This window comes from Streptomyces sp. TLI_146 (assembly GCF_002846415.1).
In the GTDB taxonomy this organism is placed as follows: domain Bacteria; phylum Actinomycetota; class Actinomycetes; order Streptomycetales; family Streptomycetaceae; genus Streptomyces.
Genome location: NZ_PJMX01000001.1, coordinates 7,826,223 through 7,883,893 on the forward strand (window position 1 = coordinate 7,826,223; position 57,671 = coordinate 7,883,893).

At 73.2% G+C, this 57,671-nt stretch carries 48 protein-coding genes (2 of these 48 cut by a window edge); 27 read left to right on the forward strand and 21 right to left on the reverse strand.

Annotation, left to right across the window (positions count from 1 at the left end; translation table 11 throughout):
- On the reverse strand, positions 1-349 hold the 5' portion of the coding sequence (locus BX283_RS34790) for a DUF5997 family protein (RefSeq protein WP_101391372.1). Its footprint begins 56 nt before the window's first position; 349 of the gene's 405 nt are visible here — the first part of the coding sequence; its start codon is at positions 347-349; its stop codon lies beyond the left edge, outside the window.
- Positions 350-407: 58 nt separating this feature from the next.
- On the opposite strand from BX283_RS34790, the gene BX283_RS34795 reads away from it, so the two are divergent.
- Positions 408-1,193, forward strand: coding sequence for a LysR family substrate-binding domain-containing protein (locus BX283_RS34795; RefSeq protein WP_101391373.1), 786 nt, complete (start codon positions 408-410; stop codon positions 1,191-1,193).
- A 20-nt stretch (positions 1,194-1,213) separates the two neighbouring features.
- Here BX283_RS34795 and BX283_RS34800 read toward each other — a convergent pair whose 3' ends face one another.
- The 3 genes from BX283_RS34800 to BX283_RS34810 form a co-directional block, all read right to left on the reverse strand.
- Entirely contained in the window at positions 1,214-1,876 is a 663-nt protein-coding gene (locus tag BX283_RS34800) for a histone deacetylase (protein ID WP_180357344.1), read from the reverse strand.
- Positions 1,873-2,379: a GNAT family N-acetyltransferase gene (locus BX283_RS34805; protein ID WP_101392767.1), complete on the reverse strand. Its 507-nt coding sequence runs from the start codon at positions 2,377-2,379 to the stop codon at positions 1,873-1,875. Before BX283_RS34805 ends, BX283_RS34800 begins: the two co-directional genes overlap by 4 nt.
- Positions 2,380-2,495: 116 nt before the next feature.
- Positions 2,496-3,320 (reverse strand): alpha/beta fold hydrolase, encoded by an 825-nt coding sequence (locus tag BX283_RS34810; protein WP_101391374.1) that lies wholly within the window; start codon positions 3,318-3,320, stop codon positions 2,496-2,498.
- A 138-nt stretch (positions 3,321-3,458) separates the two neighbouring features.
- Here BX283_RS34810 and BX283_RS34815 point away from each other — a divergent pair, with 138 nt between their 5' ends.
- A complete protein-coding gene (locus tag BX283_RS34815) occupies positions 3,459-4,310 on the forward strand; it encodes a helix-turn-helix transcriptional regulator (RefSeq protein ID WP_218976542.1) in 852 nt (283 codons plus the stop codon).
- A 79-nt stretch (positions 4,311-4,389) separates the two neighbouring features.
- Positions 4,390-5,601 (forward strand): aromatic acid exporter family protein, encoded by a 1,212-nt coding sequence (locus tag BX283_RS34820; protein ID WP_101392768.1) that lies wholly within the window; start codon positions 4,390-4,392, stop codon positions 5,599-5,601.
- A 12-nt stretch (positions 5,602-5,613) separates the two neighbouring features.
- On the opposite strand, the gene BX283_RS34825 is transcribed toward BX283_RS34820, so the two are convergent.
- The gene (locus BX283_RS34825; protein WP_257584073.1) at positions 5,614-6,423 is read right to left on the reverse strand and encodes a peptidoglycan-binding protein; all 810 of its coding nucleotides are present in this window, start codon (positions 6,421-6,423) and stop codon (positions 5,614-5,616) included.
- A 216-nt stretch (positions 6,424-6,639) separates the two neighbouring features.
- On the opposite strand from BX283_RS34825, the gene BX283_RS34830 reads away from it, so the two are divergent.
- Positions 6,640-7,422, forward strand: coding sequence for a hypothetical protein (locus BX283_RS34830; protein WP_101391377.1), 783 nt, complete (start codon positions 6,640-6,642; stop codon positions 7,420-7,422).
- On the opposite strand, the gene BX283_RS34835 is transcribed toward BX283_RS34830, so the two are convergent.
- Entirely contained in the window at positions 7,408-9,459 is a 2,052-nt protein-coding gene (locus BX283_RS34835) for a tetratricopeptide repeat protein (protein ID WP_101391378.1), read from the reverse strand. The genes BX283_RS34830 and BX283_RS34835 overlap by 15 nt on opposite strands.
- Before the next feature lie 49 nt (positions 9,460-9,508).
- The gene (locus BX283_RS34840; protein ID WP_101391379.1) at positions 9,509-10,726 is read right to left on the reverse strand and encodes a hypothetical protein; all 1,218 of its coding nucleotides are present in this window, start codon (positions 10,724-10,726) and stop codon (positions 9,509-9,511) included.
- Positions 10,727-11,490: 764 nt separating this feature from the next.
- Here BX283_RS34840 and fusA point away from each other — a divergent pair.
- On the forward strand, positions 11,491-13,578 hold the full coding sequence (gene fusA, locus BX283_RS34845) for an elongation factor G (protein WP_101391380.1): 2,088 nt from the start codon (positions 11,491-11,493) through the stop codon (positions 13,576-13,578).
- 96 nt (positions 13,579-13,674) lie between these two features.
- Here the strand turns inward: fusA and BX283_RS34850 are convergent, their stop codons facing one another.
- On the reverse strand, positions 13,675-14,337 hold the full coding sequence (locus tag BX283_RS34850) for a peptidylprolyl isomerase (protein WP_257584074.1): 663 nt from the start codon (positions 14,335-14,337) through the stop codon (positions 13,675-13,677).
- A 112-nt stretch (positions 14,338-14,449) separates the two neighbouring features.
- Positions 14,450-15,064: a TetR family transcriptional regulator gene (locus BX283_RS34855; protein ID WP_101391382.1), complete on the reverse strand. Its 615-nt coding sequence runs from the start codon at positions 15,062-15,064 to the stop codon at positions 14,450-14,452.
- An 80-nt stretch (positions 15,065-15,144) separates the two neighbouring features.
- Between BX283_RS34855 and BX283_RS34860 the strand changes: the two genes are divergently transcribed.
- Complete coding sequence (locus tag BX283_RS34860) at positions 15,145-16,101, forward strand: oxidoreductase (protein WP_101391383.1); 957 nt, start codon at positions 15,145-15,147, stop codon at positions 16,099-16,101.
- 9 nt (positions 16,102-16,110) lie between these two features.
- On the opposite strand, the gene BX283_RS34865 is transcribed toward BX283_RS34860, so the two are convergent.
- The 6 genes from BX283_RS34865 to BX283_RS34890 all read right to left on the reverse strand — a co-directional run bounded on the left by BX283_RS34865 (position 16,111) and on the right by BX283_RS34890 (position 23,531).
- Complete coding sequence (locus BX283_RS34865) at positions 16,111-17,049, reverse strand: AraC family transcriptional regulator (protein ID WP_101391384.1); 939 nt, start codon at positions 17,047-17,049, stop codon at positions 16,111-16,113.
- Between the two features lie 30 nt (positions 17,050-17,079).
- Positions 17,080-18,003, reverse strand: a complete 924-nt coding sequence (locus BX283_RS34870; RefSeq protein WP_101391385.1) for an NADP-dependent oxidoreductase — start codon at positions 18,001-18,003, stop codon at positions 17,080-17,082.
- A gap of 187 nt (positions 18,004-18,190) precedes the next feature.
- Entirely contained in the window at positions 18,191-19,297 is a 1,107-nt protein-coding gene (locus BX283_RS34875; RefSeq protein ID WP_101391386.1) for a glycoside hydrolase family 26 protein, read from the reverse strand.
- On the reverse strand, positions 19,294-21,042 hold the full coding sequence (locus BX283_RS34880; protein ID WP_101391387.1) for a glycosyltransferase family 2 protein: 1,749 nt from the start codon (positions 21,040-21,042) through the stop codon (positions 19,294-19,296). The genes BX283_RS34875 and BX283_RS34880 overlap by 4 nt, the downstream gene beginning before the upstream one ends.
- 124 nt (positions 21,043-21,166) lie before the next feature.
- Positions 21,167-23,137, reverse strand: coding sequence for a PQQ-binding-like beta-propeller repeat protein (locus BX283_RS34885; protein ID WP_218976543.1), 1,971 nt, complete (start codon positions 23,135-23,137; stop codon positions 21,167-21,169).
- 94 nt (positions 23,138-23,231) lie between these two features.
- Positions 23,232-23,531: a hypothetical protein gene (locus tag BX283_RS34890; RefSeq protein ID WP_101391389.1), complete on the reverse strand. Its 300-nt coding sequence runs from the start codon at positions 23,529-23,531 to the stop codon at positions 23,232-23,234.
- 279 nt (positions 23,532-23,810) lie between these two features.
- On the opposite strand from BX283_RS34890, the gene BX283_RS34895 reads away from it, so the two are divergent.
- The 3 genes from BX283_RS34895 to BX283_RS34905 all read left to right on the forward strand — a co-directional run bounded on the left by BX283_RS34895 (position 23,811) and on the right by BX283_RS34905 (position 26,658).
- Complete coding sequence (locus BX283_RS34895) at positions 23,811-25,724, forward strand: reprolysin-like metallopeptidase (protein WP_101391390.1); 1,914 nt, start codon at positions 23,811-23,813, stop codon at positions 25,722-25,724.
- 10 nt (positions 25,725-25,734) lie between these two features.
- A complete protein-coding gene (locus BX283_RS34900) occupies positions 25,735-26,322 on the forward strand; it encodes a superoxide dismutase family protein (RefSeq protein WP_101391391.1) in 588 nt (195 codons plus the stop codon).
- A 66-nt stretch (positions 26,323-26,388) separates the two neighbouring features.
- Positions 26,389-26,658 carry a DUF6225 family protein gene (locus BX283_RS34905; protein ID WP_101391392.1) on the forward strand — a complete coding sequence of 90 codons (270 nt, stop codon included), beginning with the start codon at positions 26,389-26,391 and terminating at the stop codon, positions 26,656-26,658.
- 7 nt (positions 26,659-26,665) lie between these two features.
- Here BX283_RS34905 and BX283_RS34910 read toward each other — a convergent pair whose 3' ends face one another.
- Entirely contained in the window at positions 26,666-27,286 is a 621-nt protein-coding gene (locus tag BX283_RS34910; RefSeq protein ID WP_101391393.1) for an L-threonylcarbamoyladenylate synthase, read from the reverse strand.
- Positions 27,287-27,363: 77 nt separating this feature from the next.
- Between BX283_RS34910 and BX283_RS34915 the strand changes: the two genes are divergently transcribed.
- Positions 27,364-28,029, forward strand: a complete 666-nt coding sequence (locus BX283_RS34915) for an HAD family phosphatase (RefSeq protein WP_257584075.1) — start codon at positions 27,364-27,366, stop codon at positions 28,027-28,029.
- A gap of 33 nt (positions 28,030-28,062) precedes the next feature.
- Here the strand turns inward: BX283_RS34915 and BX283_RS34920 are convergent, their stop codons facing one another.
- Entirely contained in the window at positions 28,063-28,962 is a 900-nt protein-coding gene (locus tag BX283_RS34920; RefSeq protein WP_101391395.1) for an arginase family protein, read from the reverse strand.
- A 168-nt stretch (positions 28,963-29,130) separates the two neighbouring features.
- Between BX283_RS34920 and BX283_RS34925 the strand changes: the two genes are divergently transcribed.
- Positions 29,131-30,102, forward strand: coding sequence for an aldo/keto reductase (locus BX283_RS34925; RefSeq protein WP_101391396.1), 972 nt, complete (start codon positions 29,131-29,133; stop codon positions 30,100-30,102).
- Between the two features lie 40 nt (positions 30,103-30,142).
- Here BX283_RS34925 and thrC read toward each other — a convergent pair whose 3' ends face one another.
- A complete protein-coding gene (gene thrC, locus BX283_RS34930; protein ID WP_257584440.1) occupies positions 30,143-31,243 on the reverse strand; it encodes a threonine synthase in 1,101 nt (366 codons plus the stop codon).
- A gap of 83 nt (positions 31,244-31,326) precedes the next feature.
- On the opposite strand from thrC, the gene BX283_RS34935 reads away from it, so the two are divergent.
- Together BX283_RS34935 and BX283_RS34940 are read left to right on the forward strand one after the other, a co-directional pair.
- A complete protein-coding gene (locus BX283_RS34935; RefSeq protein WP_101391398.1) occupies positions 31,327-32,163 on the forward strand; it encodes a MurR/RpiR family transcriptional regulator in 837 nt (278 codons plus the stop codon).
- A 385-nt stretch (positions 32,164-32,548) separates the two neighbouring features.
- Positions 32,549-34,030 carry an NAD(P)/FAD-dependent oxidoreductase gene (locus BX283_RS34940; RefSeq protein ID WP_257584076.1) on the forward strand — a complete coding sequence of 494 codons (1,482 nt, stop codon included), beginning with the start codon at positions 32,549-32,551 and terminating at the stop codon, positions 34,028-34,030.
- A gap of 28 nt (positions 34,031-34,058) precedes the next feature.
- Here BX283_RS34940 and BX283_RS34945 read toward each other — a convergent pair whose 3' ends face one another.
- The gene (locus BX283_RS34945) at positions 34,059-34,559 is read right to left on the reverse strand and encodes a histidine kinase (RefSeq protein ID WP_101391400.1); all 501 of its coding nucleotides are present in this window, start codon (positions 34,557-34,559) and stop codon (positions 34,059-34,061) included.
- A 366-nt stretch (positions 34,560-34,925) separates the two neighbouring features.
- Between BX283_RS34945 and BX283_RS34950 the strand changes: the two genes are divergently transcribed.
- The 3 genes from BX283_RS34950 to BX283_RS34960 all read left to right on the forward strand — a co-directional run bounded on the left by BX283_RS34950 (position 34,926) and on the right by BX283_RS34960 (position 40,142).
- Complete coding sequence (locus BX283_RS34950) at positions 34,926-35,519, forward strand: RICIN domain-containing protein (protein WP_101391401.1); 594 nt, start codon at positions 34,926-34,928, stop codon at positions 35,517-35,519.
- Between the two features lie 227 nt (positions 35,520-35,746).
- Positions 35,747-39,529, forward strand: coding sequence for a helix-turn-helix domain-containing protein (locus BX283_RS34955; RefSeq protein WP_257584077.1), 3,783 nt, complete (start codon positions 35,747-35,749; stop codon positions 39,527-39,529).
- A 229-nt stretch (positions 39,530-39,758) separates the two neighbouring features.
- On the forward strand, positions 39,759-40,142 hold the full coding sequence (locus BX283_RS34960; protein ID WP_101391402.1) for a hypothetical protein: 384 nt from the start codon (positions 39,759-39,761) through the stop codon (positions 40,140-40,142).
- Positions 40,143-40,219: 77 nt separating this feature from the next.
- Here BX283_RS34960 and BX283_RS34965 read toward each other — a convergent pair whose 3' ends face one another.
- Entirely contained in the window at positions 40,220-41,164 is a 945-nt protein-coding gene (locus BX283_RS34965; protein ID WP_101391403.1) for a GlxA family transcriptional regulator, read from the reverse strand.
- A 302-nt stretch (positions 41,165-41,466) separates the two neighbouring features.
- On the opposite strand from BX283_RS34965, the gene BX283_RS34970 reads away from it, so the two are divergent.
- The 7 genes from BX283_RS34970 to BX283_RS35000 all read left to right on the forward strand — a co-directional run bounded on the left by BX283_RS34970 (position 41,467) and on the right by BX283_RS35000 (position 51,390).
- Positions 41,467-42,738 carry a phenylacetate--CoA ligase family protein gene (locus BX283_RS34970; protein WP_101391404.1) on the forward strand — a complete coding sequence of 424 codons (1,272 nt, stop codon included), beginning with the start codon at positions 41,467-41,469 and terminating at the stop codon, positions 42,736-42,738.
- Entirely contained in the window at positions 42,735-44,024 is a 1,290-nt protein-coding gene (locus tag BX283_RS34975; protein WP_101391405.1) for an MFS transporter, read from the forward strand. Before BX283_RS34970 ends, BX283_RS34975 begins: the two co-directional genes overlap by 4 nt.
- Entirely contained in the window at positions 44,021-45,157 is a 1,137-nt protein-coding gene (locus BX283_RS34980) for a GNAT family N-acetyltransferase (protein ID WP_180357345.1), read from the forward strand. The genes BX283_RS34975 and BX283_RS34980 overlap by 4 nt, the downstream gene beginning before the upstream one ends.
- Positions 45,154-46,302, forward strand: coding sequence for an acyl-protein synthase (locus tag BX283_RS34985; RefSeq protein WP_101391406.1), 1,149 nt, complete (start codon positions 45,154-45,156; stop codon positions 46,300-46,302). The genes BX283_RS34980 and BX283_RS34985 overlap by 4 nt, the downstream gene beginning before the upstream one ends.
- Positions 46,299-48,821, forward strand: coding sequence for an acyl-CoA reductase (locus BX283_RS34990; RefSeq protein ID WP_257584078.1), 2,523 nt, complete (start codon positions 46,299-46,301; stop codon positions 48,819-48,821). The genes BX283_RS34985 and BX283_RS34990 overlap by 4 nt, the downstream gene beginning before the upstream one ends.
- A gap of 371 nt (positions 48,822-49,192) precedes the next feature.
- Entirely contained in the window at positions 49,193-50,662 is a 1,470-nt protein-coding gene (locus BX283_RS34995; RefSeq protein ID WP_101391407.1) for a SulP family inorganic anion transporter, read from the forward strand.
- Between the two features lie 113 nt (positions 50,663-50,775).
- Positions 50,776-51,390, forward strand: a complete 615-nt coding sequence (locus BX283_RS35000) for a DUF4232 domain-containing protein (protein WP_101391408.1) — start codon at positions 50,776-50,778, stop codon at positions 51,388-51,390.
- A 15-nt stretch (positions 51,391-51,405) separates the two neighbouring features.
- Here BX283_RS35000 and BX283_RS35005 read toward each other — a convergent pair whose 3' ends face one another.
- Entirely contained in the window at positions 51,406-52,221 is an 816-nt protein-coding gene (locus BX283_RS35005; protein ID WP_101391409.1) for a uracil-DNA glycosylase family protein, read from the reverse strand.
- Positions 52,222-52,365: 144 nt separating this feature from the next.
- On the opposite strand from BX283_RS35005, the gene BX283_RS35010 reads away from it, so the two are divergent.
- The 4 genes in view from BX283_RS35010 to BX283_RS35025 are tightly spaced (at most 47 nt apart) and all read left to right on the forward strand, a layout consistent with a single transcriptional unit that may run on beyond the window.
- Positions 52,366-53,997: an amidohydrolase family protein gene (locus BX283_RS35010; protein ID WP_101391410.1), complete on the forward strand. Its 1,632-nt coding sequence runs from the start codon at positions 52,366-52,368 to the stop codon at positions 53,995-53,997.
- Between the two features lie 47 nt (positions 53,998-54,044).
- Positions 54,045-54,926: a hypothetical protein gene (locus BX283_RS35015; protein ID WP_101391411.1), complete on the forward strand. Its 882-nt coding sequence runs from the start codon at positions 54,045-54,047 to the stop codon at positions 54,924-54,926.
- Complete coding sequence (locus tag BX283_RS35020) at positions 54,919-55,164, forward strand: hypothetical protein (RefSeq protein WP_101391412.1); 246 nt, start codon at positions 54,919-54,921, stop codon at positions 55,162-55,164. The genes BX283_RS35015 and BX283_RS35020 overlap by 8 nt, the downstream gene beginning before the upstream one ends.
- A 45-nt stretch (positions 55,165-55,209) precedes the next feature.
- Positions 55,210-57,671, forward strand: partial view of a patatin-like phospholipase family protein gene (locus BX283_RS35025; protein ID WP_101391413.1) — the 5' portion only. 448 nt of this gene lie beyond the right edge of the window; only the first 2,462 of its 2,910 coding nucleotides appear in the window; the start codon lies at positions 55,210-55,212; the stop codon falls past the right edge of the window.

Here is a 57,671-nt window from a genome sequence, read left to right on the forward strand (position 1 = left end):
GGACCGCTTCCTTGCGCACCTCGGCCTGGGTGGCGCGCTCCTTCTGCAGCCACTCCGGGTTGTCCTGCTTCAGCGCGTCGATCTGCTCGGTGGTGAGCGCCTCCGTGACACCGCCGCGGGCCAGGCCCGCGATGGAGACACCGAGCTTCGCCGCGACCACCGGCCGGGGGTGCGGGCCGTTGCGGCGCAGCTCCTGGAGCCACTGGGGCGGGTCGGCCTGGAGCGCGTTCAGCTCGGTGCGCGAGACAACACCCTCCTGGAACTCTGCGGGGGTGGCCTCGAGGTACACACCCAGCTTCTTCGCCGCGGTCGCGGGCTTCATGGTCTGGGCGGTCTGGTGCGACGTCATGGGGTCAAGAGTATCGAGCGTGTGCGCCACCTCCGACCATCACCGGTAACCTGGCGGAGTGACAGGCTCGGAAGCAACCCCCTCGTTCCGGCTCGCCTACGTCCCGGGCGTGACACCCACCAAGTGGGTGCGGATCTGGAACGAGCGGCTGCCCGACATCCCGCTGACCCTGGTCGCGGTCTCGACCGCGGAGGCGTTCGGCGTGCTACGCGGCGGTGACGCCGACGCCGGTTTCGTACGGCTGCCGGTCGACGCGGCCGACCTCAGCGCCATCCCGCTGTACACGGAGACGACCGTGGTCGTGGTCCCCAAGGACCACGCGATCACCGCGGTCGAGGAGGTGTCCGCCGAGGACCTGGCCGACGAGATCGTGCTGCACCCCCTCGACGACACCCTGGACTGGGAGCGTCCGCCCGGGCAGCCCGCGTTCGAGCGCCCCGCCACGACGGCCGACGCCGTCGAGCTGGTGGCGGCGGGCATCGGCCTGCTCGTCGTCCCGCAGTCGCTGGCCCGGCTGCACCACCGCAAGGACCTCACCTACCGGCCGGTGACGGGCACCCCGGAGTCGCGGGTCGCCCTGTCGTGGCCCGAGGACCGGACCACCGACTTGGTCGAGGACTTCATCGGGATCGTCCGCGGCCGTACCGTCAACAGCTCCCGCGGCCGCGCGCAGACCCCGGCCAAGAGCAAGGCCGAGCCGAAGGCGAAGCGGCCCGACGCGTCCGCCGCACGCCGCAAGCCCGCCGCGGGCAAGCCGGCCGCCAAGAACCAGCGGACCGGCTCCGGCACCGCGAAGGGCGGCTCGAAGGGCAGCGCCAAGCGCGGCAAGCCCCGCGGCCGCTAGTCGCCCACGGCCCTCCCCTATTACGGCGCCAGCAGCTCCCGTACCGCCTGCTCGGACCAATGGGGGTGCGCCCCGGGGCGGGAGGAGACATACGCGGCCACCGCGTCCGTGTCCCACGCCCCGGCCTCCAGCAGCCCCGAGGCCAGATGGCGCAGATACGCGGCGGACGGCGCCGTCGACAGGACGTCGTCCACCTTCCACGGCGCCGTGAACGTGAGCAGGGGAAGGCCGTCCACCTGCCCCGCGCAGACGAGGGTTTCGTAGCGGCCGTCGCCGAGCGTCACCCGCCCCCGCGTCAGGACCTCGGCCAGATCGAGGTCGGCGCCCGGCTCCCGGTACATCTCCTGCGCGGCGATGTCGGCGAACTGGGAGGCCGACACGAGGTGGGCGCGCGCCAGGACGCGGTCCTCGGCGTCCGGGTCGTAGAAGGCCCGGCCGCCGCCCCAGACCGGCGACCGGGTGGCGAAGTACACGACGCCCGGGAGCTCCACGGGGATCGACGCGGCCGGCAGACTGCGGTCCCGGCAGCCCGGGTAGGCGCGGGTCCCCCCGGCCGGGCGCCCGCCGGTGAGATAGCAGGCGAGCCGGTCCAGGAGCATGTTCGAGCCGTATGAGGTGTACCAGACCCGCTGCGGAGCCGGGTCGGCCGGCGGGCCCTGCTCGACGGCGCGCGTGGCGCTCACGGGTGCCGCCGTCCCGCCTCGCCGGCCAGGCTCCGCTCGAAGCGGAGGCCCGGGCGGCCGCTCAGTTCCGTCTCTCCGCAGGGGGTGAATCCGGTACGCGCCAGGACGGCTCGCGAGGCGGCGTTGTCGAGGGTCGTCGATGCCCGCAGTCCGGTCAGGCCGTACTCCGCCGCGGCCAGGGCGCAGACCTCGCGGACGCCCGCCGTGGCCAGTCCGCGCCCGGCGGCGTGCTCGGCGATGCGGTAGCCGAGCTCGGCCGAACCGTCCGCCACGTCGACCAGGTTGACCCGCCCCAGCACCTCGCCGCCCTCGTCCATCAGTACGTGGAAGTGGCACACCCCCGCCGCCTGCTCGGCCAGCAACGCGGCGTGGCGCGCGTCGAAGTGGGCGAAGTAGTCCTCGCCCCGGTCGGGGATCGACGCGGCGAAGTAGGCGCGGTTCCGCCGCTCGAACTCGAGGAGTGCCGGAGCGTGGTCGAGGTGGAGGCGCTGGAGCTGGGGCATGGTCCGCATGCTACGCAAACGGCTCGGTGGCGACGGCGATTTACGGCGCCCGGCCCCTTTCCGCTTCGCGGCGCTGGCAGCGCCCTCCCACGACGTCCTCGCGTCGGATGCCGCCGTCACGGCGCGAGCGTGAAGTCACGCACCAGCTCGACGAATTCGTTCTCCTTCTCGAAGAACGCCACGTGCCCCGCGTCGATTTCGGCGTACGCGCTGCCCGCGATCGCGGTGTGCAGGGCGCGGCTGTTCTCGACCGGGACGGTGATGTCCTGGGCGCAGCCGATGACCAGGGTCCTGGCCTGGATGCGCGGCAGGAGGTGGCGGATGTCGATCCGGGAGTCGAGGTCGACGTGGCGCAGGGTGCCGGGCGTGGGCGGCATGTTGGGGATGAGGAGCTCGACCTGCTCGCGCCCGATGGCGTTGAGGAAGCCCCGGCTGAAGCCCGTCATGGCGACGGCGCGCCCGAACGCGGCCGGATCGGACGTGCCGAGCTGCCCCCACAGGGTGAACAGGTTGCGCAGGTACTCGTCGCCGTCGGTGTGGGCCCAGCCCGCGACCAGGATCAGACGGCGTACGAGGTCGGGGCGCAGGGCGGCGACGGCGGCGCAGACCGGGGCGCCCAACGAGAAGCCGAGCAGGTCGACCGGGCCGACGGCGGCGTCCTCGATGACGGCGACGACCTGCGCGGCCAGGCCTTCCACGGTCAGCGGTGCGCCGCCGTCCGTGGTGCGTTCGGTGCCGGAGAGGTCGGGCGTGATGACGGTGTGGTCGGCGGTGAAACGGGGCGCTGTTTGGCCCCAGTTGATGGCCGCGCCGCCCGAGCCGGTGCCGTGGACGAGGACGAGGGCGGGGCCGGAGCCGGTGCGCTCGTAGTGGACCCGGGCGTCGGCGACGGTCACGGTCGCGGAGGTGGCGGTGGGCGTGAGGACAGAGGTGGTGGACATGGTCGCTCCTTGGTGGGGTGTGCCGGGGTCGTTCGCTCCGGCTGTGCCCACACTGCCGCCGTGAAGCCGGGGGTGGGAGAGACCGCCCGGACCCGGGGACCGGGAGTCCCTGGCTGGGGCGCGGGGGCATCCGGCAGGATGATCCACATGACGATCGACCGCCGTGAGCTCGCCGACTTCCTCCGCCGTTCGCGTGAGCGGGTGAGCCCGCGGGACGCGGGGCTCGCCGAGGGCTCCCGGCGCCGCACCCCGGGGCTGCGGCGCGAGGAGGTGGCCCAGCTCGCGGGCATGTCGACCGACTACTACACCCGCCTGGAACAGGCCCGCGGACCGCAGCCGTCGCCCCAGATCCTCGCCGCGCTCGCCCGCGCCCTGCGGCTCAGCGACGACGAGCGCGACCACCTCCACCTCCTGGCCGGACACCGCCCGCCCGCCGTGCGCAGCAGGGACGACGAGGTCGGCGCGAGCCTGCTGCACCTGCTCGACCGCCTCCCCGGTACCGCGGCCCAGGTCCTGAGCGACCTGGGTGACGTACTGGCCCAGAACGACCTGGCCCGCTCCCTGCTCGGCGGGGTGTGCACGGTCTCCGAACACGGGCGCAATGTGGTCTGGCGCTGGTTCGCCGACCCGGCGGCGCGGGACGCCTACCCGGCCGGGGAGCACGCCCACTACAGCCGGGTGCATGTCGCGGACCTGCGGGCCGCCGTGGGCCGCCGGGCGGGGGACCCGGCCGCGGCGCGGCTGGTGGAGCGGCTGCGCGGCGCCAGCGAGGAGTTCGCCGCCCTGTGGGAGCTGCACGAGGTCGCCGTCCGCCGGCACAGCCGGATGCGCGTGCTGCACCCGGTGATCGGCCCCCTCGACCTCGACTGCCAGGTGCTCCTCGCCCCGGAGGGCAACCAGCGGCTCGTCCTGCTCACCCCGCCGCCCGGCACGGACGCGGCCGATCGGCTCGCCCTGCTCCCGGCCGGGCAGGAGCGGCTGGTCGGGTGATTCGGCGCGCCGCGCCGTGGATGCGCCCGGCGGCGGGACATCAGTGGAGTGGGAGCCGCCGAGCGGGAAGGTGCGGGAGGTGCCCGAGTTCACTGATCCCCTCGTCCATCTGGCGCGGCGCCGCCGGGAACCCGCGGTGGCGCAGACCCTGCGCTCCACGGCCGCCGCCGTCATCTCGTATGTGGTGGCGCTCCGGCTGAGCAGCGAACCCGCGCCGCTCACCGCGCCGCTGACGGCCCTGCTCGTCGTCCAGGTCACCCTCTACACCACGCTGATCACCGGGGTGCGACGGGTGAACTCCGTGGTGGCGGGGGTGCTGCTGGCCATCGGATTCAGCGCGCTGGTGGGTCTGACCTGGTGGAGCCTGGGGCTGATCATCCTGGCCGCGCTGGTGGTCGGACGCTTCGTGAAGGCCGGGGAGTTCGTCCCCGAGGTCGCGATCAGCGCGATGCTCGTGCTCGGGGTGACCCGGGTGTCGGCGACCGCGTGGGACCGCGTACTGGAGACGCTGATCGGCGCGGGCGTCGGCATGCTCTTCAACGTGCTGTTCGTGCCGCCGGTGTGGGTGGAGTCCGCGGGCGAGGCCATCGTGGAGCTCGCCGCCCGGATGCGCGCGCTCCTGATCGACCTGGCCGAGGAGGTCGGCGGCCACACCCCGGTCGCGCGGGCGGCGGCCCGCCTCCACGAGGCCCGCCGGCTCGACCACGACATCGTGCAGGTGGACGCCTCGCTGCGGCAGGCCGAGGACAGCCTCCGGTTCAACCCCCGGGTCAGGGAGGGGCTGCTGTCGCGGGTGGCGCTGCGCACCGGGCTCGACGCCCTGGAGATCTCGGCGGTGGTGCTGCGGGTGGTGTGCCGGTCGGTCACCGACCTCGCCAAGGAGCGCACCGAGGAGCACCTCTTCGAGCCGGATACCGGCATCGCCCTGCGGGACGTCTTCGAACACCTCGCCCAGGCCGTGGAGAGCTTCGCCGTACTGATCACCACGCAGGTCAGGGCCAACGCCGAGGAGGCGGAGAACCGCTTCGCGGCCGAGCTGGCGGCCGCCCGCGCGAGCCGCGACCGGGTCGCGCAACTGCTGCTCGCCCAGGTCCGGCGCGACCCCCGGCAGTGGCAGCTGCACGGCGCGCTGCTCGCGGAGGTCGACCGGATCCTGGACGAACTCGATGTGGAGAAGCGCTCGCAGCGCCTGGTGGAGGAGCTCGACCGGCACTCCCGGGAGCGCCGCGAGCGCCATCCGCTCCTCACCCGCCTCCAACGCGGCCTGCGGCTGCGGGCGCCGGCGGACTGAGGCCGTACTCCGTCACGTACGCGGTACGCGCAGTTTCGTCCAGGACACCGGCCCCGGCCAGCCGTCGGCGTCGCCGCCCCGGTAGCCGATCTTCCGCTGGAAGTTCGCGTACGACCTGCGGTCGGCGTCGGTCCACTGCGGGCCAGGCCCCTCCTCGTACACCGCCACACCCTCGGCCACCAGCCTGCGGCCCATCGCGGTGACGACCGGGCTGCGCGGCGCGGTGCGGAACCACTCGGCACCGGGGAACGGCTCCAGGCCGTCCGGGTGCGGCAGGGGAGCGGGCGGCGGCCAGGACGGGTCGGCGGAGTCGATGCCACCGGGGTAGTCCGGGTAGCCGTATCCGTACACCCGGCTCGACTTGCGCTCCCGTACGCGCCGGTACACACCGTCGCCCTCGGAGGAGCCGTTCACGTTGGTGTTGCCCTCGATGGTGTAGATGTGTGTGCCGTCGTACCGCTCGACCACGCCGGTGTGCTCGGAGCCGCCGGGGCCGTAGAACACCTGGGCGCCCACCGCCGGATACTCGCGGAAGCGGCGGCGCTCGCGGAACCAGGCGACCCCCGTCGCGCACGACGCGGTGCGCGGGAACAGGGTCGCGCACCCGGCCCGCAGGGCCACCCAGGAGACGAAGGTGGCACACCAGGCCTGCCCCTGCGACCACCTGAGGCCCGGGACCTCGTCGCTGTAGCGCTGCACGTTGTTCCAGTGGCCGTTCTCGCGTCCCTCGTGGACACCTACCTGCCCGGCGGCCGTCAGCAGCACCGCACCGGCGCCTCCGTCGACGAGCTGCCCATCGGGCGATGACGTGGCTGTCTTCACTTGATCCATCTCTCCCCCGTATGCGACCGTGCTCGGAGGCCCGGCTGCCCGGGCCTCCGTGACGTCAACGGCCTTTCTCTTGGCCGCACTTGAGCGTGGCATCCGGGCCGCCGTCCGCCCAAGCGGTGTTCCGCTGAGCGGAACGCATCCCGTCTCTGGTGGTGCGGTGGTGTGCGCGCCTAGCGTGGGCGGGCACGCACACCACGAGGGGGAACCATGGCAATCCACCGCATCGGGCGGCGCCAGACACTGCGGGCGGCGCTCGCCGCGACCGTGGTCGCGGGGACCGGGATCGGCGGCATCGGCGGCGCGCGGGCCGCGGACCGAGGCGGACATCTGCCGCCGGTCCCCGGGATGCGCGGCGACCGCCTCGCCAACGAGTTCTGGTACGTATTTGACGACACCACGCTGTTCCACCGCTCGCGGGAGCTGGACGACGCCTATACGGCGATCAGAACGTACGCGGGCGGGCTTGAGGCGCCGGTGATCGCGGCCTGGTCCTCCCGATACCGCCAACCCGGCTACCCGGGCACCTTCCGCGACTGGGTGGCGCCGATCGCCGAGCAGTTACGCCTGCTGTCGGAGGTCCAGCTCGGCGTGGTCGATCAGTTCTACCGGCGCCGCGACCCCCGGCTGGTCACCGCGTTCGCGGGCTTCGGCCAGGGGACGCTGTACGACCCGCGCCGCCCGGAGCCCGCGCTCTCCGTGCACACCATGAACGGGGAGGCCGGCTACCACGCCTGGCATGTGTACGCCCGGGCGATGACGGTGCTCGGGATCGACCGGCGGCGGTGGGAGGAGATAGCTCCGCTGGTGGGGTTCGCCTGGGCACTCCAGAGCATCGCCAAACCGTCGACGTCGTCGCCCAACCCCCCGCTGCCGCCCCGCACGGTGGTGGAGCAGGCGGCGTACTGGCTGTCCAGGGGCATCGAGCGGCAGGACGCCGACTTCCAGTCCTATCCGTATCCCGCCGGAACCCGGCCGTCACCCCTGGGCTGACACGCGTTCACGGCACTGCGACCGGCGCTCCTCCAGGGTCTCGCGGTCGGCGCCGGGCAGCTCCAGGGCGCGGGTGTAGTCGTCCAGGGCGCGCGCCCACTGCCCGGCGCTCTCATGGACGTATCCGCGGTTGTGGAGGAGGTCGGGGTCCTCGGGCGACAGGGCGAGCGCCGTCGTCAGGTCCCGCAGCGCCTCCTCGTGGTGGCCGAGGGCGAGATGGGCGGAGGCACGGTTGGCGTGCGCCCCGGGCGTCGAGGCGTCCAGCGCTATGGCCCGGTCGAGGCTGTCCAGTGCCGCCTCGGCCGTGCCCAGGGCGAGCAGGGCGGCCCCCTGTACGCAGAGCAGCGGCGGGTCGTCGGGGGAGAGGGCGAGCCCCTCGCGGGCCAGTTCGGCGGCCTCGGCGCCGCGGTCGTCGTCCAGCCACAGCTCGGCGAGGGCGATCCGCGCGTCCGTACGGGTCGGCTCCAGCTCCAGCGCCCGCGCGAACTCGGCCGCCGCGTCGCCCTCGCCCGCCGCGCCGTAGAGGTCGCCCCGGTTGTAGTGCAGCTCGGCGAAGGGCGGACTGATCCGCTCCACCTCCGCGTAGTCCGCCAACGCCTCCCGGAAGCGCCCCTGTTGGTGGTGGAGGACGGCCCGGTCGAAGCGGTACTCGGGGTGGTTCGGGTCCTGCGCGACGATCCGGTCGTACTCCTCCAGGGCCTCCTCGCCCCGGCCGAGACGGGCCAGGAGCTGGGCGCGGTTGTGGTGCAGGACCGACTTGTGCAGGTGGTGGCGGCCGGGCGGCAGACCGTCCTCGACCGCCGCCAGGGCGGTGTCGACCATGCGCAGCGCCTCGGGCAGATCGCCGAGGTGCATGGTGACGAGCGCCTTCCCGTTGTGCATGAAGGCGGTGTGGAAGGCGCGGTCCTCGGCATCGGGGAGCTGGCCGATGAAGGCGATGGCGGTGTTGATGTGGGCGAGGGCCCGGACGTGGTCCTTGCGGGGCGCGTCGTAGAGCCGGGTGAACAGGACCGAGAGCGCGTAGCTGACGGTGGTGTGCACCTTGGGGTCGGTGGTGCGCGCGAGCACGTCGTAGTACGCGGCCTCCGCCTCGGCCGGGCGGTCCAGGAGCGCCAGGCACAGGCCCCGCTGGCGCAGTTGGCGGTAGCGGGCGGGCCAGGGCGCGTCCGGCCCGAGGAGGTCGTCCAGCCGCGCGGTCAGCTCCAGGGCTGCGGTGTAGTACCCCATGCCCAGGCAGTACTCGACGGCGGCTTCACAGGCCGCGCGCCCCGCGTCGGGTGAGCTGCCGCGTGCCCGGTGGTACGGGACGGCGCCCAGCCGCCACGACCACACGGGGGACGCCTCCAGCTCGTCGGCGCGGCTGTCGTGGAGCTTGGCGCGGGCGGCGGGGTCCAACTGGCGGTAGACGTCGTCGGGTTCGCCCGTTCCGTCGCTGGCGACGAACTCCCCGGTGTACGTGTCGGGCACGGCCGGGGCCGTGCGGTGCTCGGCGCGGCGGCGCAGTTCGGCGGCCGTGGCGGGGGCGAGGGACGAGCCGGGTGTGTCGTCGTCGGAGCACACCGCGATCCGTACGCGCGCGGGGTCCAGCCGGCGCAGCGCGATGGCGAGGAACTCAGCGTCCGTCGCGTCGGCCTCGTGGACTTCGTGGAAGACGAGGGTGAGCGGGGGACCGGGGTGGGCGGCGAGGTGGTCCACCAGGCCGTTGGCGATGCGCCGGGTCCGCTCATGGCCGTACCAGCGGGTGCGCTCGCCGGGCGGGGCGGCGGAGGTGAGGGTGGGCTCCGGCGCCCCGAGCAGGGCGGAGAGTTCGGGTGCGGCCGCGAGGATCGAGAGCCGGGTGCCGCCGGGCAGCGGGCCCCGCTCGGGGGTGCGCGGCACCAGCAGCCGCATGAGTTCGCCCGCGCCGGTGTACGGGCCGCGCAGGCCTCGGTGGCAGTCCACGCTCACCGGGTCGGGGAAGGGCAGCGCGGCGGCCGCCGCCCGGCGCGCGGCCCGGGTCGGGCCGGTGATCCACAGGTGTGCCGTCGCCTCACGCACGCCGTTTCTCCTTCTGGCCTGCTGGCCTTCTGAGCTGATGGGTGGTCGGTCATCCGGCCCGATGGCCGCTCTTCCCGGGTGACAGAGCGGCCCGGCGCAGCCGGTCCCGTACCGCGATCCACGCGGCCACGCCGAACTGCGTGAACATGATCAGTGCGGCGACCGCCGCGTCCCAGAAGCCGTGGTCCAGTGACCCGGAGGACAGGGCCGAGTGGAAGCGGGTCGCGAAGCCGACCAGGACGGGCAGCGCGGCCGTCGCCGCCAGGACGCACAGGAGCACGCTGCCGACGACGAGGAGCGGAACGTACCAGCGCAGCACGGCAAGTTCGCGATCCGTGGCCCGCGCGGAGACGGCGATCGCGGCGGTGCGGCGACGGCGGGGGAGCCAGGCGGTCCGCTCGCGCAGATACGCGCGCGCGAGCTCCTGGAGGTCGGGCAGGGCCAGGGTGTGGGCGAACAGGTGGTGCAGATCCGTCTCCAGGAAGAACAGGCACTGCCAGGCCATCCGCATCAGCGCGCCGAAGGCGAGCGCGAGGGCGAGACCGCCCCACACCGTCGCCTCGCCGTGCGCCAGCAGATCCGCCTCCGCCACCAGGGTGAGCACCGAGGCGACCAGGGCGTCGGCCAGGAGCCCCGCCAGGACCGGCAGCACGCGCTTGCGCCTCGGCACCCCCATCAGCCCGACCAGGGTGGTCTGGAACACCACGAAGTACAGCCGGCGGCCGAGGCTGAGCCGGCTGGGCAGCCCGAGCCGCCGTCCCGCCAGTACATGGAAGGACTCGTGCAGCGCGATGCCGGGGAACTGGCCCAGGAACGAGACGAGTTCGACCAGAAGCAGTGAGGGTGTGAAGAACACCTTCGACGGGCCGGGGCGCAGTGCGGGGTGGCGGACGGCCACGGCGACGGCCGCCGCGATGAGTACGGCGTACAGGACCAGGGCGGGTGCCGAGAAGACGGCGGTGCCCAGGCGCTGGAGCGGCACGTTCCGCGGGGTGTCGGGCGACGGTCCGCTCTCCTCGTCCCGGCGCACGAACCGCAGCTCGTCGAGGGTGTCGACGAGATCCTCGATGTCGGCTTCCTCGCCGTACGCGGCGGTGTAGCGGCGTGCGGCCTCGGCGATCGTGGCGCCGTCGCGCAGCCAGCCGACCACGGCGGCGGCGTCGGCGGGGAACACCGCGAAGGAGTCGATGTCGGAGCGGCCGATGACGACGTCCTCGCCCTCCTCGACGAAGGTCAGCGGATGGAGTGCGACACGGACGCCTTCCACGGCCCTCCCCTCGGGGAAACGGGCGTGTGCGGCCCGATGTCGGCGGACCGCACACGCCGTGCCCTGGTGCTCAGCACCACCAGTCGTAGACGGACGTACCGCTCGTCAGCCGGACCGGACCGGTCTTGCGGATTCTGAACTTCTTCATCCCGGTCGTGGGCTGCTTGACCTGCTTCATCGCAACCGCCCTTCGTTTCCGTGGGAGGGGGAGGCCGCCGTGTCCGCACGGGTTGGCCCGTCGGCGTCGTCGTCGCGCTGTGGTGGCCCGCCCCTGTCGAGAGAGTCGTGGTGGATCTGACTGCTCGTCAATGGCCATGGTTGAAACCGTGTAGGTGTACGGCGAAGTCGGGCCACCCGGGGTGTGTACCCACCTCGGAGAAATCCAGTGTCGGCGACCGAGCCGCCTCACTACACTCACACCACAGCGGCCACGGGAACCCGGGCCGCCAGTCGACCAGTTGAGGGGAGCCCGGCATGTGTGAGCACACCGCTGTCGTCGTCTCCCCGTCGCGGTACGACGTGATCCTGGTGTCCACGCCCTCCCGGTGACGGCTGCGCGGCCGCCACCGGATGCCCGCGACGAACTCCTGACCCCTGCCCGCACGTGAGCCATGCGCGGGCGGCCCGGTCATGACCTCGATGCCACCTCGGCGGCTCATGCCGCGTCAGGGGTTTTTCTCGCCCGGATCCAGCATCCGGTCCTCTTCGCCTCGTCGCGGAATCGCGCTGCCCATTTCTCGCTTCATCCTGAAAGGCCCCGGGCCGTGCGCACCAACCTCCGAACCCACCCCACCCGTCCGCTGACCGGCATACGGAACCTCGGCATCCTCGCCCATGTGGACGCGGGCAAGACCACCGTCACCGAACGCGTCCTGTACGCGACCGGTGCCACCCACAAACGGGGTGAGGTCCACGACGGCACGACCGTCACCGACTTCGACCCGCAGGAGCGCGACCGCGGCATCACCATCTTCGCCGCGGCCGTGAGCTGCGACTGGGACGGCCACCGGATCAACCTCATCGACACACCGGGCCACGTCGACTTCTCCGACGAGGTGGAGCGCTCGCTGCGCGTGCTCGACGGCGCCGTCGCCGTGTTCGACGCGGTCGCGGGCGTCGAGCCGCAGAGCGAGTCGGTGTGGCGGCAGGCCGACCGCCACCAGGTGCCCCGGATCGCGTTCGTGAACAAGCTGGACCGCGCCGGGGCCGACCTGGACACGGCGGTCGCGTCGATCCGGGACCGGCTGCACACCGTTCCGCTCGTCGTCCAGCTGCCGATCGGCCGGGAGGACGGCTTCACCGGTGTGGTGGACCTGGTCCGAATGCGCGCGCTCGTCTGGGGCGCGGGCGGCGAGGCGTACCAGGAAGGCCCGGTCCCCGACGACCTGCGCGAGGAGGCCGGGCGGCGGCGGCGCCTGCTCGAAGAGGCCGTGGCGGAGCTCCACCCGGTCGCCCTGGAGGAGTTCTGCGCCGGGGCGGCACTGCGGGACGCCACCCTGGCCGCGGCGCTGCGCGACCTCACGCGCGGCGGCGAGGGCGTCGTCGTGCTGTGCGGCTCGGCCTACCGCAACCGCGGGATCGAGCCGCTGCTCGACGCCGTGGTGGCCTACCTTCCGTCCCCGCTGGACGTGCCCGCCGTACGGGGCACCCTGGGCGGGGAGGTACGGGAGCGGGCCGCCGACCCGGCCGCGCCCTTCGCCGGACTGGTCTTCAAGGTGACCGCGACCGCCACGGGCCGCCTCACCTATGTACGGGTGTACGCCGGAACCATCGAGAAGGGAGCCACCGTGCTGGACGCCACGGCCGGGCGCACCGAGCGCGTCGGGCGGATCCTGCGCGTACAGGCGGACCGGAACACCGAGGTGGACCGGGCGGTGGCCGGGGACATCGTCGCCGTGATCGGGCCCAAGTCGGCCCGTGCCGGAGCCACGTTGTGCGCACCGGACGCGCCGCTCGTCTTCGAACCGCCGTCCGTCGCGGCCCCGGTCGTGTCGGTGGCGGTCGAGGCCCGCCGGAGCCTCGACACGGACCGGCTGGCCTCGGCGCTGGCCCAACTGGTCGAGGAGGACCCGTCGTTGGCGGTGCGGACCGACGCCGAGACCGGCCAGACGGTGCTGTCCGGGATGGGGGAGCTGCATCTGGAGGTCGCGGTGGAGAAGATCCGCCGCGCCCAGCAGATCGAGCTGAGCGTCGGGCGGCCGCAGGTCGCCTATCGCGAGACGGTCGCCCGTGGGGTGGCCGGACTGCTGTACCGGCACGTCAAACAGGAAGGAGGAGCAGGCCAGTTCGCCCACGTCGTGCTCGACGTGGAGCCCCTGGACGCGGCCGCCGGAGCAACCGACGGTTTCGTGTTCCGCTCGGCCGTCACCGGTGGCCGGGTGCCGCAGGAGTATGTGCGCGCGGTCGAGGCCGGGTGCCGGGACGCGCTGGCCGAGGGTCCGCTCGGCGGTCACCCGGTGACCGGGCTGCGGGTCACGCTGGCCGACGGCGCCACCCACTCCAAGGACTCCTCGGAGATGGCGTTCCGCACGGCGGGCCGTCTCGCGCTGCGCGAGGCTCTGCGGGCGAGCACCATGGCGCTCCTTGAGCCGGTCATCGAGGTCACCGTCACGGTGCCGGACGGCGCGGTGGGCGCGGTCCTCGGCGATCTCGCGGCCCGGCGCGGCCGGGTCTCGGGCTCGGCCGCCCGGGCGGGCACCGCGGTGGTCACCGCGACCGTGCCGCTGGCCGAGCTGTTCGGCTACGCCTCCCGGCTGCGCGGCCGCACCCAGGGCCGGGGCACCTTCACCACGCGGCCCGCGGGTTACGCCCCGGTCCCGGCCGGGGTGGCGGACGCCCTGCTGACCCGGTAGTGCCCGCACGATGGCCCCGCCCGAGGAGGGCGGGGCCATCCCTGTGGACCCGGGCCGCGGCAGACGGGGCCGTTCCCCGCGTCCTGCCGCGCCCTCCTACCGGTTCTTGATCTGTACGCGCTTGATGTTCACCGGCAGCGTCGGGAACCCGTCACCGGGGCCGTTCTGGTCGTCCTCGCCGCCCGCGGCGATCTTCTGGAGCACGTCGAGACCGGCCGTGACCTTCCCGAACGGGGTGTAGGCCGGGGAGAGTTTGGTGTCCTTCCAGACGAAGAAGAACTGGCTGCCGTTGGTGTTCGGCCCGGCGTTGGCCATCGCCACCGTCCCCGCCGGATAGGTGGCACCCGTGAGGTTCTCGTCGGGGAAGGAGTAGCCGGGGCCGCCGCTCCCGGTGCCCGTCGGGTCGCCGCACTGGAGCACATAGATCCGGGCCGTGGTGAGCCGGTGGCAGTGCGAGCGGTCGAAGTAGTCGCGCTGGGCGAGGAACTTGAAGGAGTACGTGGTGCAGGGGGCCTTGTCCGTGAGCGCCTGGAAGGTGATGGCGCCCTGGCCGGTGCGCAGGGTGGCGCTGTAGGGCTTGGCGGCCTTCACCGGGTCGAAGACCGGTATCCCCTTGAAGTTGTCCGCGGGCACGGCCGGCGTATACGTGCAGGCGGTCGCGGACCCGGGGGCGGCCGGGGCGGCGGCAGCGGCCTGCGTCGCGGCACCGAGGGGCAGCAGGGCGGCAGCGGCGAGCAGGGCGTACGGCTTACGGAGCACGAGACGGGTCCCTTTCGGATCGACACCGGACGGGTGTGTCATGGCCGCCTCATCCTGCCCGCTGCGGCACGCGCCATGCCAGGGGCCGGCAGGACCATCCCTGGCCCGGCGGCTACTTCCGTACGGCGGTGTCCAGTGCCGGTGCGATCACGGCGAAGGCTCGCTGGATCAGCTCGGCCGGGTCCTCGCCGCCGTCGCTGTCGCTCCACCGCCGCAGTACCGCGTCGAAGGCGGTCAACGTGATCCCGGCGGCAAGCGGCGGATACAGGTCGGTGTCGGGGTCGAGCCCGAGGCGGTCCGCCAGCTCCGCCGTCAGGTCGTGGCGCCACTGGGCCTGGTGCTCCAGGAAGCGGGCGTTCAGGGCGGGGGTGCGCAGGATCAACTGGACCACCCGCAGGGCCCGATCGGCGTGGTCGGCGCACTCGGCCAGCGGTACGGAGACGGCGTGCCGCAGTGCCACGGAGGGCAGTTCCCCGGCGGCGCGGGCCGCGAGTTCCGCGCGGATGCCGGTGCCCATGTCGGCCAGGAACTGGACGACCACGTCCTCCTTGGACGCGAAGTACCGGAAGAACGTGCGCTTGGAGACGCCCGCCGCGGTGGCGATCTCGTCGATGGTGACCGCGTCGAAGCCCTTCGACGCCAGCAGTTGGAGCGCCGCTTCGGTCAGCTCGTTCGAGACGAGCTGACGTTTGCGCTGGGCCAGGCTGACTTCGGGGCGGGAGCTCACCCGGCCATGGTAACGCCATGCCGCTCATGGCACTCAGTACCATCTTGACACCGAGTGTCATGAGCGGCAGCGTATGCCATATGACACAGAAGCAGCGCTGGACCACCGACCTGATCCCCGACCAGAGAGGCCGGGTGTTCGTCGTCACCGGAGCCAACAGCGGCCTCGGCCTCGCGACCACCCGGGCGCTGGCGCGCCGGGGAGGGCACGTGGTCCTTGCCGTACGGGATGTGGAGAAGGGGCGTGCGGCGGCCGGGCGGATCGCCGCCGAGCAGCCGGACGCGCGCATGGAGGTGCGCCGACTCGACCTGGCCGACCTGGACTCGGTCCGGGCCTTCGCGCAGGAAATGCGCGCCGACCACGCGCGGCTGGACGTGCTCGTCAACAACGCCGGGGTGATGGCGCCACCCCGCTCGCTCAGCGCACAGGGCCACGAGCTGCAGTTCGCGTGCAACCACCTCGGCCACTTCGCCCTCACCGGGTTGCTGCTCGACCTGCTGGCCGTCGGGCGCGATCCCCGTGTGGTGACGGTGAGTTCGGTCAACCACCGCAAGGGCCGCATCCGCTTCGACGACCTCGCCGGGGAGCGCGGCTACTCACCCATGGCGTTCTACGACCAGTCGAAGCTCGCCAACGCCCTGTTCGGGAGCGAACTGCACCGGCGACTCTCCGAGGCGGGCAGTCCGGTGCGCAGTGTGCTCGCCCACCCCGGATATACAGCCACCAACCTCCAGACGAGCGCGCCCGTCGGCCTGGTGAAGCTGCTGTTCGGCCGTCTCCTCGCCCCGCTCGCCCAGCGCCCGGACCGGGGCGCGCTGCCCCAGCTGTACGCGGCGACCGCGCCGGACGTGCAAGGCGGTGAGTTCATCGGCCCTGACGGTATGGCCGAGCTGCGCGGCGGACCCACCCGGGTGGAGCTGTCCGCCGAGGCGGCCTCCGCCGAGACCGGGCGTCGGCTGTGGGAGGTGTCGGAGCAACTCACCGACGTATGCTTCGCGTTCGCGGCGGCCGGTGCCCCAGCCGCTCGTCACGACTGACGGCCGGTGTCAGGCCGCCCTGGCCTGACGGCGGTAGCCGCCGGGAGCCAGCCCGTACTCGCGCTTGAAGGCCTTGGCGAAGGCGAACTCCGAGCCGTAACCGGTGCGCGCCGCGACCGACGTCAGCGGGGCGTCGGTCTCGCGCAGCAGCCGCGCGGCCGTCGTCATGCGCCAGCGCGTCAGATACGCCATCGGCGGCTCGCCCACCAGCGCGGCGAACCGCCGGGCGAACGCCGCCCGGGACAGCCCGGCGCGCTCGGCCAGCGACTCCACCGTCCACGGGGCCGATGGGTCCTCGTGGATGGCCGACAGGGCCGGTGCCACCGCCGAGTCGCCCAGTGCGGCCGCCCAGCCCCGGGCCGCGGCCAAAGGCTGCTCCTCCAGCCAGGCCCGCAGGATGTAGAGCAGCAGCGAGTCGATCAGCGTGGGCACGATGCCGTCCGAGCCGATGCGCGGGTTCTCCAGCTCGGAGCCCAGGAGCTGGACGGCGGCGCTCAGTTCGGGGTGGCGGCCGTGCCGCGTCTCCAGGTGGATCACCTCGGGCAACTGGCGCACCAGCGGGTGCGCGCGGCCCTGGTCGAGGTGGTAGTTGCCGCAGAGCAGGCTCGTCTCGGGGCCGTCGCCGCCGACCGTGACCGACCCGATCGGCGAACTCCCGCCGCACGGCTCGGCCTTGGCCTCCTCGGCCACGGTGGAGGGGTGGTCGGCGAGGATGTGGCCCCGCCCGTCGCGCAGGAAGACCACGTCGCCGGGGTTCAGCGGGATCGGCTTGAGGTGCGGCGGCGCGTCCTCCAGGGGGACCAGCCAGCACGTCCCGTACAGCACCACATGGAACCCGGCCCCCGCGACCGGCGGCAGCCGCAGGCCCCAGGGGGCACGGCCGTTGGTCCTTACGGACGCCGGGTGTCCCGTGCGCATCGAGGCCAGCGCCTCGGTGAGGATGTCCATCCGGCCTCGCCCTCCCCGGTGGTCCGTCGGTCAGACCGTCAGGACAATCTTGCCCTGTACGTGTCCGGCCCCGACCAGCTCGTGCGCCTTGCCGGCCTCCTCCAGCGGGAAGGTCTCCTCCACGTACGGCCGGATCGCACCCGCGTCGACCAGCTCGGCGATCGCTTCGAGGGCCGGGTAGTCCGGCTCGACGGAGATGCCCACGAAGCGCCGCCCGGCCGCCTCGACGCGCGCGGCGAGCTCGGCGTCGCCGTGCTGGAGGATGGAGACGAGGGTGCCGCCGGGCCGCACCGAGCCCAGCAGCAGGTCACCTTGCGCGGCGGAATCGAAGACGATGTCGGCGTCCTTGACGGCGTCCGCGAGGTCGGTGGCGCGGTTATCGACGACCTCGTCGGCGCCGAGGCCGCGCAGGAACTCGTGCCGGGCCGCACTGGCGAGGGCGATCACATGGGCGCCGCGCGCCTTGGCTATCTGCACCGCGAGATGGCCGACACCGCCGGCCGCCCGGTGGATCACCACCCGGTCGCCCTCCTTGACGTCCGCCGCCTGCACCAGCCCCTGCCAGGCCGTGAGCGCCGCGAGCGGGATGGCGGCGGCGTGCACGTGGTCGACGGAGGCGGGCTTGCGGGCCACCTGGCGGGACGGGACCAGGACGTACTCGGCGTACCCGGTGGCGGCGCGCGGGAAGTACGGCATTCCGTAGACCTCGTCGCCCTCCCGGAACCGGGCGCCGGGACCGACCTCCTCGACCACACCGGAGATGTCCCAGCCGACACCGAACGGCGGCTCGCCGAGCAGCGGGTAGGCACCGGACCGGACGGCCAGGTCCACCGGGTTGACCGCACTGGCGTGCACCCTGACGAGGAGCTCACCCCCCAGCGGCTCGGGCCGCTCGGCCTCCACGACCTCAAGGACCTCGGGACCGCCGAAGGACTTCTGGATCACTGCACGCACGATAACTCTCCCTGAGTCCGCACAAGTTCCCGCCCGACTCGACGTCCGGCGACGTGTGCTCTGCTTGATGTCCTCAACGTTAGGGAGATCGAACGAGCCGCAGAATGGCCTTCCGTCTCACTTAAATGTCCCAGCGTCTTGGTGGTTGGTGCTCTGGGCGTTTTGACGGTTGGTGCTCCGGGTGGGTTCAGCGCAGCCGTGGCGTCGTGCCCGGGCCCCACCGCTGCTGGTACCGCGCGGCCGATGCGCCCGCGGTGAAGGCGGTCGAGGACGCGGGGGAGGTGCCCACGCGCCAGTCGATCTCCTTCACCGCCTGGTACCAGATCACGCCGATGATGTCGCGGTGGCGGGGCAGGGAGCGGAACATGCCCGTGATCCACTCGGCCTTGCGGCCGGCCGCGTCCGTGGCGCCGACCTCGGTGATGACGAGCGGTTTGCGGGTGAAGCGGCGCAGTTCGGTGCGGGTGGGGGTGAAGAGGGCGTCGAAGGACTGGTAGTTCTCCTTGCCGACGGTGCCGTAGTAGCCGGACAGCCCCACCCAGTCCACGTAGGCGTCACCGGGGTAGAGGCGGTTCAGCGGTGTGGAGTTGGTGTAGCTGACGTTGGGGCTCCACACCCACACCGCGTTGTGCGCGCCCGCCGCGTCGAAGAGCCGGTGGATATGGCGCCATGCCCGGACGTACTCGCCGCGGCGGTTGTCGTTGGACTGCTCGCACCACGGGTACCAGTAGCCGTTCATCTCATGGGCGAAGCGGATGGCCACCGGGTAGCCGAGCGAGGCGATGCCGCGCGCCCACGACCGTACGTAGGTGTCGAAGGCGCCGTCGATGATCCGGGAGAGGCGGTAGGCGGGCTGTTCGCCGCGCAGTTTCGGTTCCTTGGCCTCTTTGGCGTGGTCCCACGGCTCCCAGGCGACCATGGGCAGCATGCCCCGTTCGGCCACCCGGTCGATGGCCGCCGCGTCGAAGCGGTCGTGCGCCCAGTCGGCCGAGAACTCGAAGACCTGCGGCCGGTGGCCGGTCTGGCGGGTGAAGTCGGCGGCCTCGGTGAAGTCGTGGGTGCCCTGGGAGGTGAAGACACCGAGGAACGCCTTTCCCGGGGCGGGGAACGGTGTCGTGGGGTGAGGTGCGCTGCCGGTGTCCGGCAGTCGCGTGGTCGGGGGCAGGACCGCGTCGGCGCGGGCGGCCGCCGCGCGGCGGGGCCGGTCCGCGAGGTCCGGGGCCACCTGGAAGGTGTACCAGCACAGCACGACGGCGCAGAGCAGTGCGAGCACCCGGGGCGCGGTGATCCTCAACTCTCGGCCCTCGCCGTGCGCAGCCGTGCGGAGACACCCTCGGCCAGCGCGAGCAGCGGCGGCGCCGACCCGGCCGCCAGACACAGCAGCGTCCAGATCCGCATGCCCGTGTAATCGTGGTGGTGCAGGAAGCTGACGACCAGCAGGCCCCCGGCCAGCAGCGTCCAGATCAGATGCAGCCGGAACGTGCGCGGCGACTCGGAGCTGCGCAGCTCGCCCTTGGCGGTGACGACGTACGCGAGCGGGCGCCGCAGCAGCGCGTTCACCGCGGCGGCGATGTACACGGGCCCGGCGAACAGCGTCAGCAGGATGCCCGCCGTACCGATCTCGCGCCGCTCGTGCTCGGCCAGGTTGAACCGGCGCAGCCACAGCCACAGCGCGAAGGACCCGGCCATGCCCGCCGACCACAGCAGGAACCAGGGCAGTCCCGGCAGTTGGATCGACGACACCCCGAGCAGCATGTACAGGGCGGTGGCGAGCGTGCCGAGCGCCAGGTTCGCCGCGATGCTCGGGTAGTAGAACTGCACCAGGTCGTACAGCAGCCGCTGGCGGGGCGCGAGGCGGATGCCCTGCCGCAGCCGGGGGTTGAGCTTGATCTCCCAGATGCCGTACGCCCAGCGCTTCTGCTGGTTGAAGTAGTCGGTCCAGGTCGTCGGCCCCTCGCCCACGGCCACCACGTCCGGGGTGTAGACGCCCTTCCAGCCGTTGCCGGTGGCGGGGTTGGTCGTCCCGTGCACCCGCATGCTCGTCAGATGGTCCTCGATGATCGAGTCCTGGTATCCGCCGATCTGCCGCCAGGCGGTCACCCGGTAGAGGTGGTTGGTGCCGATCAGCAGGGGCGCGCCGAGGCCGTTGCCGCCCCGCTCGACGATGCTGCTGAACAGGTACTGCTGTACGGAGGCGCCGTGCGCCACCCAGTTGTCGTACGCGTTGCCGTACACCTGCGGGGCGACCACGAACGCGGTGTCCGGGTCGTGGAAGTAGCCCAGGGTCCGCTCCAGGAAGCATGGCAGCGGCACGTGGTCCGGGTCCATCTGCGCGACCACGTCGTACCGGCTCTCGTGCTCGGCGCGCCACGCGTTGTGGTTCCCGGACTTGGTGCGGGCCCGGAAGGGACCCGACGACTGGTTGTACTCGGGCCGGTCCTTGCGGCTGAAGTGATGGACGCCGAGGCGCGCGGCCATCTGCCGGACAGTCGGGTCGTTGCCCTCGTCCAGGATCCACACGTCCACCGCGCAGTCCCAGCGCTCCACCTCCAGCATGGCCCGCAGGGTCCGCTGTACGACGGCGAGCGGCTCCTTGGACGGCACGATCGTCGTCAGCATGGCGACCCGCAGCTTGCCCGGCGGGGTCATGGGAATGGGGTCCCGCGCCCGGAACGCGAACACCCAGATCGCCGCCGCCTGGACGACTTTGATCGTCTCGACCGCGATGACCAGGCAGAACCCGATCCGGGCCAGACACAGTCCGTATCTGCCCAGACCGGTCACCCCGGGGCCGGGCACGTGCTCGGGCAGGAGCAGCCAGCCGATGAAGGCGATGTCGGCCAGGGCGGTCGCGGTGACCAGCGCCGTGAGCGAGATCCGGTCACCGGTGCGCAGCACGGAGAAGTACCCCACCTCCCGGCGCGGGTTGGCCAGCGGCCCGCAGCCCCGGGCCGCACGCCGATAGGCCGTGACGGCCGACGCGTTGCGGCGATCGCGCTGTTCGGCGCGCCGCTCCAGCCGGGACGGATAACCGGACATGTCTCCCCCTGCCGACCTACAACATCACTCTGGCGTGAATGGCCCGCTACTTGCGGTGAGTAGGACAGCGGTCGTCGGCTGTCCGGTTCCCGCCTTCCGCCGTGGTCGGGTGTTCGGATATAGGTCAGAGGCGTACGGCGTACAGGGCGCTGTCGTCGCAGCCGAAGTACACCGTGTCCTGTGTGGCGGCCGGGGAGTGCACCGGCGCGGGGGCGAGGAAGCTCCAGAGCTCCTTGCCCGTCGCGGCCTCCAGCGCGTACAGCCTGCTGTCGTCGCTGCCCACGTACACCACCGGACCCGCCACCGCCGGGGTGTGCACATCACCGGCGGCCATGAACGTCCAGACGGTCTTCCCGGTGGCGGCCTCCAGCGCGTGCAGCGCCTTGCCGCCGCCCACGTACACCAGGCCGCGGGCGATCGCCGGGCTGGAGCCGACGGACGCGCCGTCGAACCGCCAGACCTGTTTCCCGGTGCCCGCGTCCACCGCGTACAGGCCCCCGTCGGTGCTGCCGAAGTGGACCAGGCCGCTCGCCACGGCCGGGATGCCGGACACGGCGCCCCGGGTGGTGAACGCCCACCGCTTCTCGCCGGTGGCCGCGTCCACCGCGTACAGATTGGTGTCGCTGCTGCCCACGTACACCGACTCGCCGGACACGGCGGGGGAGTGCGTGTCGTTTCCTGCGGTGAAGGCCCAGCGGCGTCTGCCGGTGGCCGCGTCGACGGCGTACAGCCGGTGGTCGGCGCTGCCGACGTAGGCGACGCCGCCGGTGACCACCGGCGTGTGGACGATGCCCTGGGTGGTGAACCGCCAACGGACCGCGCCCGAGCGCGCGTCGAAGGCGTACAGCATGCGGTCGTCGCCGCCCAGATAGACGCTGCCGCCCAGCACGGCGGGCGCGGAGCCGATGGCCGCGCCGGTCGTGTACGCCCACCGCCGCCGGCCGTCGGCCGTGTCCAGCGCGTACAGCGTGCCGTCGTTGCTCGCCGCGTACACCAGGTCGCCCGCCACTCTGGGGTACGACAGGACCGTGCCGGTGGTCGCGAAGCGCCAGCGCCGCGCCCCCGCCCCGGACGGCCCGCCGCGCGAGAGCGCCCACCCGGCGGCCGCCGCGCCCCCGGCCGCGAGGGCGCCGACGGCGGTGTACAGCACCCGCCGACGGCCGACCGGCCGACCGAGGACGTCCTCCGGCAGGTCCGGCAACGGATGCGGGGGTACGGGGACGGGCTGCGCGGTCGTCGACGTGGGCGCGTCCGGAAGGGCCGGTGCCGTGTCCTCGCCGTGCCAGGGCTCCGGCAGCCAGCCCGGGGCGAGGAGCTCCACCGGCGGCCGCCCGCCGGTCAGGGCGTGCATCAGCGCGGGCAGCTCCGGGCGGTCGGCGGGCTGCTTCGCCAGGCACCGGCCGATCAGGTCCCGCAACCCCGTGGGCACCGCCTGGAGGTCGGGCTGCTCGTTCACCACCCGGTACAGCAGCGCCGGCACCGACGCCTCCCCGAACGTGCTGGTGCCCGTCGCCGCGTAGGCCAGCACCGAACCGAGCGAGAACACGTCGGACGACGGCTCGACGCGGAACCCCTGGATCTGCTCGGGCGACATATAGCCCGGGGAGCCGATCGTGGTGCCGGTCAGGGTCAGCCCGCTGTGCTCGCAGAGCCGGGAGATCCCGAAGTCGATGACGCGCGGCCCGTCCTGGGCCAGCAGCACGTTGGCGGGCTTGAGGTCCCGGTGGATCAGGGACGCTCCGTGGATCGCGGTGAGCGCCTCCACCAGCGCCGCCCCGAGCGCCCGCACCGACCGCTCGGGGAAGGGGCCGCTCTTCTGCACCGCCCGCTGGAGGGAGGGGCCCGGGATGTACGCCGTCGCCAGCCACGGCCGGGGCCCCTCGGGGTCGGCGTCGACCACCCCTGCTGTGAAGAAGCCGCTCACCGCCCGGGAGGCGATCACCTCACGGGCGAACCGCTGCCGGAAGGCCGGGTCCTGGACGTACTCCGGCCGGATGACCTTGATCGCGACCTTGCGGCCGCTGGGGGAGTACCCGAGGTAGACCCGGCCCATGCCGCCGCTGCCCAGCTGGGCGACCAGCCGGTACGGCCCCACGCCGGCCGGGTCGTCAGGCCCCAACGGCTCCAAGGCGCCCCCCGGGTCGCATCCTGGACGTCACCACGCCGCCCGCCGGAAAGCGTAGCGCCGCTCAGGCCGCGCCGCTCACCCCCGGAGCGATGAACCGGCGGTGCAGCGGCAGCAGTTGGGTGTCCGGCTGACCGACGATCCCGGCCTTCTCGACGGCGGGCGCGAGCCGTTCGCCGAAGAACCGCTCAAAGTCCTCCGGGGACTCCCAGACGTCGGTGACGTGCAGCGCGCCGGAGTCGAACCACGCCACGTGCAGACAGGCACCGTCGGGCGCCTGCTCCTCCCAGCCCACGGCCTCACGCACCGCGTCGTACTGCTCGGGGGTGACTCCGGCCCAGCTCAGCGACAGGACAACGGCCATCGACTGCTCCTCTCCCGGTCGTGCCCGCTCGTGCGTCGGGCGGGCCAATTCTCGCCGCGGGCGTCCCCTTTGAGACACCGCGCCCGAGGGCGTGCGGCAGCGTGCGGGAGCACATACGGGGACCGTCGCGCCCCCGGTCCCGGTGTCACCCGGACGGGTGCCTCCGCGGCGTGTGCCCCGGCACGGGCGCCACCCGTCCAGCGGCTGTCGGCGCGCCGGGGCGTCCGCCGGGCGCGAGCCTGGGGCTGTCGCCCCTCGACGACCTCCCAGGAGAACGCCGTGCCCCGTCCTCGACGTCTCATCCACGGCGTGCTCGCAGCCGCCGTCCTCACCCCGGCCCTGCCCGCCGCGACGGCCGCCGCCGAAGGGCCCGCGACCCCGGCGCCCGGGGCGGCGCGGACGAGCAGCGTGCAGTGGGCCGAGGGAGCGTTCCGCGGCGTCTGCGGCGCCCGCCGGGGCGGCGCGCCCGACCGCCGCGCCTTCCGGTTCTTCGACGACGCGCGGATGGAGGCGGTCGCCTCGCACGTCACACGGGACCGGCAGGGCACCGTGCTGTGGACCGGGCACCTCGCGGGCCGCCCCGACCGCCCCGTCAGCCTCGCCGTCGACGGGGCGTGCGGCAACGGCGTGCCCAGGGTGGCCGGGGAGGTGCACCTGGGCAGCAAGCGCTATGTGATCGACGCCGACCGGCCGGGCAGCTCCACGGTGCGCGAGCTGCCCTTCGCCCGGACGACACCGCTGCACGACGACGTCGTACGGGTCGAGGCCCCGCAGGGCCCCCGCGCTCCCCGGCCCGTACGGAACGAGAGGGAGGCGCGGCCGCGTGCCGCCATCACGGCGCCCGTCATCGACCTGCTCATCGGCTACACCCCGCACACCGTCCGCGCGACCAAGGGCGGGGTGGAGGCGCTCGACCTCAAGGTGAAGGCCGCGGTCGCCGGGACCAACGCCGCCTACTCCGACAGCACCGTCACCGCCCGGCTCAACCTGCTCGGCACCTTCACCACCAAGGAGTGGACGGGCGGCGACGACGACACCGACGCCATCACCAGCGCGCTGTCGGACACCAGGAACGTGCGTTACTCCAGCGCGTTCGCCACCGACGCGCGGCGTCAGCGCGACGACAGGGGCGCGGACCTGCTGCACGTGCTCACCCAGTTCACCCCCGAACCCGGCGCCCTCTACACCGCCGGCACGGCCACCACCCCCTCGCTGCCCCGGATCATCCCCGGGGCCGCCCCCGCGGCCAGCAGCGACGGCGCGGCCTTCGGGGCCCAGCAGGTCGACACCCTCGGCACCTACCACCTGGCGCACGAGATCGGGCACAACTTCGGCCTCAACCACGACTACCGCACCGACCCCGTCGACCCCGCCGACGAGAACTACCGGGACGGCAACCTCAACCCGTACTACCCCGACAACCACGGCTATCTGCCCGCCGACCGCACCTGGACGGACATCATGGGGTACACCATGGCGTGCGCGGACGAGGCCAAGTGCGAGACGAAGCTGTGGTTCTCCAACCCCCGCCAGACCTACCAGGACGTGCCCCGGGGCGTGCCGCTCGGACAGCCCGAACCCGCCGACTGCGTCCGCGTCATGAACCTCACCGGCCCGGTGCTCGCCAACTACCGCACACCGCCCGCCACTTCCGCCCCGGCCGCCCGGTACGCGCTCACCGCCGCCCCGGACAGCCCCGAGCGCGGCACCGTCACCCCCGCCGCGACCGGCCTGTTCGACAAGGGCGACCAGGTCACCCTGACCGCCGCGCCCAAGGCGGGCTACAAGATCGACTACTGGGCGGTGGACGGCAGGCTCCAGTCCACCCGGGCGAGTGAACTGACCGTCACGATGGACGACAACCACTTCGTGACGGCGAAGTTCATCAGGACCTCCGCAACCCCGACCCGGCTCCCGGCGACGGTCACCAAGGTGTCCCCGGCCAGCGGCCCCAAGGCGGGAGGTTTCACCGTCACACTCACCGGCACCGGTCTTGCGGGCACCACCGACGTCTACGTCGGTTCGCGCACCGCGACCGGATTCAGCGGCCGGCCCGCGCGCGCGGTGCAGGCGGTCGACGACTCGACGGTCACCTTCACCATGCCCTCCTGGCAGAGCGCCGCGACCGTACAGATCGCGACCGTGGCGAACGGCGCGCTGACCGCGTCCGCCGACTTCACCTACACCGACTGACGGGACTCCCATGCACCTCCGGCACACGTTGGGCGCCGCCTCGGCGGCGGCCGCCCTCTCCCTCTCCTTCGCCGCCCAGCCCGCCGCTGCCGCCTGCGACGCGGCGGTACGGGTGGACGCCCGATTCGCACCGCCCGAGGGCCCGGCGCCGTACAAGGCGGTGACGTACGACCCGGCCGGTATGCCGGTGGGTGCGCGAGCCGCCGTCGTCGAGTTGCTTCCGCACGACGGCGGCACCGGTTTCAAGCTGCGGCTGAGCGGTGCGCGTCCCGACCGCACCTACGGCGTACACGTGCACCGCATGCCGTGCGGCGCGCACCCCGAGGACTCGGGCGCCCACTACCAGGACCGGCCCGACCCCCACCAGCCGTCCACCGACCCGGCGTACGCCAACCCCCGTAACGAGGTCTGGCTCGACCTGACCACCGACCACCGGGGCGACGGACGTTCCGCCACGTGGGTCGCCTGGAACTTCCGGCCGGGCGAGGCGCGGTCGCTGGTCTTCCACGAGCAGGCCACGGCCACCGACCCCGGGCACGCGGGCACCGCGGGCGCGCGGCTGGCGTGTGTCGGTGTGCCCTTCGAGCCCGCGGGTTGAGAGCCTGTCCGGCGGCCACCGGCGCGGTGACGCGGCCCGGCCCGCCGTCGCCGCTAGCCTCGGCCCATGACTGACACCTTTGAGCACAACCCCCGGGTGTGGACGGCGGCGCGCCTGCGCGAAGCCCTCCAGGGGCTGCCGGACGACACCCCCATCCACGTCGGTGTCGCGGACGGGCCGGGCGACTTCGACGGGTACACCGAGTACGCGCTGGTCAACCTGGAGCCGGTCGAGAAGGACACCGCGTCCGCCGGGCCCGCCGCCGCGCACGGCGATGTGGAGTACACGCTCTTCGCGGACTTCAAGGCGGGCCAGTACCACTACGACCTGGACTGACCCCGCGTTACTCGAAGCGCGAGGTGTCGCCCGCCCCGCGGCGGACGATCTCGGCCTCGCCGCCGGAGAAGTCGATGACGGTGGTCGGCTCGGTGCCGCAGTCGCCCGAGTCGATCACGGCGTCCACCACGTGGTCGAGGCGCTCCTTGATCTCCCACCCCTGCGTCAGCGGCTCGTCCTCGTCGGGCAGGAGCAGGGTGCTGGAGAGCAGCGGCTCGCCCAGGTCGGCCAGCAGGGCCTGGGTGACGGTGTGGTCGGGGATGCGCACCCCGACGGTCTTCTTCTTGGGGTGCAGCAGCTGGCGCGGCACCTCCTTGGTGGCGGGGAGGATGAAGGTGTAACTGCCCGGCGTCGCCGACTTGATGGCACGGAACACATCGTTGCCGATCTGCACGAACTGGCCGAGCTGCGCGAAGTTCTCGCAGACCAGGGTGAAGTGGTGCCGGTCGTCGAGCTGCCGGATCGCCCGGATCCGGTCGATGCCGTCACGGTTGCCGAGCTGGCACCCCAGGGCGTAGCAGGAGTCCGTCGGGTACGCCACGAGCGCGCCGGAGCGGATGCTGTCGGTCACGGTGCTGATGGTGCGCCGCTGCGGGTTGTCGGGGTGCACGTCGAAGTACTTCGCCATCCGCCGAGTCTACGGGCCGCGCCGCGATGGTGCCCGGGGCGCCCGTTCACTCGTCGGGGTGGTGCGATGATCGCGGTATGACCAGCACTCTTATGGATACCGCCGGTGCCGCTGCGCGGGGCAGGCGCGTCCTGTTCGACGTCGACGGCACGCTGATCGACGCCGTCGACAACCAGCGCCGGGTGTGGCGGACCTGGGCGGAGCGCCATGGCCTGGACCCGGACGAGGTGTACCGGGTGGCGCTGCGGACCCGGCCCCTGGAGACGTTCGCGAGCGTGGCCCCGGACCGCGACCCGCAGGAGTGCCTGGCCGCGTTGCACGAGCTGGAGGACGAGGACGTCCGCTCCGGGGTGTACACCGCCTTCGCGGGGGCGGCGGAGCTGCTCTCCGCGCTGCCGCCGGGTTCCTGGGGGCTGGTGACGTCGAACTACGAGCACCGGGTGCGCGGGCGGTTCGCCCGGACCGGGCTGCCGGTGCCGGAGGTCCTGGTGGACGCCGCCGCGGTGCCGGAGGGCAAGCCGTCGCCGGTGCCCTATCTGCTGGCGGCCGAGCGGTTCGGCGCCCTGCCCCAGGACTGCCTGGTGATCGAGGACGCGCCGTCCGGGGTGCTGTCCGGACGGCGCGCGGGCATGACGGTGTGGGGAGTGAACGCGCCCGCCCCGGTGGACGGGGTGCACCGCCACTTCGCGAGCCTGAAGGAGGCGGGGACGGAGATCCTCGCGTTCGTGACCGGGGCGGGGTGACGCGCGGGCGCGCCGCCGTTCAAGGACAGGCTCTCAGAGCCGGGGAGCGAGCGCGTCCACCACCACGTCCGCCAGGACGCGGCCCGCCGCGCCGTCCGGGTCGAGATCGGGGTCGTAGATCGTGAGGTTGAAGCCCACGCAGCGCTCCGACCGCACCAACGCCCCCAGGAGTGTGGCGAGTTCGTCGGGCAGCAGGCCACCGGGGTCGGGGCTGTCGACGGCGGGCATCACGCTCGGGTCGAGGACGTCGGCGTCCAGGTGGACCCAGAACCCGTCGAGCGGCGCCGTCTCCAGGGACTGGCGGACCGAGGCGCCGATCTCCGCCGGGCCCCACTGCCTGATCTCGCCGACCGTGGCCGTGGGGATCTTCAGTTCGGCGAACTCCGCCAGGTCCTCGTCGCCGTCCCGCATCCCCAGGATCCGGACGTCCTCGTCGCGTATGTACGGGCGCAGCCCCTCCAGATCGGTCAGGTCGCTCTGGCCGCGCCCGGTGCCCAGGGCCAGTTCCTCGCCGCCGGCCGCGCCGATCCGGTCGGAGTTGCCGGGGTGGCGGAAGTCCGCGGAGCCGTCGATGACCACGATCCCGTACCGGCCGGTGCGGCGCAGCGCCAGCGAGGCGCCGAGCTGGATCGAGCAGTCACCGCCGAGCACGACGGGGAAGTCACCGGCCCGGACGTGGTGTTCGACGCGGTCGGCGAGCTTGCGGGTGTACGAGGCGATGGCGGCCGCGTTGAAGACGCCGTCGCCCTCCTGCCAGTCGCCGCGGTCGTAGCGCGGCGGCACCACCACCCCGCCCTCGTGCGCCCCCAGCCGCCGGACGATACCGAACTCCCGCATCGCACCGGCGAGTTTGTAGCAGCCGGGGACCGTGCCGGGTGCGGGCGGGCGCAGGCCGAGGTTGGACGGGGCATCGATGACCACGAGACGTCTCATGCCCGACATCCTCGCCGGGGGCGGCCCTGTCCTCAACAGGGATTCGCGCGTGCGGGCGGGGGCTTGACCTCGTGTGCGCTCCAACGTGCAGACTCCCGTCCCGACGGCGGCGCGGACGGCCACGGGGCATCGCGCACGCCGGACACATCACAGCGGGAGGGGACCGGAATGAAGCGGCGACAGCTGGGCGGGGCGGACGGGTTCGAGGTCAGCGGGCTGTGCCTGGGAGCGATGGGGTTCGGCACCTGGGTGGATGAGCGAGCCTCGTACGCGATCCTGGACCGCTTCCTGGAAGCGGGCGGGACCTTCGTGGACACCGCCGACTGCTACGCGTTCTGGGTGGACGGCGCCACGGGCGCGGAGAGCGAACTCCTGCTGGGGCGCTGGCTCGCCGACCGTGGTGTACGCGACGAGATGGTGCTCGCCACCAAGGTCGGCGGGCTCGCCACCGGGCCGCTTCAGGAGTGGCCCGGCAACGCCGAGGGGCTCTCGGCCCCGGTGATCCGCAAGCAGGCCGAGGCTAGCCTGCGCCACCTCGGCACCGACCGCATCGACCTCTACTACGCGCACGTCGAGGACCGGACCGTCCCGGTGGAGGAGACCGTGGGCGCCTTCGGCGAGCTGGTGCGGGACGGGAAGGCGCGGGCGCTCGGCTGCAGCAACCTCGCCGCCTGGCGTATCGAGCAGTCGCGGTCCGCCGCGCGGGAGTTGGGGGTGGCCGCCTACGGCGCGGTGCAGCAGCGGCTCACGTATCTGCGCCCCCGGCCGGGCGCCGACGGCGGGGTCAACCCGTTCGCGGGCCCCGAACTGCTCGACTACGTCCGCGACCGCCACGACGAGCTGACGCTGCTCGCCTACTCTCCGCAGCTCGGCGGCGCCTACACCAACCCGGCCAAGCCGCTGCCCGCCGAGTACGACCACCCGGACTCGGCCGCGCGGCTCGCGGTGCTGCGCGCGGTGGCGGACGAACTGGGGGCGACCGTCAACCAGGTGGTCCTCGCCTGGCTGCTGCACAGCGACCCGGCCGCTCTGCCCGTGGTCGGCGCCAGCAGCGTCGCCCAGCTGGACGAGGCGCTGGGGGCGTTGGAGCTCGACCTCGACCCGGAGCTGATGGAGCGTCTGGACGCGGCCGGGGCCTGACGCCCCACCAGTCACCTCGTCGGTGAGGCGGGCCCGGGCGTCAGGACGTCAGGCGCAGGGCCTGGGCGACGTCCGCCGTACGGGCCGAGGACGTGGTCGACTCGTAGCCGCCGCGCATCGAGGCGTCCGGGTCCTTGAGGCCGTTGCCGGTGACCGTGACCACCACGCGCTGCCCGGCGTCGAGGCGGCCCGCGCGGTGCTCGGCGAGCAGCCCCGCGATGCCGGCCGCCGACGCGGGCTCGACGAAGACGCCCTCGTGGCGGGCGACGAGCCGGTACGCGTCGAGGATCTGCTCGTCGGTGACGGCGCCGATCAGGCCGCCGGAGCTGTCGCGCGCGTCGATCGCACCCCGCCACGAGGCGGGGTTGCCGATACGGATCGCGGTGGCCACCGTCTCCGGCTCGGCCACCACCTCGCCGTGCACCAGCGGCGCCGAGCCCGCCGCCTGGAAGCCCCAGAGCCGCGGCCTGGCGGTGGCGAGACCGGCGCCGGCGTACGCGTCGTAGCCCCGCCAGACGGCCGTGATGTTCCCGGCGTTGCCGACCGGCAGGCAGTGGATGTCCGGCGCGTCGCCCAGTGCGTCCACGACCTCGAAGGCGACGGTCTGCTGGCCCGCCAGGCGGTGGTCGTTGACCGAGTTCACCAGCGCGACCGGGTGGTGCTCGGCCAGCTCGCGGGCGATGCGCAGACAGTCGTCGAAGGAGCCGGTCACCTCGACGATCTCGGCGCCGTAGCGGACCGCCTGGGCGAGCTTGCCGAGCGCGATGTGGCCCCGGGGGACCAGGACGGCGGCGCCGATGCCCGCGCGGGCCGCGTACGCGGCGGCCGAGGCGCTGGTGTTGCCGGTCGAGGCGCACACCACCGTGCGCGCGCCCGCCTCGACGGCCTTGCTGACCGCGACCGTCATGCCCCGGTCCTTGAAGGAGCCGGTGGGGTTGGCGCCCTCCACCTTCAGCCACACGTCGCAGCCGGTCAGTGCCGACAGGTGGGCGGCCGGAACGAGCGGCGTGTTGCCCTCGTGCAGCGACACGACGGGGGTGGCGTCCGTGACGGGCAGCCATGCGCGGTAGCCGTCGATGAGGCCGCGCCAGGGGCGGGTCCGTACGGAGGTCGTGGTGATGGCGGAGGAGCGCTCGTCTATGGTCACGAATGTTACTGTAACCCGAGATCTTCAAGAGATGCGAAACAATCGTTTCATCCACGGCGACGGCGGCGGGGAGTGGCATGGCGAACGACGACGAGGTGGCGGCCCGGCTCGGGGCGGTCTATCCGGAGCTGCCGCGCGGGGAACAGGCCATCGTGCGGGTGCTGCTCGACGACTATCCGTTCGCCGCCCTGGGCTCGCTGCGCTCCCTGGCGGACCGGGCGAAGGTCAGCCCGCCGACCGCCTCCCGGCTCTTCGCCCGGCTCGGCTGGTCCGGCTTCGCCGACTTCCAGGCCGCGGTCCGGGCTGAGGGCCGCGAGCACGACCGCTCCCGGCTGCGTGAATTCGTGGCCACCGCCCCCGACGGCCCGCGCCGGGCGGCCGAGCAGCTCACGGCCGGGCTCGACGCCACCATCGCCGCGGCGGGCGAACCCCTGCTCGCCCGGATCGCCGCGCTCCTTTCCCAGGCGCGCGGGGTGTGGGGGATGGGCGGCCCCCTGAGCGAACTCGCCGCCGACTATCTGGTCCGCCAGCTCGCCAGCCTGCGCCCGGGAGTGCGCCGGGTCCCGGACGGGGCGGCCGAGCGCGCCCGGGTACTGCTCGACCTGGGCCCGGGCGATCTGGTCGTGGCGTACGACTTCCGCCGCTACAGCGACACCACCGCACGCTTCGTGCGCGCGGCCCGGGCGCGCGGGACGCGGCTGGTGCTGGTCACCGACGCCTGGGAGTCCCCGCTGGCCGCACAGGCCGAGGTGCTGCTGCGGCTGCCGCGCGACGCGGCGGGCCCCATCGCCCCGCTCACTCATGAGATCGCCGTGACCGAGCTGATCCTCGTCGCGACCGTGCCGCTGCTCACCGAGTCGGCCGGGCGGCTGGAGAACCTCGACGCCCTCACGGCGGAGCTCGGCCAGGACTGACCGGCCCGGCAGCGGGGGCGCGCGGGGGCTCTCCCCTTCGGGCGACGCGCGCAGGGCGCCGGTCTTCGCGCTCTGCCGGGGCGCTCGGGCGGTGCGAGACGGTGGCACGGTCCGATCGCCGTACGGAAGGCTCGTCGATGCCACGAGGTGCGCAGCCGACCACCATGACCCGCACGAGCGCGGAGGCCTCCCCGCCGCACTGCGTGACCCGTGGCCGGGGTTCGGGCGTGGTCGTCCGCAGCGTCGTGGCGTTGCCGGCCGCCCGCCGTTCCCTTCGTGCATCCGGCTGCCGCAGGGGCGGCCGGGAAGTAAGCGCCCTCCCGTACACCGCCGGATCCGCGCGGTGATCCCCGCCCAGGCCTCCCGTCCCGGCAGGGACGTTCGGGTGGTGGTCGTCGGAGCGGGGTTCTCCGGCATCGGCGCCGCCATCCGGCTGCGGCAGGCGGGGTTCCGCGAGGTGGTGGTCCTGGAGAAGGCGTCCCAACTCGGCGGCACCTGGCGGGAGAACACCTATCCGGGCTGCGCCTGCGACGTGCCCTCCACGCTCTACAGCTACTCGTTCGCCCAGGACACCGCCTGGACGAGGGTGTTCGCCGGGCAGCCGGAGATCCACGCCTATCTGCGCACCACGGCCGAGCAGTACGGACTCGGCGAGGTGCTGCGCTGCGGGGTGCGGGTACTGGGGGCCCGCTGGGACCCGGCGGCCGCGCGCTGGCGCCTGGAGACCACCGACGGCTCCTACAGCGCGGCCGTGCTGGTCCTGGCCACCGGCCCGTGGCACGTGCCGCGCCCGCTGGAGGTGCCCGGCGTCGAGGACTTCGCCGGACCGGTGCTGCACACCGCCCGCTGGGACCACGGTGTCGACCTGACCGGCCGCCGCGTGGCCGTGGTCGGCAGCGGCGCCTCCGCCGTCCAGCTCGTGCCCGAGATCGTGTCCCGCGCTGCGGAGGTACGGCTCTTCCAGCGCACCGCCCCCTGGGTGCTGCCCAAGCCCGACCTGCCGGTCCCGGCGGCGCTCAACTGGTGCCTGGATCGCGTGCCCGGCGCCCGAAGAGCCCTGCGCGCCGGGCAGTTCGGCCTCCAGGAGGGCCTGGGCTGCGCCTTCCGCCACCCCGAACTCGCCCGTCTGGTCGAGGCGGGCGCCCGGGCACATCTGCGCCTCGCGGTCCGTGACCGGGCCACCCGCCGGGCGCTCACACCGGACTACCGACTGGGCTGCAAGCGTCTGCTGACCTCCAGCACCTACTACCAGGCCCTGTCCCGGCCGCACGTCCACCTCCACCCCACCGCCGTGGCGGCCGTACGCGAGAAGGAGGTCGTCGGCGCCGACGGCACCGTGGCCGAGGCCGACGTCCTCGTCACGGCCACCGGCTTCCGGGTCGGCGAACTGCCGCTGGCCGAGAGCCTGTACGACGCCGACGGCCGTACGCTGCGAGCGGCCTGGGCCGGTGAACCGCAGGCGTACCTGGGCAGCGGCGTCAGCGGCTTCCCCAACCTCTTCCTGCTCCTGGGCCCGAATCTGCTCGGCGGTTCCACCTCCGCGATCAGCGTCCTCGAAGCCCAGCTGACCTATCTCACCGCCGCCCTCACCCATCTCCGGCGCACCGGGCACACCGCCCTGGACGTCCGGCCCGCCGTGCAGGCCTCGTACAACGCGGCCGTGCAGCGGGCGTTGGCGGGCACCGTGTACAACACGGGCGGCTGTACGAGCTATTACCTCGCGCCCAGCGGGCGCAACACCTTCGCCTGGCCGTGGTCCACCGGGCGGCTGGTGCGGCTGCTGAGCCGCTTCGACCCCGGCGCGTACACCTGGCGGGGCCCGGGTGTCCTCGGGCCGGAACTGCCCGAGCCGGCCGAGGCGTTCTGAGCGGGGGAGAGCCTTCGGCGCGGCGGGGTCAGGGCGTGTCGGTCCGTTCCGCCGCGCGTTCGGCGGCTTCGACCCGCGCGGCGAATTCCTTGGCGGTCAGGCGCCGCAATGCGCCGCCGTGGCGCCGGGCCAGTTCGTCGGCGGGCTCCGGCGACGCCTCGTGGAGGTCGACGACGAGCAGGGCCGTACCGTCCTCGACCCGGCTGCTGAGCATGATCAGGCCCGCGCCGTCCTCGATGAGCTGGCGGTTCTCGGCGGCGTTGGCGAGGGCCGCCCCGGCCGCGCTGCCGAACAGCACGCCGATCGGCCCGCCGAGCAGTCCCACGAGCCCGCCCACCACGCCGCCGCCCACCGTGGGCACCCCGGCGCCGCGCACATGGTTGTCGGGCACGTCGAGCAGGCCCTCCGCGGACCGCTCAAGGACCGCCGCCTGCCGCAGCCCCGGCAGGGAGACGGCTTCCTCGTACGCCGCCCGGCACCGCGACGGATCGGTGAACGAGACCAGCAGCACATGATGAGTGTCCGCCATGGCAGGTGCTCTCCCTTGTCGTGCGATGCGCCGTCCTTGCCGTGCGGTCCGCCGCTCCCGCCCCTCCAGTGGAACGCCCGTTCCCGCACCCCGCCAGGTGGGCACGTCCGTCGGGGAAAAAGGACCGGTCCGGCCGGGCGCGGGTTCGGGTCATTTTTCCTGCCGCCGCCAGGTGACCGAAAAACAATTCAGGAATGCACTATTCGCCGCAAGGGGATTCGGTCACGCTGGCCTGCGGAATTCATGTGTTTCTGGCCAAAGGGCGTTGATGGCTGTCGCACCGAAGAACTCTCCCATACGCTGCGCGAGTTGCTGGAAGAGTTGACGGAATGTCAGCTCGGGTGATCCTCGATCGAGAGGAGAATCATGCGGATCTGGAGAAGGGCCGCCGTGGCCCTGGCGACGCTGGGCGCGCTGTTCCTGGCGGCGCCGACGGCCGGTGCTGTGTCTCCCGCGCCGGACCACGCGCGTACCGGCGTGGCGACGGCGAAGGACGCCGTACGGGCGGCCCCGGACCCCACGCGCGACCTCGCGGCGGCGGCGACGTTCGTCCACCTCGTGAACAACGGGTCGGGGCAGTGTCTGGCGGTCCCCGGCGGCAGCCTCGACCAGGGCACGGGCCTCATCCAATGGCCCTGCGGCACCTGGAACGACCACTACTGGAACCTTGAGCCGTGGACCATCGGCGGGGTCCGCTACTACCGGGTGGTCAACTACAACAGCTACCAGTGCCTGGCCGTGCCCGGCGGCAGCCGGCAGAACGGCGTCCAGGTCATCCAGTGGCCGTGCGGCACCTGGAACGACCACTTCTGGCGGTTCGTTGCCACCGGTGGCGGCACCTACCACGTCGTGAACTACAACAGCGGCCAGTGCCTGGCGGTGGAAGGCGGAAGCCGTAACGCCGGTGCGAAAGCGATCCAATGGCCGTGCGGAACCTGGGCCGACCACTACTGGCGGTAAGGAGTAAATCTGCGAGATGACGACGATGCCTTCCGGCGGCCGGGTGACGCGACCCGACCGCCGGTCGGTCGTCCCGGGTGATTCCGTTTTCACGGCGAACCTTTTCCCTTTCTGAATTTCCCCTTCCGTACGGCTGTGAAGTCGACCCCTACGGCTCTGAAGCAGGCGCCCGGCACTCCCCGCGCTTTCGAGGCTTACGTCCCGTCGGTCACGGAAAGGTACGGCTCGTGCCGACGAACGACGAGAGGGCCAGCGAGTTCGCAGCCGAGCTGCGGCGGCTGAGGAGCCTGCGCGGGATGTCCCTCACCGAGCTCGCCCGCTCGGTCCACTACAGCAAGGGCTACCTCAGCAAGATCGAGAACGGGGGGAAACCCCCGACGCTCGACGTCGCCCGGCGCTGCGACACCGCCCTCGACGCGGGAGGGAGCCTGACGCGGCTCGTACCGAAGACCCCCGCCGGACCGCCCGCCGCCGTCGGTGTCCCCGCGGCCCGTGCCGGCGAGGCCGATCCGGAGGGGGCGCTGTGCCCGTACCGGGGACTCGCCGCCTACGGGCCGCAGGACGCCGAGTGGTTCTTCGGCCGGGACGGCGCCACGGCGGAGCTGGTGGGGCGGCTCGCGGAGCGCGTGGGCCACGGGCCGCTGGCCGTGGTCGCGCCCTCGGGCGCGGGCAAGTCCTCGCTGCTCCAGGCCGGGCTGCTGCCCGCGCTGCGGCGCGGTGCGCTGCCGGTCGCCGGGTCCGCCGCATGGCCCGCCGTGGTGTGCGCGCCGACCGCGCACCCGCTGAAGGAACTGGTGCGCTGCACCGCGGACCTGCTCGGCCGCGCGGGCGACGGCCTCACCCCCGAGGCGCTGGCCGAACGGCCGCGGGCCCTGCTGGACGCGGCCCGCGACGCCCAGGGGCACCCCGGACTCGTGCTCGTGGTCGACCAGTTCGAGGAGGTCTTCACGCTCTGCGCCGACGAGCGCGAGCGCCGCGCCTTCGTCGCCGTCCTGCACACGTTGGCGACCGGCGCCGAGCCGCCGCCGGGAGCCGCGGCCGAGGCGGCCGTCGTCCTGGGCGTGCGCGCCGACTTCTTCGGGCACTGCCTCGACCACCCGGAACTCGCCGAGGCCTTCACGCACGGCCTGTTCGCGCTCGCGCCGATGTCCGACGCCGAGCAGCGCGCCGCCATCGCGGGACCCGCCGAGCGGGCCGGTCTCACCCTGGAGCCGGGCCTGGCCGAACTGCTGCTGCGCGACCTGCGCTCCGGCCCCGCCGCCTCCCCGGGCTCGCTGCCGCTGCTCGGCCACGCCCTCCTCGCGACCTGGCAGCAGCGCGCGGGCCGTACGCTCACGGTCGCGGGGTACGAGACGACCGGCGGCATCCACGGCGCCGTGGCCCGCACCGCCGAGTCCGTGTTCACCCGCCTAGATCCGGCCGAGCGGCGGATGGCGCGCCATCTGCTCGTACGGCTGGTGCAGGTCGGCGAAGGCTCCGCCGCCCAGACCCGCAGACCGCTCGAACGGGCCCTGATCCCCGGCCAGTCGGCCGATCCGCCCGCCGCCGCGCGCGCCCTCGACGCGTTCGTGCGGGCCCGGCTGGTCACCGCGGGCGCCCAGACCGTGGAGATCACCCACGAGGCGCTGCTGCACGCCTGGCCCCGGCTGCACGGCTGGATCGAGAGCGACCGCGCCGCCCTCGTACTGCGCCAGCAGCTCGCGGACGCCGCCGTGGAGTGGGCGCGCGCGGGGCACGACCCCGGACTGCTGTACCGGGGCGCCCGGCTCGACGCGGTGCGCGACTGGGAGCGGCGGCCCGGCAGCGGGGACCGGCTGGGGGAGCGGGAGGCCGCGTTCGTGGCGGCCTGCCTCGCCGAGGAGGAGCGCGGCCTGCGGGCGGCGCGCCGCCACGTCCGGGTCCGCCGCGCCCTGCTCGGCGCGCTCGCCGTGCTGCTCGCCGTCGCCGTCGCGGCGGGCACTGTGGCCTTCCGCCAGCGCTCCGACGCGTACCGGCAGCGCCGCGTCGCCCAGTCGCAGGCCATGGCCGTACGGTCGGAGGCGCTCGCCGAAGGGCGGCCGGAGGCGTCCATGCTGCTCGCGGCCGCCGCCTATCGGTCGGCCGCCACGCCCGAGTCGCGCGGGGCCCTGCTCAGCACCCAGGCCCAGTACTTCGACGGACGGCTGACGGGCCATCAAGGAGCGGTAAACGGCGTGGCGTTCAGCCCCGACGGGCGCCTGCTCGCCTCGGCCGGATCGGACGCCACCGTCCGGATCTGGGACACCGTCCGGCACCGCGAGACGGCCACGCTCACCGGGTACGAAGGACCGGTCACGGCCGTCGCCTTCGCGCCCGACGGCCACCGGCTCGCGACCGCAGGCACCGACGGGTCGGTACGTCTGTGGGACATGCCCTCCCGTCGGATGACCGCGATCCTGACCGGCCACCGGGGAGCCGTACGGTCGGTCGCCTTCGCCCCCGACGGGCGTGGCCTCGTCTCGGGCGGCCTCGACCGCACGGTACGGCTGTGGAGCGTGCCGGACGGCACCCCGCGCGGGGTGCTCACCGGGCACGGCGACGCCGTGATGGCGGTGGCCTACGCCCCCGACGGCCGGACCGTCGCCTCGGCGGGCGCCGACCGTACGGTACGGCTGTGGGGCGCGGCCGACGGGCATCCGGGCGCCGTGCTCAGCGGCCACACCGACCAGGTGCTCGGACTGGCCTTCGCCCCGGACGGCCGCAGCCTGGCGTCCGGCGGGGCCGACCGGACCGTACGCCTGTGGGACACCGCCGACGGGACGGCGCGAGCGGTCCTCACCGGCCACGGCGACGACGTCAACGCCGTGGTCTTCAGCCGCGGCGGGGACACCCTCGCCAGCGCGGGCGGCGACGGCACGGTCCGGCTGTGGGACCCGGTGAAGGGCCGCCTGGCGGCGGTGCTCTCGGGCCACACCGACTATGTGCTGTCCGTCGCGGCGGGCCCCGGCGGCCGCCTCGCGACCGGCGGGTTCGACCAGTCGGTGGTGCTGTGGAACCCGGGCGGTCCGGCGCTGGTCGCCCGGCCGTTCACCGAGGAGTGGCAGTCGGCGTTCTCGCCGGACGGCCGACTGCTCGCCGCCGCGGCGGCGGACCACACGGTCCGGCTGTGGGACGCGGTCCGCCGCCGCCCGCTCCCGCCGCTCACCGGGCACGACGGATCGGTGTTCGCCGTAGCCTTCTCGCCCGACGGCCGTCTGCTGGCCTCGGCGGGCGCCGACCGCACGGTCCGGCTCTGGGACGTGGCCCGGCGCCGACTCCTCACCACGCTGACCGGGCACGACGGTTCGGTGTTCGCGGTGGCGTTCTCCCCGGACGGACGCACCCTGGCGTCCGGGAGCGCCGACCGCACGGTACGGCTGTGGCGCGCCGCCGACGGCGCTGAGCTGGCGGTGCTGCGCGGCCACACGGACTTCGTCAACGCGCTCGCCTTCGGCCCGGACGGGCGCACCCTCGCCACCGGCAGCGACGACCTGACGGTCCGGCTGTGGGACCCGGCCCGGCATGCGGTGCGCACGGTCCTGCGCGGGCACACCGGCTCGGTGCGCGGCGTGGCGTTCTCGCCCGACGGCCGCACCCTGGCCAGCGCCGGCAACGACGGCACGGTCCGCCTCTGGGACCCCCGCCGCGCCGCCACGCTCCGCTCCCTCACCGGACACAGCGGTTCGGTACGGGCGGTGGCCTTCAGCCCGGACGGGACGGTGCTCGCGAGCAGCGGCAGCGACCGGACCGTACGGCTGTGGCAGCCCGCCTCGGGGCGCTTCGTCGCCGCCCTGAGCGGACACGCCGGCGCCGTGTGGGGCGTGGTGTTCGCCCCCGGTCGGCCGGGGACGCTGGCGAGCAGCAGCAATGACGGGACGGTCCGGCTGTGGTCGACGGACCTGCGGGCGCGCGAGGCGGAGGTCTGCCGACTGCTCGGCGACACGGGTCCGCGCCGCTGGGCCGGGCTGCTGCCGGGGTTGCCGTACGTGCGCGTCTGCAACCCAGCTAGTTGACGAGACGTCAGTTCGCGGGGGCGCCCGGGACTGTTTCCCTGGGTGTTTCCCGTTTCACATCCGCATGGGCGACGCCCGCCTCCTCGACACCGGCCACGGGCGGCGGCCAGGCTCGAACCCGTCCCGAGCGGCGGCGGAGGCACCCCCACCTCTTGCGAGGCGATCCCCGCGCCATGGGACGCGTAGGACACGCAGAGCGCGTACGACTCGAACAAGGAGCACGCACACCATGAACGCACTCGACAAGCTCGCCCTGATGGCGGCCGCCACCGTGCTGGCGGCCGGATTCACCGCCGCCGCCCCCGCCGTGGCCGCCGCCCCGGCCAAGCCCGCCAAGCCCGCGGCCGAGTGCGGGGTGCGCTCGGACGGACGGCTGTACTGCGGCAACAAGGCGGGTGCGAAGGGCTACGCGGACCGCTCGTACCGCTCGGCGACCCGGGGCCAGCTGAACGGCACCTTCGGCTGGTTCCAGTGCTGGGGCCACGGCGACCCGCACCCGGGCGGGAACGACATCTGGTACTGGACGCAGCTCGACAACGGCGCCTGGGGCAATGTGCCCGCCGTGGACGTGAACACGGGCCAGGACCCGGCCCCTGGTCTGCGGGAGTGCTGACCGCCGGTACGTGACTCCGCCGCCCGCCGAACCCTCCGGCGGGCGGCGGTCCTGTGCCCGGGGACGAAGACACGCGCTCACGCCCCTTGGAAACTGCGCCGATACGCGTGCGGGCTGGTGCCGACGAGGCGTTTGAAGCGGTCCCGGAACGCGGTGGGGGAGCCGAAGCCGACCTGCGACGCGATGTGGTCGACGGGGTGCGCGGTGGTCTCCAGGAGGTGCTGGGCCCGGCGGATGCGCGCCCGGTGCAGCCATTGCAGCGGGGAGGTGCCGGTCTGCTCGCGAAAGCGCCGGTGCAGGGTGCGCGCGCTCATCCCGGCCCGCGCGGCCAGGTCGTCGAGGGTGAGGTCGGCGCCGGCGTTCTCCTCCATCCAGAGCAGCAGCGGCTCCATCGTCGAGCCGCGCGGGGCGGGCGGATGCTCGGGCACGATGAACTGGGCCTGCCCGCCCTCGCGTTCGAGCGCCATCACCGAAAGCCGCGCCGCGTCGGCCGCCACCGCCGAACCCAGATCGCGGCGGATCATGTGCAGGCACAGATCGAGGCCCGCGGCGGCGCCGGCCGAGGTGAGCAGCTGCCCGCTGTCGACGTAGAGCACGGCCGGGTCCACGTCGACGGCCGGGTGGCGCTCGGCGAACAGCGCGGCGGCGGCCCAGTGCGTGGTGGCCCGGTGGCCGTCGAGCAGACCGGTGGCGGCGAGCACGAAGGCGCCCGTGCAGATGGAGGCGATCCGGGCGCCCCGGGCGGCGGCCTGCCGCACAGCGTCGAGGGCCTCGTCCGGGACGGGGGCGACCGGGTCGGCGCAGCCCGGAAGGACCACCGTGTCCGCCTCGGCCAGCGCGTCCAGACGCCGGGGGGCCCGCAGCGTGAACGCCCCCGCGTCCACCTCCTCGGCGGGCGCGCACACCTGGACGCGGTAGGCGGGGCGCCCGTCCGGCAGCCGGGTGCGCTGGAACACGTCGATGGGCGTGGACAGGTCGAAGGGGATGACTCCGTCGAGGGCTAGGACGGCCACGGTGTGCATGGCTCAACCATAGAAGAGTGCCCGGATCGGGGTCCGGGGCCTTCGATCGTTGCATCATCAACCGCTTTCGGCATAAGAATTCGCGGTTTTCGGCCAGAAAGACCGACGGATGTGCGGTCAACTTTGCGATTCGCGGGCAGATGTTCCATCATCGTGATCGCGCGTCAGTTCTCGGCGCGCTTCGAGGTGTCAGGGGCACGGGGAATCCCCTGTACGCCGAACGATCCCGCAGGCGGCGAGCGCATGGCCTCGCCCTGCCGCGGTGACTCCCGACCGACTCCGTTCACCTAGGCAAAGGCCGCATGTCCGCCCAGCAGCTTTCGGACCTCATCCGGTTCGCCCGTCACAACTCACCCTTCTACCAAGAGCTTTACGCGTCCCTGCCGCCGGACGCCGACCGCCTCACCGACCTGCCGGTCGTGGACCAGCAGCGGTTCTGGGCGGCCAACACCCTCGACGGCAACCGCGTTCTGACCGGCCCCCTCAGCGAGGCGACCGTCTACAAGACCGGCGGCACCACCGGGGCGCCCAAGTTCTCCGTCTACACCCGCGACGAGTGGCGCACCTTCGTGACCGCCTTCGGCCAGGGCCTGGTGGACACCGGCCTGCGCCCGGGCCACCGCGTCGCCGACCTCTTCTACGCGGGCGAGCTCTACGCCAGCTTCCTGTTCATCCTCGACTCGCTCGCCCACGCTCCCGTGGACAACGTACGGCTGCCCATCGGCGGCGCCGCGCCGCTGGAGTCGACGGTGCCCACCCTGCGCGACTTCGCGGCGCAGGTCGTGGCGGGCACGTCCACCACGCTGTGCCGCCTCGCCGAGCACATCCTCGCGGCCGGCCTGCGGCTCGACGCGGTGGAGCTGGTCCTCTTCGGCGGCGAGGCCCTCTTCGACGACCAGCGGCGACTGCTCGCCGCCGCGTTCCCCAACGCGGCGATCCGGTCGGTCGGTTACGCCAGCGTCGACGCGGGGCTGCTCGGCCGCCCCGTGCCGGGCCCCGACCCCCGGGTGCACCGCGCCTTCACCCCGGAGTCGATCGTCGAGATCCTCGACGACACCACGGGCGAGCCCATCACCGAGCCGGGCCGTCCCGGCCGGGTCGTGGTGACCAGCCTCTTCCGCAGACTGATGCCCGTCATCCGCTACCCCGCGGGCGACCGCGCCGAATGGACCGACACCGACCTCGGTCATTTCCGCATCCTCGGCCGGGCCGAAGAGGGCGTCCGGGTGGGGCCGGTGTCGCTGTACTCGCAGGACGCCCAGGACGCCGTCGCCGAGGCGGACACCGAGGGCCGCATCGTCGGGATGCAGCTGGTCGTCCGCCGCTGGGACGGCCGCGACGGGCTGGTGCTGCGGCTCGCCACCGCCCCGGGCGACGACGACCCGGCCGCGCTCGAACCGCTCGCCAAGGCCGTCGTCACCGAGCTGGAGAGCGCCCGGCCGCTGTATCCGGACAGTGTGAGCGCCGGATTCGTACATCCGCTCAGAGTCGAGTGGGCGGGCCACCGCGACCTCGCCGTCAACCCGCGCTCGGGCAAGCTCGTCCGCGTCCTGGACGAGAGGCCGACCGCATGAGCACCACCCTCGTGGACGAGGGCCGCCGCCGGCCGCTCGTCCTGCGCAACCGCGCCTTCGGCGCCGTGTGGCTGAGCCAGGTCCTGACCCAGGCCGCCGTCCGGATGTTCCAGGTCGGCGTCTCGTGGTGGCTGGTGGCCTACGCGGTCGACGGCGGCCGGGGGCTTGCCTCCGGCCTCTTCATGGCCGTCAGCACCCTGCCCGCCGTGGCCCTCGCCCCGGTGGTGGCCCGCGTCGTGGCCCGCACCGCCCACCGCTCGGTGCTGCGCACGGCCGCCGCGGTGGCCGGGGCCGTCGCCGTCGCCCTCGCCGTCTGGGCGTGGACGAGCGGTCTGCCGCTGCCCGCCGTCTACGCCGCGACCCTCGCGCTCGCCACCTGCCAGGCCTTCTTCGACCCCTGTCTGACCACCTCGGTGCCCGAACTCGTCGACGACGAGGACATCGAGGCGGCCACCGGCTTCGAGCTGTCCACCCAGTCCCTGGCCGGTCTCGGCGGGGCGCTGCTCGGCGCGGTGACCGTCGACCGCGCGGGCGTGGCCGGTCTCGGCGCGGGCTGTGGGGCCGCCTATCTCGCCGCGGCGCTCCTCGTCGCGAGCGTCCGCTTCCGTACCGCACCCGGCGCCGACGGCGAGGCCGACGCGGCCGCCGCGCCCGAGCGGCGCACGCTGCGCGACATCCTCGGCGGACTCCCGTACGTACGGCGGATCCTGATCTGCTTCACCGCGGCCAACCTCTTCACCACGGCCGTCTTCGTCGTCATCCCCCTCTACACCCGGACCGTCCTCGCCGACGGCGGCTCCACCGTGGCCCTCCTGGAGGCGTCCCTGGGGTGCGGCACGCTCATCGGCTCGTTCACCGGCGCCCGGGTGCCGGGCCGGCCCACCGTCGCGGGCGCCTGGTGCCTGGCGCTGATGGCGTTCGCCCTCGCGCTGCCGGGGCTCGTCGCGGGGCGGCTGGTCTTCGCGGGGTGCCTGGTCGTCGCCGGCTGGTGCGTGGGGGTGATCGGCGTGCGGTTCGTGGCCCTGTTCCAGCGGCTGGTGCCCGCCGCCGACAAGCCCGGCTTCTTCGCGGTGATGCAGGCGGTCCTGGGTGCCTCCTTCCCGGTGGCCTCGCTGCTGTTCGGCCTCGCGGGGGACCACCTCTCGGCGCAGACGCTGTGCCTGGTCCAGGCCGCCGGTCTGCTGCCCGCCGCCGCTGCCCTGGCTCTGCTGGGCTCGCCCAACTCCCCGATGGAGCAGGCGAGTTCGGCAGACCGCGCCCCCGAGCCCGTCGGGAGCGAACGATGAGCGCCCGTGTCGCACCGGCCACCGGCGCCGACATCGCCGAGCTGCGCCAGCTCTACTACGCCGTCTACGGGCCCCACTACCCGGCCGGACTCGGCACCGACCCGGCCGAGATGGCCCGGCTCATCCAGGACCCCGACTCCCTGTGGCTGGTGGCCCGCTGCCCCGACACCGGAGCCCTGGCCGCCTCCGCCGCCATCCACGGCGAGCCGGGCAGCCGGATCGGCCGCCTCGAAGGCCTCGCCGTCCACCCCGACCACCGCTCCGGCGGCCTGGCCGCCACGCTGACCGAGGCGCTGTGCGCGGGGATGCTGGACAGCGGGCGCCTGGACTCGGTGTACGCGACGGTCCGCACGGTCAGCGCCGGACCCCAGCGCGTCGTCGCCCGCAACGGCTTCCGCCCGCTGGGCGTCCTGCCCAACGCCGTGGATCTCAGCAGCCGTGAAAGCCTCGCACTCTACGCGCGTCACTCGGCCGGTGTGCTGGAGCGCCGCGTGCCGGTCACCGAGGTGCCCGCGCCGCTGCTCCCGCTCCTGAAGGCCGTGGAGAGCTGTCTGGGCGTCAGTTACGGCGACGTCCGCGCCACCGGTCCGCTCCCGGCGGCCGGGCGCGGACCCGCCGAGCGCCTGGAGATGATCGAGGCACCCGCCTTCGTACGCCGCCGCTTCCGCGAGCGCTTCCCCGACGCGGGCGGCTGGTTCTACCCGCTGCACACGCCCAACGTGCTGCTCACCCCCGACGACGGCCGGTTCGAGGTCTACGCGTACTTCAACCGCACCGGCGGCTACTGCTCGCTCCTGACCGCCCACCCCGACCCCGCCGCCGCGGCCGCCCACCTCGAACCCGTCACCCGGGCCCTGACCCGGGCCGGGGCGGGCTATGTGGAGGCGCTGGTGCCGCTCGCGCACCACCAGGCGCTCTCGGCGTTCCTGGCCCAGGGGTTCGTCGCGGGCGCGCTCTACCCGGCGATGCGCGCGGACGGCGACGGCTTCCACGACTACGTGGTGCTCTCGCGCACCACCGAGCAGATCGACTTCCGCGGCGTCGTCGTCGAGCCGCCCCTCCAGCCCTATCTGGACTGCTATCTGTCGGCCTGGGCGTCGACCTACCTGCCCACCCTAGAGGTTGCCTCATGAACCCCCATCTCGCCCCGGTCGGCGTCCCCGACCCCGCCCTCCTGCCCCGTGTGCAGGAACTGTGCGACCTGACCGACCCGTACGCCTGCGGGCCCGCCGAGGACGAGCTGTTCGCCGCGGCCATGGCGGAGATCAACGCCTGGCACGCCGACCGCTCCCCGTTCTTCCGCTCGCTGTACGAGGCGGCGCCGCCCGCCGAGCCGTACCGCGCCCCGCTGGTGCACGCCAACTTCTTCAAGCGCCACGAAGTGCTGTCCATCCCGCGCGAGGACGTCGACCTGCACCTGACCTCGTCGGGCACCACCGGCCAGAAGTCGCAGATGTTCTTCGACAACTGGACCATCCGCTCGGCCCAGCGCATGGTCGCCCGCATCTTCGAGCGCAACGGCTGGATCACCCCCGACCAGGAGGTCAACTACCTCCTCTACAGCTACGAACCGGCCCCCGCCCTCAACCTCGGCACGGCCTTCACCGACAACTACCTCTGCGACTTCGCCCCGGCGCGCACGGTCGAGTACGCGCTGCGCAACACCGGGAACGGCCACGAGTTCGACCCGTTCGGCTGCGTCGCCGCACTGCGCCGCTTCGAGAGCGACGGCGCCCCGGTCCGCATCCTCGGCTTCCCCGCCTTCCTCTACTTCACCCTGGAGCGGATGCGCGCGATGGGACTGCCGCCTCTGCGGCTTCCCGAGGGCTCCCTGGTCGTCCTCGGCGGCGGCTGGAAGGGCCACGCCGACCAGCGCATCGGCAAGGACGAGCTGTACGCCCGCGTCACCGAGCAGCTCGGCATCCCCGGCGACCGCATCCGCGACACCTTCGGATCCGTGGAGCACTGCATCCCGTACATCGAGTGCGACCACCACCGGCTGCACGCCCCCGTCTGGTCGCGGGTCGCCATCCTCTCCACGAGCACCCTGGAGCCGCTGCCGTACGGCGAGACCGGCTATCTGCACCTCGTCTCCCCGTACATCACCTCCGTACCGGCGCAGAGCGTCGTCATGGGCGACCTCGCCTCGCTGCACCCGGGCGAGGAGTGCGGGTGCGAGCTGGGCACCGACTGGTTCACCGTGCACGGGCGCGCCGGAGTGAGCCGCAACAAGAGCTGCGCGGTGGCCGCCGCCGAACTGATGAAGGGCATGTCGTGACCGTGCAGACCATGGACCGGGCAGACGAACACCACTACTGGCAGGGCGCGTTCATCGGCGACGAGGAGGCCGGGCGGCGCCTGGCCGAGCTGCCCGCCGCCGTCGAGGAGGCGCTCGCGAGCCCGCTGGAGACCGAGACGGTCCTCGCCGCCTGCGACGCGCTCGCCACGGCCCTGCGCGACGAGCGGCATCCGGTACGGGAGCGGCTCGCGCGGCACCTGCCCGAGGGCGAGGACCCCGCCGTCCTCGGCGAGCTGGGCACCTACCTCAGCCGGACCGAGCTGACCCGCAAGCTGCGCCGCGAACTCGGCGGGACCGCCCCGGGACGGCTGAACCGGCCCGACGCCCGCGAGACGGTCTACGAGGCCTGGGCACCCGTCGGCCTGGTCGCCCACATCGCCCCGGGCAACGCGGCCACCGTCGCCCCGCTCAGCATCGTCGAGGGCCTGCTCGCGGGGAACGTCAACATCCTCAAGACCAGCGGCGCCGACACCCTGCTCACCCAGCACCTGCTGGCCGAGCTCGTCGCGCTCGACCCCACCGGCGCGCTGGCCGCCCGCGTCATCGTGCTGCGCTTCTCCTCCTCCCGCAAGGAGTGGCTGGAGCTGATGTGCGCGCCCGCCGACGCGGTCGCGGTGTGGGGCGGCGAGAGCGCCGTCGAAGGGGTCGCCGCCCATGTGCCGCCCGGCTGCCGCCTGGTGGAGTGGGGGCACCGCATCTCCTTCGCCTACCTCACCCGCGACGCCTGGGCCGAGCCCGCGACGCTGGAGGCGCTGGCGGCCGACGTGTGCCTGTACGAGCAGCAGGCCTGCTCCAGCCCCCAGGTGGTCTACCTCGACACCGAGGACGAGCGGGACGTCTTCGCGTTCGCCGAGCGCTTCGCCGACGTCCTGGCGGCCCGGCCCGCCGCCGTGCCCGCGCCCGGCGGTCCCGACCTCGCGGCGCAGGCCGAGCTGACCACCACCGAGCTGGTGGCCCGCCTTGAGGAACACCTCGGCCTGACCCGGGTGTTCGCCGCCGCCGACGGCTCCTGGCGGGTCATGGCCGACACCCGGTCCGCCCTCACCGCCTCTCCGCTGCACCGCAGCGTGTGGGTCAAGCCGCTGCCGCGCAAGAAGCTGATCGGCGCCCTGCGCCCGATGCGCCGGTATCTGCAGACGGCCGGTATCGCGGCGAGCCCCACCGACACCGCCGAGCTCTCCCGCGCCGCCTTCGCCGCGGGCGTCACCCGGGTCACCCCGGTCGGCGCGATGCTGAGCGGCTACTCGGGCGAGCCGCACGACGGTGTGTACGCGCTCCAGCGCTACAGCCGCCGCGTCGCGGTCCAGGCCGACGCCCGCTTCGCCACCACCGCCTGCCTGGACGACCTGGCCCGGCCGGTCCTCCTGCCGCCGCCCAGCGGCCCGCTGACCGGCAAGGAGGAGGTCCAGGAGCTCAACCGCCATGTCACCAGGGCCGACGCCGAGCTGTACTTCCGCAGCGGCGGCAGCACCGGCGACCCGGCGCTCTCGCTGTTCAGCTACGACGACTACGACACCCAGATGCACGCCGCCGCCCGCGGTCTGCTCGCCGCGGGCTACGACCCGCTGGCGGACCGCACCGCCAACCTCTTCTACTGCGGCGGCATGTACGGCAGCTTCATCAGCTTCTTTTCCATCCTGGAGCGCCTGGGCGGCGTCCAACTGCCGCTCGCGGCAGGCCCCGACCACCGGGCCACCGCGCAGGCGCTGATCGCCCACAAGGCGGACACCCTCTTCGGTATGCCCTCCTACCTGTGGCAACTGCTGCACGAGGAGGCGGACGCCCTGCGCGAGTACGGCGGCATCCGCAAGGTGTTCTACGGCGGGGAGCACTTCACCGACGCCCAGCGGCGCACCCTGCGGGACACCTTCGGCATCGAGGTCGTCCGCTCCATCACGTACGGCAGCACCGACCTCGGCCCGCTCGGCTACCAGTGCGCCGAGAGCACCGGCGGCGTCCACCACCTCCACGCCGACCTGCACACCATGGAGATACTCGACCTCGCCGCCGACCGGCCGGTGGCGCCGGGGGAGACGGGCCGTCTGGTCTTCACCACGCACGCCCGGCGGGGCCAGCACCTGGGGCGTTACGTGATCGGCGACCTCGGGCGCGCGGTCGAGGGCCGCTGCCCCTGCGGCAGCCACGCACCCCGCTTCGAGCTGCGCGGCAGGACCGGGGACGTGATGCGGGTGGCCACGTACTTCCTCAACCACCGCCGCTTCGCGGCCATCGCGCAGGAACGCGGCTCCTACAGCGGCGAACTCCAGACCGTCCTCACCCGGCAGGACACCCGCGAGCGGCTCACCGTCCGCGTGGAGCGCTCCGGCGCGGCCGACCCCGAGCTGCTGCGCGAGGCCTTCCTGGCCGACTACCCCGAGCTGCGCTCGGCCGTGACCGAGCGGCTGCTCGACCTCGCGGTGGAGGCGGTCGACGGCGCGTCCCTGGACCGCAGCCCCACCAGCGGCAAGCTGCGCTCGGTGGTGGACCTGCGCGGATAGCCTCCGCCAGTCCCCCTGTCGGCCCGGGCGCGCGCTGCCCGGGCCCACAGGGGTTTTCACGAGCGGATGGGGTTTCCGCGCTCCGGGCACACGGGGCACCGCCGCGCTCCGGCCCGCGTCCGGCATCCCGCCGCGACGGCTCACGGGCCCCCGGCGTGAGCCGGTCATGATCCCGGTGCGCTCTTGGCGTGCTCCTTGCCGCCCCTACCCGGCACGGCAGAGCGCCGACCATGCTCATACCTACCTTCCCGACGGCATCCGGCCCGGCTCTGTCCGCTGCTGCCGTACGTATTCGACGCCGCACCCTGGGCCGTCTGCCCGGTCGCGACAGTCCGCGACGTTCCTTCCCTCCACTGACAGAACGGAACGCCATGAACACACGTCCAGCGCCGGCCCGTGTGCTGCGCGCCGACCTCGCCGCGTCCCTCGTCGTCTTCCTCGTCGCGCTCCCGCTGTGCGTGGGCGTGGCGGTCGCCTCCGGAGTCCCCGCCGAACTCGGCCTGATCACCGGCATAGTCGGCGGACTGGTCGCCGGGCTGCTGCCCGGGAGCAGTCTGCAGGTGTCCGGCCCCGCGGCCGGTCTGACCGTCCTCGTCTACACCGCCGTCACCGAGTACGGCCTCGCCGCGCTCGGTGTCGTGGTCCTCCTGGCGGGACTCGTCCAACTCGCGCTCGGAGCGCTGCGGATGGGGCGCTGGTTCCGTGCGATCTCGCTGGCCGTGGTGGAGGGCATGCTGGCGGGCATCGGGCTGTTGCTGATCGCCGGTCAGCTGTACGTCCTCGCCGACCGCAAGGGCCCCGGCGCGGGCGTGCCGAACATCGTCGGCCTGCCGGGTCTGGCCGCGGAGGTCGCGCGCTCGGCGACCGCGCTCACCGCGCTCGCCGTCGGCGCGGGCACCATCGCCGTGATGGCGGGCTGGAAGAGGCTGCCCGCCCGCTGGCAACTGCTCCCCGGCGCGCTGGCCGCCGTGGGCGGTGCCACCGCCCTGACGGTCGTGCTCGGCCTGCCGGTGGCCCGGGTGCGGGTGAGCGGTCTGGCCTCCGCCGTCCAGCCGCCGGGCTCCTCGGAGTTCGCCAAGCTCGCCGACATGGGGCTGCTGGCCACGGTGCTCGCGTTCGCGCTGATCGCCTCCGCGGAATCCCTGTTCAGCGCCGCCGCGGTCGACCGGCTGCACACCGGGCCGCGCACCGACTACGACAAGGAGCTGATGGCGCAGGGCATGGGAAACACGGTGTGCGGGCTGCTCGGCGCGCTGCCCATGACCGCGGTCATCGTGCGCAGCGCCGCCAACGTGCAGGCCGGTGCCCGCACCAAGGCGTCGCGGGTGCTGCACGGCGTCTGGCTCCTGCTGTTCGCGGCGCTGCTGCCCGGCGCGCTCACCCACGTGCCCACCGCCGCGCTCGCCGGTGTCCTGGTATACGCGGGTTTCTCCCTCCTGCCGGTGAAGGGGCTGTCGGCGCTGTGGAGTTCCCACCGGGGTGAGGCGGTGGTGCTGGCGGCGACGGCGCTGGCGATCCTGTTCACCAACATGTTCGAGGGCGTCCTCATCGGTCTGCTGCTGGCCGTGGTCAAGGCCGCCTGGGAGACCTCCCACGTCCACATCGAGGTCACGGACGACGGGGAAGGGCTGGTCAGCGCCCAGGTGATCGGCAATGCCACGTTCCTGCGGCTGCCGCGCATCCTGGAGACACTGGAGAAGCTCCCCAAGGACCGGGCCGTACACCTGCATCTCGCCGGACTGCGCCACCTCGACCACGCGTGTCTGAGCGCGTTGCGGAACTGGGCGGACGAGCACAACCGGGCGAGCAGCGAGGAGGTCCGGCTGGTGCATCCCGCCTGAGGCGAAGCTGTCGACAGGTCTGAAACCGTGTCAGGGTGGTACGCGTCTTCGTGGTGTGCGGAGCGTCCCGTTCCGTGCGTGGTCGTGTCGAGTACGAGACTGAGGAGCCCGCCGTGCCGCGTCCCCGATTTCGCTGGTCCGCCGTCGCCGTCGTGGCCGCCGGTCTGACGCTGGGCGGTTGCGGTGGCGACCACTCGGAGGCGGCGGCCACCAGCAGTGCTCCGAGCGCGTCCGCCAGTGGGAGTGTGGTGGACGGCAGTGGCAGCCCGTCGCCGTCGCCGACCCCGTCGGGGCCGGGCGCCGCCGCGTCCGGCGGGCGCTGCCGGACCGCCGATCTCGGCTTCGCGATCGTGCCGACCAGCCGCGCCAAGAACCCCAACCTCCAGTACGCGCTGACCGTCACGCTCACCAACAAGGGCGCCAAGTCCTGTGTGATGACCGGGTATCCGGGTGTGGACCTCGTCGGACCCCTGACGTGGTCGCTGGCCCGGCAGACCGCCGTACAGCCGCACCGGGTCACGGTGCGGCCGGGCGCCACCACCACCTTCAACATCTTCTATCTGCCGTACGTCCAGGGCAGCGGCGACGAGTTCAAACCGACCCGCATCGTGGTGACCCCGCCGGGCGAGACGCACTCCCACACCCTGCCGTGGCCGGTCGGCTCGATCCTGCTCCAGGACGCGGCCACCCACCCCGGTACGTATGTGAGTCCGGTCGGGGCCAAGTGACCGGGAGGTACGGGCTCAGGTGAACGGACGCTGGTCCGGGGGGATCTGGACCATGATGGTGGCGCGCTTCTCCGCGGGCGTCGCCCCCTGGCGGCTGGCCCACGGCTCGTCGGAGCGCATCCACGCCGGGAGCCCCGGCGGCAGGTCGGCCGAGGGAATGGTGGCGAGGTCGGCCGGGGTGAGGGTGCTCCCGTAGAGGGCGAGCGGGCGGTTCGTGTCGGGCGTGACCGTGCCGTGCAGCGCGTTGAGCGCCTCGTTCCAGTTCGTCAGGAGCCTGGTCATGGCCTCCGCCGGGTCGGTCCCGGAGGCCGCCGCGCTGTCGGGGAAGGTGGGATGGAGGATGTGCTGGTAGGCGCCGTCGAACGCCGCGCCTGAAGGGGTCTTCCGCCAGGTCTTGTACGCGGTGTCGGCGAGCCCGCCCAGCGCGATCACCGCCTCGATGGGCTGATGGGCGACGATGGCGTCCAGCCAGCCGTGCCGGTACGCGGCGATGTGCTCGTCCTTGGCGTGCGCGTTGCCCCCGCCCTGCCCGAACACGCTGTACACATACGTGTTGACCATCACGTAACTCGTGTCGATGCCGAGCTTGGCCAGGAAGCCCTGGAAGCGGCGGCCCGCGGTCCCGACGAGGATCCGGCGGGTGACGGCCTCGTGGGCGGCCGGGTCCTGCCCGAGGACGAGCACGCGGGCCGTGCCGTCGAGGCGCCCGCGGTGGAAGATCGGGCCCCACTCCACCCGGAAGTCGGTGGCGGGATAGATCTCGGGGCCGGGGTAGTCGCGCACGAGCGAGGCATACGGCTCCTGTGCGTAGCCGGGGTCGAAGGGGTGCATGCGGGGCTCCTACTCCATGCGGGCGATCAGTCATGACAGAAGGTGATCGCTGGATGACATTACGGCATGGTGTCTATTAAGTGATGTTCATCCGATATGTGGTGTTCATCCGTGCCTCTCGGGGGGTGGCGAGAAGGGACCCGCATGTCGCCTGGAGCAGATGCCCCGGATACCGGCCGGTTCGCCCTGCGCGGCCGGATCGTCACCCTTGACGCGGCGGACACCGTGATCGAGGACGGAACCCTCTATGTGGCCGACGGGCACATCGCGGCGGTGCTCCCGGCCACCGCGCCCGCCCCGCCCGGCTTCGACGGGGTCGCGCCCGTCGAAACACACGGCTCGGTCTACCCCGGGCTGATCGAGCTGCACAACCACCTGCCGTACGACGTGCTGCCGCTGTGGCAGGTGCCGAAGAAGTACGGCAACCGCTCCCAGTGGGGCGGCAGCGGCAACCCCGCCTACCGCACCCTGGTCACCGGGCCGATGAAGGTGCTCGGCCAGGACCCCCGTCTGATGCCGGCCGTCGTGCGGTATGTCGAGGCCAAGGCCCTGGTCAACGGCACCACCACCAGCCAGGGCATCGCCCTGTTCAGCAACGCGGGCGCCCGCCGCATGTACCGGGGTATCGTCCGCAACGTCGAGCAGACCGACACACCCGACCTGCCCGAGGCGGCCTCGCGCATCGCCGACGTGGAGGCGGCCGACGCCGAGAAGTTCCTGGCCCGGCTCAAGCAGCCGCACCGGCTGCTCCTCCATCTGGCCGAGGGCACCGACGCGGCCGCCCGGGCGCACTTCCAGGCCCTCCAGTTCGAGCCCGGCAAATGGGCGATCACCGAGAACCTGGTGGGCATCCACTGCACCGGCCTGACCGCCGACGACTTCACCGTCTTCGCCGACCACGGCGGCTCCATGGTGTGGTCGCCCCTGTCCAACCTCCTGCTGTACGGGAAGACCGCGGACATCGCCGCCGCCAAACAGGCCGGTGTGCTGATGGGCCTGGGCTCCGACTGGTCGGTCTCGGGGAGCAAGGGGCTGCTCGGCGAGCTCAAGGCCGCCCGGCTGGCCTCCACCGCCGCCGGATCCGTCTTCAGCGACCAGGAGCTGGTCGCCATGGTCACCCGGGACGCGGCCAGGATCCTGCGCTGGGACACCGCCCTGGGATCGCTGGGTGCCGGGATGCGCGCCGACCTCGTCGTCGTCGACGGCGCCGAGGGGGACCCGTACACCTCGCTCATCGACGCCCGCGACAAGGACATCCGGCTGGTCGCCGTCGACGGTGTCGCCCGCTACGGATCCCGTCGGCTCATGCACGCCCTCGCCCCGGGCGAAACCCTGGAGCAGGTCCCCGGGATGGCGGCGGATCACGTACTGCACCTGCACGACGGCACGGCCGACACCATCGTGGCCGGGCTGTCCCTCGGCGAGGCCCATGACCGGCTGACAGCCGCACTGGCCGACCTACCGGCCCTCGCCGACGCCCCCGTCCCGCCGATGACGGCGGCGCCCGACGGGAGCGTGCGCTGGCAGCTGGCCCTGGACGAGATCGAGCCCACCGGCGCCGAACTGCGCCCCCGCCTGCCGCTGCTGAGCGCGAACGGGGCGCCGCACCCGTCCGGGCCCGGCATCGGCGTGCTCACCGCCGCACCGGTCGCCCTCGAACCGGTGGTGCTCGACGCCCTGACCGCGTCCGGCGACCACACCTTCCTGGACACCCTGGCCGACGAGGCCAACCTGCCCGCCGACTACGCCGACGCGCTGTCCCGCCTGCTGACCTGACCACCCCGCCCCCGTGGAAGCCGTATCCGGCAGAGAAGGAGTCCGGCATGCTGGTCACCCAGCTCGCCCTCGTATCCGAAACCGACGAGATCACCCCCTCCCAGCTCACCCGCGTGGCCGCCGCCCTCCAGAAGCAGGCCATCCGGGACTTCGCGCCGCTGTGGCAGATCCCCGCCTCCGTCGACGCCTTCGACAGCCTCCACGACGTGCCCGTCGGCTACTGGCCGATGATCGTCCGCGACGACATCGGTGAACCCGGGGCGGCCGGTGTCCACATGGACAAGAACGGCCAGCCGTTCTCCCTGATCCAGTACAGCGACAGCTGGTCGCTGACCGCCAGCCACGAAATGCTGGAGATGCTCGGCGACCCCTGGGGCAACCGGCTGGTGGCCGGGCAGTCGCCGAAGAAGGGCCAGGGGGTGGTGGAGTTCCTCGTCGAGGTCGCCGACCCCTCCGAGGCCCCCGAGAACGGCTACACCATCAACGGGTTCCTGGTCTCGGACTTCTTCACCCCCAACTTCTACGACCCCGTTCAGGCTCCCGGCGTGCGCTACAGCTTCACCGGCAAGCTCGACGGCCCGCGCAAGATCCTGGACGGCGGATACCTGAGCTGGCGCGAACCGGTCAGCGACCACTGGTGGCAGCAGATCTGGTTCGGCACGAAGAACCCCACCTTCCGCGACCTGGGCAAGCTCACCGCCCGAACCGGCAGTCTGCGCTCGGCCATCGACGCCCGTACCAAGACGAACGAGCGGATCGCCGCCAGCGGCCCGGAGTCCGACCGCTTCGCCGCCGCCAGGACACTCACCGCCGCCGTCAAGGAGACCACCGCCTCCCGCGCCGACCTCTGGCGCAGCCAGATCGAGGAGCTGAAGGCCGGACAGGTCACCGAAGGAACCTGGGAGGGGGGCAAGGCCGAGCATGGATAGCACCCCGGGCACCGGCCCGTCCGACGAGGACGCCACCGGTCGACAACCCCCGGAGGACGGCCCTGCCGAGACCCCCGCCGATTCCTCGGCGGAGGCGACCGGCTCGAAACCCCCGGCACCGGGCAAGGAGAGCCTGCGCGAGGCCGTTCACCGCCGGATGCGCGAACTGGACGACCGCGGTGCCGAAGAGCCCGCCCCGGACGGCGAACTCGGACCCGAGGACGAACCCCCGGACTGACCGACGGGACGGTCCGCACCACCACCGACCTCAGGAGGTGACCCGATGCCCCACTCCTCGCCGCCGCCCCCGACGGCCGCCCGGCCCGCCCGGCCCGTCACGGCCGAGCAGGGGTTCCTGCGGGCCTGGGCCGCGCTCGTTCCGGCGGCACTGGGCGTCGTCTACTTCCTGTGGCGCGCCCCGGACGTCGACCTCCCCCGCCTCCAGCTCGCCGGTACGGCAGCGGCGGCCAAGGAGGTGTACGACGGGCACGCCCCGGCGTTCCGGGATGCGTTGGTGGCCCACATGGTGTGGGTGGCCTGCGGCGCCGCGACGCTGCTGCTGGTGTTCCAGATCGGGCACCACGCGTACTCGGGGCTGCGCGGCCGTCAGGTCTCCTACTGGGCGATGATCGCCACCTTCGCGGGCGCGGTGTTCGGTCTCGTCGAGAACGGTCTGCTCGTCGGTGCGCTGAGGGTGCGGGGCCCCGTCGACGACTGGCCGTTCGCCACGGCGACGGCGCTGGAGACCGTCAAGTGGCTGCTGCTCGGCGCCTCCACGGTCATCGGCGCGAGGGTGTGGGCGACCACGGTCTCGCGGGCGGGCAGGGGGATGCGGAGGAAGGCCGAGGACCCGGAACCGGCCCCGGTCCTGGACACCGACGGTGCCGACGCGACCACCGGGGCACCCCACCCCCGACACCCCACCGACACCCCGAGGGTCGTCCCGCCCTGGCCCGTCGCCGACGCCGACGGGCGGATCTGGCCGACCGGCGTCGCCCACCCGCACACCGAGCCCGGCACCGAGTCGGCGCACTGGCGCTACCAGAGCACCACGGCCCCCGGCCGGCAGCACGCGAAGCTGGGCTTCTGCGTCTCCGGGGGAGGCATCCGCTCGGCCACCGTCACCCTGGGAGCCCTCCAGGCACTGCGCCGGTCGCTGCGCGAGGCCCGGTACCTGGTCTCCGTCTCCGGCGGCGGTTACACGGCGGGCGCGATGCAACTGGCCCTCGACGACACCCTCACGTCCAGGGACGCGTTCGCGCCGGGCTCGCCCGAGGAGGACCACCTGCGGCGGCACTCCAAGTACGTCGCCGACGGCACCGGACAGTGGATGGTCGCCCTCGGAGTGCTGCTGCGCGGTCTGCTCGCGTCCCTGTTCCTGCTGGCCGCCGCGACCGGCACCATCGGGCTGATCCTGAGCTGGGCCTATCACGACGTACCGGTGACCGATCTGACCGGGCTTGCCGAGCCCGGCATCCGCTTCTGCTCCCACTGCACCGCCACCCCGGCGCGCCCGTCGTTCCGCGACCCGGCGGTGTGGACGGTCGCGTACGCGCTCGTGGCGGCCGCCGGGATCTGGCTGCTGTGGCTCGCCGTGTACGTGTGGGACCGCGCCGACCAGGCGGCCCGCTGGCTGGCCCGGGCCTTCCAGGCGTTCGTCGTGCTCACGCTCGCGCTGACCGCCGTGGTCTTCGTGCTCCCGCTGCTCGCCTGGTCGGCGGTCTACCTCCAGACCCGGCACCAGGTCAGCCGCCCCGACGCGACGGTGGGCGCGGGCCTGACCGTCCTGGTCACCTATTGCGCGGCGCTGGTGGGCACCTTGTGGCGGCGGCGCAAGACCGTGCGCACGGGGCTGTCCAAGGTGATGGACGCCGTCCGCGGGCGGTCGGGCCTGACCCGTGCCGTCCCCAACGGCCTGCTCCAGTATCTGACGGTGTGGGTCGTGCTGATCCTGCTCACGGCCGTCTTCCTGCTCCTTCTGGGCTGGGCGACCGCCACCGGCTGGGCCTGGCCGCTGTGGATGCAGATCTGCGTCCCGGCCGTGCTGGTGTTCATCGGCTCGCTCCTGGACCAGACGTGGATGAGCCTGCACCCCTTCTACCGCCGTCGCCTGGCCTCCGCGTTCGCCGTACGCCGTGAGGTCCTGCCCGGCACGGAGGGTACGCAGGTGGCCCGGCCGTACGACTTCGCCACCGAGACCACCACACTCAGCGAGTACGGCGCGCGCAAGCCCGACTTCCCCCAGGTCATCTTCGCCGCCGCGGGGAACCTCTCCGGCAGCGAACGCACGCCGCCGGGCCGCCGCGCGGTCTCCTACACGCTCTCCCATGACTATGTCGGCGGTCCCGATGTGGGCTACGCCTGCACCGCCTGTCTGGAGCAGCGCTCCAAGCGGCACATCGCACGGGATCTGACCGTCCAGTCGGCCGTCGCGATCTCGGGTGCGGCCTTCGCCTCCGCCATGGGAGCGCAGGCCCGGGCCTTCCAGGTGCTGTTCGCCCTCTCCAACGCCCGGTTGGGCAGCTGGCTGCCCAACCCCGGCGCCGTCGCCGAGCAGTGGAGCGCCCCGCGCTGGCCGGCGCCCCCGGCGCCGCTGATCCGCCGACTGCCGTATCTGCTGCGCGAGGTGTTCGGCCGCTATCCGATGGACGACCGGCTCCTGCTGGTGACCGACGGCGGCCACTACGAGAACCTCGGTCTGGTGGAGCTCCTGCGGCAGGGTGTGCGTACGGCGGTGTGTATCGA

Coding starts and splice junctions, on each gene's coding strand:
- BX283_RS34805 (WP_101392767.1), bottom strand. CDS start 2,379: ATGCCCCAGCTCCAGCGCCTCCACCTCGACCACGCTCCGGCACTCCTC.
- BX283_RS34810 (WP_101391374.1), bottom strand. CDS start 3,320: ATGTCCACCACCTCTGTCCTCACGCCCACCGCCACCTCCGCGACCGTG.
- BX283_RS34815 (WP_218976542.1), top strand. CDS start 3,459: ATGATCCACATGACGATCGACCGCCGTGAGCTCGCCGACTTCCTCCGC.
- BX283_RS34830 (WP_101391377.1), top strand. CDS start 6,640: ATGGCAATCCACCGCATCGGGCGGCGCCAGACACTGCGGGCGGCGCTC.
- BX283_RS34860 (WP_101391383.1), top strand. CDS start 15,145: ATGACACAGAAGCAGCGCTGGACCACCGACCTGATCCCCGACCAGAGA.
- BX283_RS34865 (WP_101391384.1), bottom strand. CDS start 17,049: ATGGACATCCTCACCGAGGCGCTGGCCTCGATGCGCACGGGACACCCG.
- BX283_RS34880 (WP_101391387.1), bottom strand. CDS start 21,042: ATGTCCGGTTATCCGTCCCGGCTGGAGCGGCGCGCCGAACAGCGCGAT.
- BX283_RS34890 (WP_101391389.1), bottom strand. CDS start 23,531: ATGGCCGTTGTCCTGTCGCTGAGCTGGGCCGGAGTCACCCCCGAGCAG.
- BX283_RS34900 (WP_101391391.1), top strand. CDS start 25,735: ATGCACCTCCGGCACACGTTGGGCGCCGCCTCGGCGGCGGCCGCCCTC.
- BX283_RS34905 (WP_101391392.1), top strand. CDS start 26,389: ATGACTGACACCTTTGAGCACAACCCCCGGGTGTGGACGGCGGCGCGC.
- BX283_RS34910 (WP_101391393.1), bottom strand. CDS start 27,286: ATGGCGAAGTACTTCGACGTGCACCCCGACAACCCGCAGCGGCGCACC.
- BX283_RS34915 (WP_257584075.1), top strand. CDS start 27,364: ATGACCAGCACTCTTATGGATACCGCCGGTGCCGCTGCGCGGGGCAGG.
- BX283_RS34920 (WP_101391395.1), bottom strand. CDS start 28,962: ATGAGACGTCTCGTGGTCATCGATGCCCCGTCCAACCTCGGCCTGCGC.
- BX283_RS34925 (WP_101391396.1), top strand. CDS start 29,131: ATGAAGCGGCGACAGCTGGGCGGGGCGGACGGGTTCGAGGTCAGCGGG.
- BX283_RS34935 (WP_101391398.1), top strand. CDS start 31,327: ATGGCGAACGACGACGAGGTGGCGGCCCGGCTCGGGGCGGTCTATCCG.
- BX283_RS34945 (WP_101391400.1), bottom strand. CDS start 34,559: ATGGCGGACACTCATCATGTGCTGCTGGTCTCGTTCACCGATCCGTCG.
- BX283_RS34950 (WP_101391401.1), top strand. CDS start 34,926: ATGCGGATCTGGAGAAGGGCCGCCGTGGCCCTGGCGACGCTGGGCGCG.
- BX283_RS34960 (WP_101391402.1), top strand. CDS start 39,759: ATGAACGCACTCGACAAGCTCGCCCTGATGGCGGCCGCCACCGTGCTG.
- BX283_RS34965 (WP_101391403.1), bottom strand. CDS start 41,164: ATGCACACCGTGGCCGTCCTAGCCCTCGACGGAGTCATCCCCTTCGAC.
- BX283_RS34970 (WP_101391404.1), top strand. CDS start 41,467: ATGTCCGCCCAGCAGCTTTCGGACCTCATCCGGTTCGCCCGTCACAAC.
- BX283_RS34975 (WP_101391405.1), top strand. CDS start 42,735: ATGAGCACCACCCTCGTGGACGAGGGCCGCCGCCGGCCGCTCGTCCTG.
- BX283_RS34980 (WP_180357345.1), top strand. CDS start 44,021: ATGAGCGCCCGTGTCGCACCGGCCACCGGCGCCGACATCGCCGAGCTG.
- BX283_RS34985 (WP_101391406.1), top strand. CDS start 45,154: ATGAACCCCCATCTCGCCCCGGTCGGCGTCCCCGACCCCGCCCTCCTG.
- BX283_RS34995 (WP_101391407.1), top strand. CDS start 49,193: ATGAACACACGTCCAGCGCCGGCCCGTGTGCTGCGCGCCGACCTCGCC.
- BX283_RS35005 (WP_101391409.1), bottom strand. CDS start 52,221: ATGCACCCCTTCGACCCCGGCTACGCACAGGAGCCGTATGCCTCGCTC.
- BX283_RS35010 (WP_101391410.1), top strand. CDS start 52,366: ATGTCGCCTGGAGCAGATGCCCCGGATACCGGCCGGTTCGCCCTGCGC.
- BX283_RS35015 (WP_101391411.1), top strand. CDS start 54,045: ATGCTGGTCACCCAGCTCGCCCTCGTATCCGAAACCGACGAGATCACC.
- BX283_RS35020 (WP_101391412.1), top strand. CDS start 54,919: ATGGATAGCACCCCGGGCACCGGCCCGTCCGACGAGGACGCCACCGGT.